Genomic DNA, 57671 nt, shown 5'->3' with positions numbered 1-57671 from the left:
ACCACCACTGCAATGCCTTCTGTTCCTGATCCCAAACCCACTAAAAACACTCCTCAGGTATTAGAAAATACGGTCAACCCAACTACGACCAACTCCAACAATGAGAATTTGGTCAACCCATCCAATCCAACTCTTAGTACGACTACCACCACAGTACCAACAACAACGCCAACGCCCACACCAACAGCAACACCCAACAAACCTTGTGGTTATTGCACGGCTAAAAGCATCACAGGGCTTGCGCTGCAAATCAGCATCGTTCTTTTTATGTTGGCACTTTCTTTTCACTTCGTTAAAAAAGTATAACCATGGCTTGTGAAGATCCTAATGCCCCCCTCTTTATGGCTTGCCATTTAGAAGGGGAAGGCACGGTGAGTGAAGACCGAAACAAAAATCAAAACAACAACAACGCTAACAGCGACTCCAATCAAGCGTCCAACAAAAAACCACAAAATGCCGCTGATATTATCAATGCCAGTGCCAATGGTTTGGACAGCATTACAGGCTTCTTAGGATCCTTGATGGGCAAACCCAGTCCGTCCACTCCAACCTATGTGCCTGCTCCTGATCCTCCCCCCAAACCTTCGCCCTGGTTGATTGGAGGCGTCATTGGTGGAGTTGTCTTATTAATCGCCCTATTAATCTTTTTTAAGCATGGAAAATCCAACGAATAAAACACCCTTATTGGTCATTGGTTTGCTGCTCATTCTAGCCCTTGGCGGTTGGGCGGTTTGGGCGGTACTCCGTCCTAAAAAAGAAGAAGAGCCCACTGTTACCACCAAAAAAGAAACCGCTGCTTCAACGCCAGTGGTTACAGGACGCAACAATGTCTCCAGTCAAAACACAGGTTTGACCAAAGAACAGATTGCCTTTTTATTTGGTCATAACAATTCTAGTTTTAACAGTGGCAACACAGGCAACGAAAACCAACCCAAACAAAAAGAGCCGCTTTACATCAAAGGCACTCGAGCACAAGCTTTGATTACTGCCAAAGCAGAGCATTTACAATCCAAAGTAGCGGTCATGGACATCATTCGTGCTAAGTACGATATTGGCAGGGAGTTGATTAAATTCAACTCCGATACACAAAAAGCCATTGACCAGCTCTTTGACAAAGTATCTGGCGTGGACGTCCATTCGGATCCTGCCAAGCGTTATTTGACCTTCCCGATTTATGGCAAACACGAATCACAAGGACCTGCCCTAAGATCGGATTTACAAAAGCTCTTGGATAGGGGCTGGGAGGGCTTAAATCTCAGCAACAAACGAGATCCCACCATGCCTTGGTGGTTGCCCTCGGTACAATTGAATTTGCTGCTAGGAACAACCGTTTCAACCACCATTAGTGCCGATAATATTTGGTGGTATTGGGGACAACGCAGCGAGTTGGACTTTTTTAAAGATTTTAATGGGCATCAAGTGGATGATCGTTGGTTGGTCAAAGTGAACGACAACGGCAAAGCCGCTTATCCTGCAGGGAATCTCTATACTTTTGTGCAGCGCTGGGTGGAAGCCATTGATCAGCTCAACAAAGTAACCGAATGGGAAGCCATCCGAACCTTAACCGCTCCAACCTCCAAAGGGGGCGATGGGTGGCTGTTTACCTATCTAGATCCTGAGACAGGAACGGACTACAGCAAGAGCTATGATCCGCAAGATAGTCGTACCAACGATGCCCTTGATCTTATTTTAACTTAATTCAAACTTCCCCTAAAAAGCCCATTGTTATGGAAAACAAACACCTATTTTTAGGCGCTGGGGCACTCCTGGCAATTGCTCTTGCTTATCTGATTGGTAAACGCCAAAAGAAAGCGGTGGAGCAACGAGAAATTGATGTGACGGTCAATCTCCAAGACGAGCATGGACAAACAGTGGTTTATGATCCAAATCCTTTGCTTGTTCGACTCAACAAAGGGTTGATCACTCGATATTACTTTGATTTTTCGGAGCGTTGCAATCCCATCAAAGAGCTCTATGATTTGGATCCTGCTCGTTTTATGGCAACGGTCAAAGCCTACAAGGTCAAATATGGCGTGGACATCACCATTCCTATGAAAGCTTGTCATGTGGATTGTAATCTAAAAACAGGCATCAACAGCTTGAGTTACTTTGACTTGATTTATCAACGCATCCATCAATTGCAAGCCGTGACAACTTAACGATGCGTAACACTACGTTTAGAGTTGTTTCTACTTATTCTTAATACCTTCTTTATAAAATCATCAACTAGCATGTTATCAAAACCTTCGTATAAAATAGCGGGCATTTTCTTTGTTGTGGCTCTTTTGGGAGTGGGCACTTTCTTCTATCTCAAGAAAAAGAAAGCCGAAAAACAAGCAGCTGAAAAAGCAGCTCCAAAGAAAACGACCAACAAAGATTTAACTAAAAATGCCCCTGCGCCTCAAACCACCAGCGCTCAAGCCAAAAACTTGGAAGTAGCAGGAGGAGAAAACCAAGATCAACCCATTTAACATGAAAGAAAAACTGATCCAATATCAAAAACCACTCCTTGCCGTTGGTTTGTTGGTGCTCTTGCTTGTCTTGTATTTTTATCGACATCGCCTTTTTAAAGGAACCCTTTTAACAGGTTCCAAACCAACAGCGGTTTCTAATAATACAACTACCTCTAATCCTGAAAGCCTCCTCCTAAAAAAAGGCAGTCAAGGAGAACAAGTGCGACAGCTGCAACAGCTCTTAAATCAAGAACATCAAAAACACGCTCCAACCTTCATTCCTCTACTAGAAGAGGATGGCATCTTTGGAGATAGAACCGAGCAAATGCTCCTTCGATACACCCAACAAAAGAGCATTACTTTAGCTCAATTGCAGACCAATCTTGCAGCCGCTTAAAACAATCTAAACCCATGTTTTTATTACTTCCTTTTTTATTAGGTGCTGGTAGTACAGGCTATTGGTGGTGGTCAAGTCAAGAGCAAAAAGAACCTTCTTTGACACAAGAACTCTTTGACCTACTCAAACCTATTTTGCTTGTGCTCCTTGTCCTTTTATTTTTTCGTTGGCTCTATGCCCAATCTACTCCAGCAACTCCAGCACCAAGCGCTTGAGTTGCTGTTGCTTTTTCAAAACCGCTTCAAAAACCTCTTCCTATGGCTAGTTTCAACAGTTGGATGCTGCCCACCAAACGACGGTGGCGGCGTATCATGGCAGGTTATCAGGATCTGTACAACGACAAGGGCAATTGGTCATCCAATCAAGTCGGGGTGGGGACCTTGATTGGTACCAATCGAAGTATTGCCGCTCCGACACTCATTGCCTGGCGTGGGCGCATGGTCTCTAAAGCAGAAATGGAGGCATTGTCTATTGGGGAAGCCATGCAGATTTACAAGGTTCAATATTGGGATAAGATCCAAGGCGACTTGATCCAGAGCCAAGCCCTTGCGGATATTTTAGCAGATATGAAAAGCTCCGCTGGAGGCAATGCCATCAAAGAAATGCAGCGCACCCTTAATGATTTGGGAGAGCGCCTTTCGGTGGATGGTGCTTTTGGGGTGGCTTCTGTTCAGGCGCTCAATCGGCAAATCCTACGAGTAGGGCAGGCTCGTATTTTTAATGCTTTTAGACAGCGAATGATTGCTTATTACAGGCGTATTAATAGTCCTTATGAAAGGCAATTGATTGACTCCTTGAATCGGGATTATCCTGCTATGAAAACCGATTGGACTCGAGTGGCAGTGACGGTTGGAGTGGTTGCGACAGCTGGTGCTTTAGTTGCCTATGGTATTTATCAGTATCAACAAATTCAAACATGAAAAACAACACTACGTTAAAATGGATGGGCGGTGCTATACTGCTCTTTTTACTCCTTCTCCTGGTTATTAAAATTCGCTTAAAACTGGCTCAAGAAAAAGCCATCCAAACTTGTGAAAATGCTTTTGGCTATATGGATGCAACCCAACAGGATTCTATTCGGAAGATTGTGACGGCTTTCCATCGTTATGGCGATGGAGATAAAAATAAGCTGGCTTATATCTTGGCAACGGCTTGGCATGAAAGTCACTTTCGTCCTGTCCAGGAACGGCGTGCGACTCCTAGCCAAACGGAGCTGTATAACCGTCAAAATCAATATTGGTCCTCGGGTTATTTTGGACGGGGTTTTGTTCAATTGACTTGGAAGGAGAATTATCAAAAGATGGCTCGGGTCTTTCGGGTGGATTTTGTCAATCAGCCTGATCTAGCACTGCAACCAACTTATGCGGCTCGTATTTTGGTTTATGGCATGATGCAGGGTTCTTTTACGGGGCTTGCTTTGAAGGATTTTATTAATGCGAAACGCCAGGACTTTTATAAGGCGAGGCAGGTGGTCAATCGTTTGGATCGAGCTGGGAAGATTGCTGAGTATGGGAAGTTGGTTGTTAATGACTTTGTTTAATATTCGTTCTTAACTTCCTAACTCTAGGAATCATACAATAATATCCTTCTAACGGTTACTTTAAAATATTAAAACCTACAATTACAGGTCGTAGAATATAAGTAATCAAATCTACTTATAGCAATAACATCTTCCCACTTTTCACCTAACTTACACCTCTTAACCCATATCCCTTGTTTATTAACATATCCCCAATCCCCATCCTTTTTCACAATAGCAAGCCCATTACAATAACTATCCCAAATTTCATCAAACTGAGGCTCAACACACCACTTCCCTAATGTATCTATAAAACCCCAGACCTCACCCTTAGAGCTTTGAATAGAAGCTCCTGCAACTCCTTCGCTAAAAAAAAGTACAGAACGATAAATTGGAGGAATCACAACCTCTCCCTTTTCATTCAAGAATCCACTATAGACTCTATTATTCTTATCTTTAGAAAAACCTATTCTAGATTCTTTACATTCATCCAAACCTCTATGTTCTGGAGGAATGACAAAAACAGTTGCTAAATTCTCATCAATGACAATATTCTTTCCATTTTTAATAGCAGTTGCTATTCCATCACTAAACGGACCTATATAATCAAATGAATCAAGGGGCTTAAGATTATTGGTAGAAATATGAAACTGAACCATTCCTGAATCTGTATAAAAAAACATATTCTCTTTAGTAGAAGCATAAAGAACCCCTTCTCTAACAACCTTAACCGTATCGCCTAATGTATTCAATATAATAGAGTTACCATTTTCTAAACAGACAAATAAACCTCCTTTAAGTACCTTTCTTAACGATTTAGGTTTTTCATATACAACATTCCCTTGCTTTGAAATTAGGTACTCTTTAGAAATACCCATAGAGTCAGCTAGATCTACAATTGCATATCCATTAAAAAACGGCTTAGCATGCCTAAAAGTAGGTTTAATTTTCCATTCTCCATTTAACTTTATATAACCATATAGACTATCTTTAACGACAGAAGCAATACCTTCTGTAAAATAATTAGCATGCTTAAATTGTGGTTCTACGATTGTTTCCCCTTTATTATTCATATATCCATATAGCCCTGTAGAATCTTTAAATGGGAATATAAATAGATAACTATTATCCTCTACTTTATCCAAGGCTCGTTGACAACCTAACAAAATGACTAATAAAACAACTATGTAGCTACTATTTTTTTTAGAGATCATTTTTTATTCTAATATGTTGCTTTTCCTGTTTTTAATGCTTCACCAATAGCTCTTCGTTTAACTTTATCTAGTGTATATTGATTATCTTTTGCTTTATTATTGCCTAATCTATTACGTACACTCTCTGTATATTTTTTATTCCTGTCACCACTTGTAAGTGTTCCCAAACTACTTTTGGACGGGGTTTTGTTCAATTGACTTGGAAGGAGAATTATCAAAAGATGACTCGGGTCTTTCGGGTGGATTTTGTCAACGATCTAGCATTGCAGCCGACTTATGCGGCTCGTATTTTGGTTTATGGCATGATGCAGGGTTCTTTTACGGGGCTTGCTTTGAAGGATTTTATTAATGCAAAACGCCAGGACTTTTATAAGGCTAGGCAGGTGGTCAATCGTTTGGATCGAGCTGGGAGGATTGCTGGGTATACTCAAGCACTTGTTTAACAAATTCATTATTCTACCACAAATGCAAAGCCTCCTCTAGCATGTTTTGCTTGCGATTTATAACAAATCTCAAGACTATCGGTTGTCCATTGGCATACTCCATCTACTAAATAATAATTATCATCTCCATTATTAATTAAAGCATTTGATTCTAGCCACATGTACTCCTTGCACCTTGTGTCAGTTATTTCTAATCCCTGCTTATTATCATCTATTTCGATATCATAAAAAGACGTTGCTAATGATATTCCCATATCATATGTTCCTTTTTGCTGAGGAATTAATCCAAATTTAAATTGCTTTTCTCCTATGCTCTTAAAATATACATAAGTAGAGATAAAACCATTTGTATTTTGTTCAACACGTCCTTCTAATTCTTGTATTTTAAACAAAGACATGGCATCGTAAACAATATTCGTATCTATTTTAGATATCGAAACTGAATAGTATAATTCATAATTGCTAAAATCAATATAGTTTCCACTATTTCTATCTAATAATTGATTTGGTAAGTCCATTGCGCACCAAATTGTATCCCCTAAGTAAAATGTGTCTTGTGAAGATACTTTTGTGGGAAACTCAAAAGAGTAATAATTATGACAAGAATTGGATCCCAAACAGCCAATAAGACCCGTTATTATTATACCTAACAACAGTTTATTCATTATAAAAATGGATTAGACTAGGACAACTACTAATTAACTACAAAAGCAAAGCCACCTTTACTAGCACTCTCGTCATAAGTTCCATAACAAATTTCAAGACTATCGGTTGTCCATTGGCATACTCCATCTACCAAATAATAATTAATATTTCCGTTATTAATTTTAGCCCCCGATTCGTCACACATATATTCAATACAATTTTCAGAACCTATATTTAGTCGTTCTGTATCACTTACTTCTTTGTTACAAAGATAAGATGGTAAGCTAATTGATGAGGAGAATACACCTTTATGCTTTGGGATAACTCCTATCCTGAATTTTTTATTATTAACATCATCAAAGTGGATATAAGTATATGCGAAACCATTTACATTTTGCTTTATTTCTCCTACCTCTGCATATAAATCAAATAACAGTGTAGCGCCATATACCATACCCGTATCCACTTTTGAAAAATTTAGGGAAAAGTACAATTCATAGTCTGTAAAATCTATATACGATCCACTATTTTTATCTAGTAGTTGATTGGATAAATCCATTTCATACCAAATTGTATCTCCTACAGAAAAAGTATCTTGAGCCGTTACTTTTACAGGAAATTCAAATGAATAATACTTTAAACAAGGATTTGATGTTAAACAGCTACTAATTGCTACTGCAATTATAAACAGTAATAATAAATTCTTATACATAAGCAATAAAATTAATACCGTAAAGGAGAATTTCCTTTACGGCCGAGTTACATTATTTTTTAATATCCATAATCTAAAAATAAATTATCAATATCTGTTGCTATCGTTGGATGATTTACTTTTATTGCATCTCTTATCGGTTGTATAGTTGTTGGCGCATTTGTAATAATAGCATTGAATATCTGAGCATTTGTTACCCCTTCTACAAAATCCGTTTCAGGATCTACAATATTCAAAGGCGCACCGTTATGGCTACGATCATCTATCAAATCCCAAAATATTCCGTAAGGAATCCATCTATCTGCACTTGGAACATCTTCACCTATTTCTAAATATCTATAAATATATCTATTGATCTGTTGCATATTTGGATCTGAGGGATGTAGCCTGGATTTTCTATTATTAACTCCATATTGCAAATCCGCCATAAAGGAACCAATATGACCTGCCCAAGATTCAATAATAGCAGTTCGCTCTGCTCCAGGAGTATTCTTTACGCCATAAGGTGGATTACTTCCACTAGTGCTATTATCCAATGTCCTTGCAATATTATCAAACCAAAATTGATCTCTCGTGACAAAAGGTAATCCTGCATAATGAGCAGTGTGTCCATATTCATGATAAAAGGTTTCTTTTACAACATCTGAAGTTCTCATTCCATCATCTCCATAAGCATACACTACATCTGGTAAATTAGCAACAAAGTAAGTTGCTAAACCTGTTGTAATCACACCGAATCCAGGGAGAAAGCCTTCCAATATAGGTGTTAAGGATAAAACAGCAGTATTACCTATAACTTGTGATACTGTAAAACCAACACCTCCCTGTTGAAGCTTGTAAAACATGGGAGCAGCAGCTGATCCATCATGATTAGCAAGAAGTATTTGGAGTTCACTCGCTGCAGCACCAATCCCCTCCTGTTGAGCATAAAAATCATATTCAAATAAAGAATTCATTGCTGTAGATGCATACCAATGTAATCTTCTAATATCCCCATTATCTGAAAAACGGTGGTGTCGAATTTGAAAATCGTTAAAAGGAGCAAAAACATGGGTTCCTAACTCTTGTGTTACAGGTAAACCATATTGAACCAAATCCACTCCCATAATACCTCGTATAGTCGCCCTACTATTCCGCCATACAACTTGCCCTTGAATACCTCCCCAGTAAGGAGCCTCAATACTCCAACAACCATCATTAGTTGTCCAAGAACTTCTCCCCATAAACCACCTATCTCGAATATATACTTGTACACTTTTAACTCCTTCAAATCCTAGTTGTGTATCCTCAACTTGCACGCAACCACTAGGCATTAACACATCATTAAAAATTGGACAACCACAACTATTGGTTGAGGTTCCTCCTCCTACTGGTGTAGGTCCAACAGGAGAAGATGGAGATGTTCTATGCAAGCCTAAACAAAATGGCCAATGCGCAGCTCCTGGCAAACAAGGAAGTGGCAAAGGATAAACCTCTCCCCCTTCACAATCTACATCATCTGCTAAACAAGCTGGATAATTGGGGCAAGTAGACTCACAGAATACTACTTGCTCTCCATTAGAGTTATAATAAGCATTATTAGTGCGACGAAAAGCTTCAGCTGTTAGAAAAGAATTATATGGTGCTAAAACTAATTCATCAATAATTTTATAAGAAATTCCTGTAGGAAATTGAAAATTAGGCTTTACCACAGCATAATGGTACGTAATTTCTCCTGATGGTATCTTTGGGTCATGGTAATAGTCTCCTATCTGCTCTATCTCATACTCTAATGGATAATCATACAAAAAAGGATCATTCTCATTAATATCATTATTAACGACATCATAACTGTAAATAGCTGTTTGTAAATCAGCTAATTCTTGAAATGTTTTTGGGCTAAATCTAACATATAAGTCAGTTGCTGGCAGGGCTGTTTGTTGATGTTCTGGGTAAAGTTGATTCCATGCTGCTGTCATATTAGCAACGGTGTAAGGGTTTACCCGTTTTTTGCCCAAAACAGTCATTCCATTAGCAGATTTGGCTCTATTCGAACCATCTATAATAATGGATTTACTTTTAAATGTTTGTTCTATTGAATTTTCGGAAATTGGAGCATTTTCTTTTTGACATCCGATAATTGTCAACATCAAAAAAAGGAAGATTGTGCTTCCACACAAGAGAATCTTATTCATAAATGAATTTTTAGGGTGAAAAATAATTATTAATAAACTATATTGATTTAATTTATTGCTCTATTATTTTGTATTAGTTTTGTGGTTCATGGTTTTACAAAGGTAAACTATTACTAATAAAACATCAAGTTACAATAATAATTTTAATTATATTTTCACATCAACAATTCCTTAAAACTAAAATTCAGCCATTTACATAATACATTTATTAATACCGATAGTATAGTCATTGATAAACTATTCCTCCATATCCCCCAAAGGCAAAGCATTCAAAGCAGCTCGATGCAACCTCCATTTAGGCATAAACTGATTCAAATATTGAACAAAGCGCTCATTGTGGTTGCGTTCCAATAAATGTGTCAATTCATGCACAATCACATACTCTAGATGTAAAGTAGGCTTTTTGGCTAACTCCAAATTTAGCCAGATCCTTTTCTGCTCAATATTACAAGTGCCCCACTTCGTTTTCATCAATTTCACCATCCAATCATTCGATTGAACGCCCATAATAGTTTCCCACTTTTCCAACAAAGGAGGAATGCGCTTTTTTAATTGTGCTCGATACCACTCTCGCATCAATCGAGCCCTTTCTTTCGTACTGGTAGTTGATCGAACATACAAATAGATATACTTTGCTCCACTTGATTCTACTCGATTGACTCCTTTCTTTTGTTCAATTACCTTGAGCAAATAACGTTTGCCCTCAAAATAATGACTTTCTCCAGAAACATACATTCGAGGTGTTTCCCTAGCTTGCTCCATAAAGTTTCTAATGTGTTTTTTAATCCAGCCCAATTTTGAAATTACAAACAAGCGCATCACATCATAATCCGTTGCCAATGGAGCAGACAAACGAATTCGACCAGTAGGTGGATAAACCGCCAAATGCATGTTTTTGATTTGTTTTCGAATAACATCAATCTCTAAATTTGCAATCGCTATTTTTTCTTGACTAATATTCACTTTGAGCTTTTATTATTTTCATAATCTTAGCTGTTTTTTCTTCGTCTTGTATCAAACCATTCACAGCTATTTTTATTTTCTTTTCCTTAATCTTACTCCCACGCCATCCATCATTTTTAGTATATTGAATCGCTTGATCCAATGCCAAAGTGAGTTTCTCATCCCCTTCCAAATTATCATATAGATTCCGCTTTGCTTTCGTATCTAATGTTGTAGGATAAGTGGTTCCTTTCGACGGGTTAGAAACTCGCTCTGCTAATTCCTTTATTTTCTCTAAGTAAGCTGTATAAGCAATCCGTTGTTCCTTCCTTTGTTGAATCAATTCTGACAATAAATCCGACATTTTTTCAAAGTACTTAGGATTCGTTTTGGATTCTTCTATAATTACTTTACGAACGTTGTTCTCAATCGTTTCAGCTACCGCTACTTGTTTCGATTTCGATGGACTTGCTCCTGTAGATGCTTCCAATTGAACAATTAACTCAACTAGGGTTTTATTCTCAAAATCTGAGATTTTCTTACTAGCGCTAGCATCCAAATACATATCCATTAATTGGCGCATACCAGGTTCAAATCGCTTCATATCCAAATAATCGCCACTTGCCCTTTTAATCGTTTCACGCAAATCAGAATAATATTGTACTTCTTCCTTGATGGCAATGCACTCTTGCTCTGTGTAACCAATTTTATGCAATTCATTAGCAATATTAGCATAAGCTCGAACCAAAGCTCCCACCACCTTATACAAAGCCACTCTTCGCTCCTCCGTTTCCTTTATATCTTCTGGATTTTCTGTATTTCCACAAAAATAACGAATAAAATTGGGTTCTGTCTGAGGATGAACAGGTTCACACATGGCTCGAACCGCTTCTTGCGCTATTTCCAGTTGCTCTTTGGCTTCTTGATAACGATCTAATAACAGACCATTCACATCTTCTACATCAAAATCATCAAATGCCTCTGAAGTATAGTCAGTAATAGATTTAGATAGACTTTTGAACAAATCTTTATAGTCAATGATATATCCATAATCTTTACCTGCGTCATCTACTCGATTCACTCGACAAATTGCTTGAAATAAACCGTGATCTTGCATACTTTTATCAATATACAAATACGTTGCAGAGGGCGCATCAAAGCCCGTTAAAAGCTTATCGACAACAATCAACAATTTCATTCGAGCAGGCTCTTTGATAAATTTTGTCTTGACTGTTTTCTCAAATGTAGCCACATCTACTCCATCCAACATTTTTTGATACACCTCATATTTTAGCAATTTTTCGGTGGGTGTTCCCTCTCCTGTTTCTTCTCCTTTTATATCGCCATGATAAGGTTGATAGGAAGTGATAATGGCACATTCCTTCAAACCTGCTCGCTGAAATAATTCATAATAACGGCAAGCTTGATAAACAGAGCTAGACACCAATAAAGCATTTCCTTCTCCCGTTGACAAACGAGGCTTAACTTTAAAGTCTTTGACAATATCAAATACAATCTTTTCTAAGCGAGATTTAGACCCCAGCACCTTTTGCATGGTTCCCCATCTTCGTTTTAGATCCGCTTTAGCAACATCTGTCAATCCTTTGGTTTCTGCTTCAAACCATTCATCAATGCTTTGTTGATCGGTTACAAACTGCTCCACATCACGAGCTTCATACAACAAATCCAAGACAACCCCATCCTCAACTGCTTCATCAAATTTATAAGGTGTTCCAATATAAGGTCCAAAAACCTCAATACTCTTTTGTTTGTCTTTTTTGAGCAAAGGTGTTCCTGTAAAACCGATAAAAAGGGCATTAGGCAAAATTACTTTCATAGCATCGTGTAACTTCCCCGACTGGGTACGGTGACACTCATCCACAAATACATAAATATCTCCCTTGGCTTCAAAATCAGCACTAGCATATTGTTGCAGCTCCTTGATGTATTGGTTATAATCGCCTTGCTCTGCGTGTCGTCCAAACTTATGCACCAAACTCCCCATCAACATTTCTTCTTTACTGTTCAACACCCTTAATAAATCCCGTCCACTTTTGGTTCGATAGATTTTTTCATCAACACCAATAAACAGCTTCTCAATCTGTTCATCCAACTCCTCTCGATCTGTAATGATTAACACCCGACTATCGGGTATATTTTCTCGAATCCATTTGGTCAACCAAACCATCGTCAAACTCTTTCCGCTTCCCTGTGTATGCCAAAGAATCCCTCCTTGTCGTGTACGAATATTTTCTTGCGCTGCTTTGATGCCAAAGTATTGATTGGGGCGGCACATTTTTTTTGTTCCTTTATCAAAGACGATAAAATCATGAATAATCTCTAAAAAACGTTCTTTTCTACACAGCAACCAAAGTTGTTTATCAATTAGGTATTCAAATTCTTGAGCCGTCTCTTCTTTCCATTTTAGATAATACTTCTCTATTGTTTCAATCGTTCCATACCGCAATCCTTGGCTATCATTGCCTGCTAAAACAAATTGCATTGTCGTAAAAAACTTTTGAATAAATTGGGGCTTTTGATTGTCTAAGTTTTGACGAATCCCTTCCGAAACACCTACCTTGCTCCGCTTCAATTCCAAGATACCCAAAGCAATTCCATTCACATAAAGGACTATATCAGGACGTTTGGTGTGTTGTCCTTTTACCGTGACTTCTTCAGCAATCGCAAATTGATTTTTTGCAACGTCCTTCCAATTAATCAACCAAACGGTTTCTTTGGGATCTCCTTGCGCCGCTCGAACGGTTACGCCATAACGTAACAATTGGTATACCTTCTTATTCGTTTCGTACAAACCATTGGATAGGTTCGTCGCTACTTTTACGAATTTATCTACTGCTTTTTTTGCTAGTAGCTTGGCATAACCTTGTTGAATCAAATAGTCCAACAAAATGGTTGCTTCTATTGGCTGAGTTCGTTCTTCTTTTTCCCAATTTCCTAAATAGATATAGCCTAGTTGCTCTTCAAACAACTTAATAATACGATTTTGACTAATGCGCTCTGTCTTGCCTATATTATCTTTCATGGTGTTCTAATATTTTGTTTCTACCTTTAAGCACTTTTACAATCTCATCATAATGTGCTTTTATTTCTACTTCTCCCCAACAACTTCCTTTATTTGTTTTGTCGTATATTAGTTTTTGCTTAGGCGGCAAATCTTCTTTATAATATTTACCATTCGTTTCTTTAGCTTTACCAACAGCATTTTCATTTCCCATCCTAGAATTAGCACGTTTGCTAACTAGGCATAAATTCCCTAAACTATGAACAAATCCTGCATTCTCTAAAGATTGAGGCAAATGATGTTCTACAGAGTTCCGATATTTAAAATCAAAGTTAAAATCCTTAGGCTTATCCATCCACAACAAATAATCTATAAAATTAAAAAGAAAATGAGGCGTATTTGTCCCCTCTGCATAATCAACATTTGGAGTTTTATTAGTACAAATATCTACTAAGCGCTCGTTCTCAGAAAAAACAGCTAAAACATAAGCATTCAACTTCTTTAAATACTCTTCCCCACTAATTTCTAAATCTTTAACCTCTCTAAACCATTGAAATACTTCCTGTAACCATTTTTTATATTTCTTGGTTCTAAACGTTACTTGAAGCATAGACAAACACTTAATAATGGCATCTTGCTCTTCCCTTTTTTCAAATGTATTTTTTAAAACCAATCGATCTTGCTCTTTTGTATCATAAAAATAATACGCTGGTTTTCTCAATACCCATTTATAGTTATCCTCTACTTTTTCATCCTCAACTGTTTTCAATACAAAGCGATCAAAGACTACTCTATAAAAAAACAAATCTTTAATAAAGTCCATTGGATCTATTTCACCTTCTAAGGCTTCAAACACACGTAATAACTCATCTCCACTAAGCGGAACTTCTCGCCCATCGTAATCCTTATATTTCAATTTAAAGATATGCATCAAAAAATTAGGAAAATCTATAATTGAGTTATACTTGCCATTCGCTTTTTTTGTTCCTTTATCTGACGAATCACCCCTTAATTCATATTCTTTCAATATACTATTAATAGAGACAAATGTCTTCTCATTTACTTCCCCTTGCTGATCTTCTAACGGATTAAAATTAAATCCATCATATTTTTTTTCGCCAAAGAAGTAATTTTTATCCTCTTTATTAAAATAGCTCTGTATATAACTATCCATTTGAGAACAAGCCTCCCAAACCTTAGCAAAAATTGCTGCCTGTTTTTTATTTTCTATTTTTTCTAATAACCTTGCCTTTAAAATTTCATGAGGCACCAACTGCTCTCCCCTATTGTTCATCACTTCAAAATAATGTGCAACATCTGTATCCTGAGGGATTTCGACTCGAACCAATATGACTTTATTAAAAAAATAATCTACAAAAACCGAATAATTAGCACGCTCCTTAAAAGATTCTAATCGAATAGGCTTCGTTTCCTTTGGATTGAGTACCGTACTTTTTATATAATCAACCGCATGAACAAAATGAGCAATCGATTTATCGTCTTGTATGTTCACACTATTGGGGTTGTTATAAAACTTGTCAAAAAAACACTCTACTTTTTGCCTCGAATCGTACTTCAATTTAGGTTTCTTTATTCGATTTACATCAAGATATTTTCCCAATATAGAAATCGTTGTCAATCGCTGTTGCCCATCTATTACCTCATAGTCCTCATTCTTTCGTTTTAAGACCACTAAGGTTCCTATAAAATAATGTTCTGTAGGAGATTCTACAAAATGCTCATAAATATCTTGAATTAGTTGAAATATTTCCTCTGCTCCCCAAGCATAATTCCGTTGGTATAGAGGTACCACATAATTATGCTCGTAGTCTAATATTTCTTTTAAGCTTTTATTGAGATTTTCTCGTTCCATCTATTGAGTTTTTGTACTTTTTCATAACATCTATCGATAGGTCTTCATGTTTACTGATTTTCACGTTTTGTTCACATAAAAATCGAATAATAAGTGCTTCATCTCTTCGACAAACTACCGTATCCATTGTTAAAGCATTCAATGCCCTCAGGTCAACAAAGCCCTTGCTCTCGTCTATAATCACAAATAAACACTTGTCTGCTGCATATTTCATAACAGCATTGTATTTTACTTGAAACTTCTCTACTCTCAAACGGTAAACAATCGTATAAAGAACCTTGTAGTATTCATTAAGCCCCTCTTCTCCATATTTATCAAAAACCAACATAACAAGCGACTTGTATAGTTCTTTCAAATAAGAATCGCCTACTCGATTGGTTTTATAATTACAATATTTATCATAAAATGTCTTAAATTCTCCTAAACAACTTTTGTCGTCTATGTAAATAAATAATTGTTTATAAATTTCTGTATAGCTTTCTATAAAATCAAAGAAGAGTTTTCCATTAATAATAGGCTGATTAATAGAAACGAAAGGATTTACATTTGGCAATTCTCTTGTCATAAAACGAGGTTTTATTCCTTTCATTTTACTACCTAATAGATTACTATTTTGAAGGATAAGCCGTTGAAGCAAATAGGTGTTTTGATAAGGATAATCTACACTATTCTCATCCTCAATCGTCTTGCCTTTAAACTCTCCTATAACTTCTTTGCTAAATCGATAAGCATATTCTTTTCGACTCCAAAGACGAGTTCGGTACAACTGCTCCTCAAATAATTGTTTCAGAATATCTTTTGGCTCTTTTTCACCAGAATAAAATCTTATAGCACTTTCCCACCTTCGATCACAATCTACTTTAAGTGTTTCCGCTTCACTTTCCATGGCTCTAATATGATAAGCTTTCAACAAATTATAAGCCTCCAAGCTTTTCCCTCTACTGTTCTGCGAATCAAACATCTGAAAGGCCTCTGATGTTTTTTTTACTTTAACCTCTACAAATTCACAAGCCTCTAACAAATAATTTAGAAATTCTACCTTCGCTTGAGCAACTTCGTGCCCCAACCACTCCTTTATAAAGACAAAATTACGCTTTATCGTATATTTAGAATCATCATGACTAAAATGTAATTTCTCTGCATAATTATAAAAACGCTTCTCATCTAAAGACAAAAAAATTAAAGTTAAAGTGGTGATTCGTTGTTGACCATCTACAATTTCTAAATCTTTCTCTTTTTCATCTTTTCCCTCTTTTTCATGTAGGATAAGACTACCTATTCTATACGCTGTTTTCCCCTCTTTCCAACTCTTAAAAATATCCTCTAATAGTTGAAAAACATGCTTTTCTTCCCAACGATAAGGGCGTTGATAATTTGGTATTTTAAGGTTCTGATCTAAAATATCTTTTACCTTACGAATCTTTGCATCTATACTACTCATACACTATTTTCTAGCTTATTTACCCTTAATCAATCGAAAACTAACTTCATACTTATAAAACTCTATATTTTCCGTAACCGACAAAGCCTCTCTCAAACTCGTCAACATCAGATAACAATTCATGTACTTGTACAATCTCCCACTTATAGCCTTGTTGATAATCTTCTACAAAAAATGAAACGCTTTTAAGGAAGCGACACTTTTTATACTTTCGTTAGTTTTACTCATATCAATCTCCTTTTATAACTCAACAATTCTCAATTCCTCACTCTATACTTTTTGTTCTCAAAGCGTTTGAACTTCAAGCTCGTTGCTCCAAAATTGATTAACAAACCAACCTCTAGATTGTAAGCCTCCAAATAATTCATGGCTTGTGCAATATGAACATCTTCGATCTGTTTGACTGCTTTTAATTCTACCGAAAGCATATCCTCCACCAAAAATCTACTCTTCGAGTTCCTATATGCTTGTTCTTATAATGAATGGGCATCTCAAATTCCCTAGCCAAAGATATTCCTTCATCCTCCAACTCTATCGCTAAGGCTCGCTGATCAATCACTATTAAGACGATATTAATCTAGTTTTACCTGTTAACAATTCTTGCATCATGCCTTGTTTGATGGCTTGGTATTTTTCTTTTTTGGTTTGTAGAGTTTGGATTTCTTGATCCATATTGGAGAGTGTTTCGGCTATGGCTCTTTGTTCTTTTAGGGTTGGGGGAAGTGGGATAGCAAAATTTCGAATTCTAACTAAAGCTAATTTAGGCTGCGCTCCCAATGTTTTACTTGAATTAATTAAATTTTGAATCAAAGGAGATAAAAGGATATACAACAGAAATTTTTTATCACATTGAATATTTGTAAAACGATTAGCATTTTCAGTTAAATTTGCTCCATCTAAAATTAATGGAATCATTCCACAAATTCCTAATGTACCCGCAACAGATATAAAAATATCATCTTTATAAATTCTATAATTAGAAATTTGAAGGCTAACACTTTCTGGAACATATTTAATATTTTTTAGTTCTACTCCTCCATTAAACATATCGGCTACCCTAATATAAGGTTGAGAAGTTTCGGTATCTTGAAGAGCATTTCCTTTAGGTAACCTTTTTCCACTTCGAACTTCAGCAATATCTGAAGCTAATCTCACCTCCCAATCAACAGGAATCAAACCAACCTCCGTCTGTTGATAACCCTTATCATTCTCAAAGCCCACCAAACGAGTCTTCCCCGTCAACAATTCCTGCATAGCCCCTTGTTTGATAGCTTTCTTTTTAGCAATCAAGGTTTCTAAACTATGAATGAGGGCATCTACATCGCTTAGGGCTTTAACTATAATATCCTGTTCTTGAAGAGTAGGAAGAGCAATTTTCATTGTATTTAAGTCTCCAATTCCTACATTACTTTGTGTATTTGCATTGACTTTATTTTTAACTTCTATTTCAAAAACACTTGATTTAAAGTAATAAAACAAAAACATTCCCAGCAACTTAGAAGGATTTGATTTAACAGTAACGCATGAATACGAAACCACAAAATCGAAATCGATATCCACATAAGAAACAGTACCAATTGTTGCATATCGTGCTAAAATTACATCTCCCTTTAAGTTTTTGATTTTCTTTGAAAGCCTTTTATAATCGTCTGCACTTATTTTTTTACAGTCATTAAAATTTATATTACTAGCTAACTCTTTTAAATTACCTGTCATAACATAAGGGATACCATCTTTTCTTGATTGAGGCATATAATGATCAACATCAGCGATCCCATTTAATACATCACTCAAAACAAATACCTCCCAATCAACAGGAATCAAACCAACCTCCGTCTGTTTAAATTCAGTCTCTATTAATTCCATACTAAGCCCATTTTTTGAAGATGAATAGCCACTTTATCTTCCAAAGTCTTGGTTTCTGCATTCAAAGTCGATAAGGTATCTCCATAGCGTTCTGCCAATTCTTTAATACGAGTTGTCAAACGCTGAGAAATCGCATCAATCTCCTGCTGAATGGCTGCCTGTATCGTAGCCAACCATTTGTCTATGACAACTAGTTTTTTAACTTCATCCTCTGTCAAGCAAGCATACTGCTCCAATGTTTTTTGATCCAGTTCCGCTACTTGGGTTTTGATGCTTTTTTTAAGGGTTGTCTCTTGGTCAAACAATTTTTTTAATTCCTGCATCAAGGTATAAGCCTCCTTTTCTGTAGGGTCATTTTTGACCTGCTTCATTTGATTGGTTAAGGTTGTTTTGGTAATCTTTCCCTTATCATTCGTCGCCTCTTCCAACAAGCCACCTTCTCCAGTATGCTCCTCCTCATATTGGCGCATTTCTGCCTGTACCGCTTCCAAATCTGCTTCCAAATTTTGCAAAGCTTGTTGTTCTTGTAGCAAATAAGCCTGTACAATCAAATCTTTGGGAATCAAATCACAGGTCCAGCCCTTGTCTACTTCCTTCCCTTTTTTGTTCTTCTCTATAATTCGACGCACCTTGGCTTCCCAACCATCTTCTACTAACAAATAGACATCATCCTTCATCGTCTCATTCCAATAGTTGAGCAAATGCTGGTAAATATCATAAGCATTCACCAAAGCTTTGCCCTCATAGATTTCCAATAAGGCTTCCGAGATTTGATGAATCAATTGCTTAGGAGCCGTTTGAGCATGAATGGCATTCAATTGAGGACTTACTTGATTGTTCCATTCCTCAAACAAGCCATCCAACGTTTGACGATAGGCCTTAAATTCAGTATGTTCAAAAATACAGCTTTTGATCGCATCCTTATCCACGTTCAATTCGCTATATCCTTCTCTCAAAGGTGCTAGTAAGTCTTGTTTCAAGCTTGGATAAACCTTCCAATATTCCTGTAAGTTATCAATATCTCTATTCGGAATACCACCATTCAAATGCCCGCTCAAATCTTGGATATCTTCTTCCTCTTGCGTATCAATATAGCGAGGAATATTTAGGTTGTATTCGTTCTTTTTAATCTCTTCAAAGGGAACAAAACGAGCGTATTTCGGCAGTTCTTTTTGAGAATTGAATACATCAACAATTTTGTGAATGTCCTGCTCTCTCAAACGGTTTTTATTACCATCCTTCATAAAGCCTTTAGAGGCATCGATCATAAAAATGCCCTTACGCTCTGCCGTGCCTTCTTTGTCCAGCACAATAATGCAAGCAGGAATGCCCGTTCCATAAAAAAGGTTGGCAGGTAACCCAATAATTCCCTTGATCCACCTGCGTTCAATGATGTTCTGGCGAATCGAAGCTTCCGCATTTCCTCTAAACAAGACCCCATGTGGCAAAATCACAGCTCCCTTTCCTGTACTCTTCATCGAAGCAAGAATGTGCAACAAAAAAGCATAATCGCCATTCTTCTCTGGAGGCACCCCATAGCCACGAAAACGATTGAATTCATCGTCCAGTGGTATAATTCCTGTACTCCAGTTCTTCATCGAAAAAGGAGGATTGGATACTACAAAATCAAAGCGTTTCAAGCTTCCATCCTTTTCAGTAAATTGTGGATAAGCAAGGGTATTTTTCCCCTCAATACTAGCCTCTGGGTGACCGTGTAGCCACATATTCATAATAGACAAACCTCTGGTAGCAATGTCTTTTTCTTGTCCATAGAGGGTAATGTCTGCCGCTGCTTCATTGGCTACTTTTAACAATAAGGATCCCGAACCACAAGTTGGATCATAGGCAGTAAAGGAAGATTTATCTGCCTTGTGTACGTCAATCACTTTGGCTAGTATTCGAGATACTTCAGAAGGAGTATAAAATTGCCCTTTGCTCTTTCCCGACTCAGTAGCAAAATGGCGCATCAAGTATTCGTAGGCATCGCCTAATATGTCATCGTCCTCGGCTCTATTGTTTTTGAAATTCAGAGCAGGGTTTTCAAAAATGGCAATTAATTTGGAGAGTTTATCTACTTTTTCTTTGCCACTTCCTAGCTTTTCATCATCGTTAAAATCAACTGGATCTATCTGTCCATCCAAGCCATTGGCCTGAAACAATGGATTTAAAATTTCTTTGTTGATTCGATCCCCAATGTCTGGCTGTCCCTTTAAGGCGACCATATTCTCAAAAGTTGCTCCTTCTGGAACATCTATTAAACTATTGGGATCTCCTGCATATTTATCGGATATGTATTTGACAAACAACATGGTTAACACATAATCTTTGTATTGTGAGGCATCCATTCCTCCACGCAACTCGTCACAACTCGCCCAAAGGGAGCTGTATAACTCTGATTTCTTTATTGCCATTCTTTGTTTTGTTGGTTGTATAACGAATTATCTATGATGCTTCTTCTAGACAATTCTGGATATAAAAATTAGTATCAAGGTCAATTCTCAAATCTACAAAAAAAATTAATGTTTGTCTTAAAAAAATTGGGGGTTCTGTTTTTGAAATGGGTATTTTAATTTACAAAAAGAATCCTTTTCAGTAAAGAATTATGGGATTGGGCAATGTGCTTTTCTTATTAACTTCCATGAGTTTGTGCCATAAAAAATCCCAAAGCTTTATTTAGCTTTGGGATCACTCATTCTACCTTCCATGTATCTAATTTGTTCCGACAATATTATAACTTATTCCTATTGCCATTTGCCAACTATGATTCCAAACGGTTTCTGTTACTTCTGATAACTGAATAGTAGAAGATACATTTTTATTCAAATATTCTTCCTTAATTACATTCATTGTTCCAAAAGCAGCACCAAAAGAAGCACTTATCTTTACCTTTTGAGTTCCTACCGTAACACCTCCACCAATAGCAACCAAGGGTTTTACTTTTTCATTCAAAGGAACAAAAAAGCCCAAACTTATCATTGGACGAACAATACTAGGAGTTCTAAAAGATAATTCTGCATTTGCACCAATTCCTACAGAAAGTTGATCATTGGTAGGAATCATTACTCTTCTCTCAATAACGGTATCATTGATCGGAAAAGAATCATTCAGATAAGCATCACTTGACCTAAATCCTGTCAAGAAAAGAGAAGTTCCTATATTAACAGCCAAACCTGTACTAACTTTCCTTTTGGCTATTTTAAATTCGTTTGTTGCTGCACCCGCTTCCCCAAAGGTTTTTATTTTAATTTCTATTTCATCCTTATCTGGTGCGATTGACGAGAAGGTTGTTAGATATATCTCTTGGGGTAACCAATTCATTACCTTATTAAATGCCTCAGTTTCTTTTAAAGACAATCTATTTCCCGATATTTGCCATTCATGAATGGCTTTTCTTAAAGTATCTCTATAAGCTTTTAGCCTTTCAATTTCAGAATATTGAACATATTGATCTCCTTTATCCCAACTCCTTAGAACATTATTAAGATAGTTTTCCAAATTGCTTTGAGTTCTAACAGTACCTTGAGCAAAGCCATTGTTTTTTATTTTCTTTAGCTCTTCTCTTAAGTTATCTTTTGTAAGGCTGTTTTTTGCTCCATTAAGAAATGCATCTTTTGCACTTATAAATGAACTTTTTTTATCTTGGGGCAAATTAGCTTCAACTCCTTCAAGTGCTTCTTTTAACTCATCATCTGTACCTCGAATATCTAGCATAGATAAAGCTTTATCTACAGATTTTTCCAATTCTGGCTCGTGACTATCTCCAGTAGAGGTGCCCACATCTCCGCTTGGAGGGGAAGTTAATTCGTATAAATCCTGAACACTATTCTTAAATAAATGATCCTTTCCTTCAATACTAACCGTAAAGTATTTTACCTCTTCTTTCAGAATACCTCTTAAAGTCAGAGGGCTTATTGCCACAGAAACATTTGCATGCCTAGGTATTCCATGAGCCTTTTGGGTGTTACCATTCTCATCTATTCTTGTTAGTGAGGCACCTAACTTAGTATCATAAATAATTTGCCTATTTTTTTTATCTGCATAAGTATTAAAAGAGCTTCTATTTCCACTAAATTGAGGATAAGGAATTAATGTAGGATCAACAACTTTCTCTTTTTCAGGTTCTACAACTCCTACTCTAGGTACTTTAGGTTTTGTCTTTCCATCATTAGGATTTATTCGTTTAAATAGAAACAACAGAGTATTTTGACTACTATCCCCGTTATCATCAGAGATAATTAATAGATACTCTTTTTCATTCATTACAAAGGAAGTAATTCCTTCAAAATTATCAAAATCATCTTGACTGAATTTTGTTTCCAATAACTTCTTGGTAATTAAATATGTATCCTTATTTAAGGTTTTTCGATCAAGTTCATGAATACTAAACCGAGTCTTTTTTACTTCCTTATTCTTTTTTACGTACTTATCAAATTCTTTTTCAAGAATAACAATATTCCCATTCGATAATGTTGCAGCTCCCTTTATCTCAGGATATTGAGCCATATACTTCAACTCTATAGTAGCCTGTTCTCTTTGATAAATATTTTTCAGCCAAGCTAATCTCTTGTTAGTACTTCCTTTTTCATAAATTGTAAATAATTTTCCATCATCTGTTACTGCCAGAGCTTCTAACCCAGCATTCTTATAAGCATCTGCGGTAGGGAAATATTTTTCATCTACTAGCTTAATTTTCTCTTCAAACTTCCAACTGCTTTTTATTTTATCCAAGTCATCCAAGTCATATTTGAATATATAGTTTTGCTGTTTGTTTTTTATATCATTATCTAAGGAAACATAAAAATATCCATCGTAGATAGCTGTTCCTTCTACTCCACCTATCTCATTATTTAATTTATCAACTAAAATTCCCTCTCTCAGTATCTCAAATCTATTAATTTCTTCCGTGTCACCTATTTCTATTTCTACTTTAAACCATTTTGAATCATCAGAACACATGATAGCTGTAATTACATTAGAAGTAACACTTAGAACAGAAATAGAGGAAATTTTTTTAATTCTTCCAGAGGGTAAATAAACGGATTCTTTTAGCTCAAGCTGTGTAGTTTTCAAAGATTTGGATATTTGATCCAAACTTTTCCACTTAGGAGGTTTCACATCATAAGTTTGCGATTTTAAACTAATACTAAATAATAAACATAATAGTAACACTGAGGTAGTATTCAATTTGAGTAGTCGTTTCATGATTATATTTTTATATTTAACTGTTATTATATAAATATAAAACTAATAGATAATTTTAAAAAACACAATGATCAAAATCACTTTAAAATCTGATTATCTACACTTTACACAAAAAAAAAACTTAATACATTAAAATTCAATACTAGTTCAATATCTAATTCAGCAATTCTAACGATAAACAGAATTATATGATAAAATAAGATTTAAGTTCATTGAAAAAGGAACGTACATTTACTAAAAAGTAAACGATGTACGACAAATTAGTAGAAATAGTATCCAAAGAGTTTCACCAAGTTCCAGACCATCGAAAAGGACATACAGAATATTTGCTACATGATTGTTTAATGGGAGCATTTGCTATGTTTGGTCTAAAAGATCCATCATTATTGAGTTTTATAGATAATGCCATTCATCGTAAGGACAATTTAGAACAAGTCTTTAAAATTAGTAAGCTTCCAACAGATAATGGGATGCGAAAAATTTTAGATGCTGTCCAACCATCTGTTTTTCAACCTACTTTTAAAACAATCTTTGAACATTTGGAAAGGCTCAAAATACTCGAAAGTAGAAGATACTTAGACCAACATTTGCTAGTAAGTGTTGATGCCACAGGTACATTTTCTTCCAATAAGATTGGTTGTTCTCAATGTTTAACAAAGAAAAGAAAAAATGGTACAATAGAACATCATCACCAATTGTTAGCAGCGAGTGTAGTTCATCCTAATTTCAAGACCGTTTTTCCTGTTTTTGGAGAAGCAATAACGCGGCAGGATGGTTCAAAAAAGAATGATTGTGAACGAAAGGCATGTAAACGATTATTTCCACATTTACGCAGCATACTGCCAAAAGAAAAGATCTTAATTCTTTTAGATGCTTTATATGCTGATGGTCCAACTATTAAAGCACTTCAAGCACAAGATATCCAAATGGATTACATCATAGTAATCAAGGAAGGATATGTTTTGGAACAAGTTAAGCAACTTAGAAAAAAGGATAGTTTGCATCAGTGTCAATACCAGAAAAATGAAAAGACTCTGTGTCGATACAGGTGGGCATCTAACCTCATTCTAAATGGCGCAAACCAAGATATTATCGTAAACTATTTAGAATACGAAGAATATGATTTAGAAAAAGATAAAGTGGTTTATTCCAATAAGTGGATTACCAACCTAACTTTGACTAAATCAAATGTTTCATCTATTGCCACAGCTGGAAGAGCAGGTTGGAAAATTGAAAATGAGACATTTAACACCTTGAAGAATCAAGACTACAATTTGGAACATAATTATGGTCATGGAAAATTCTACTTGTCAACAGTATTTGCTTTGATTATGCTATTAGCATTTTTTGTTGACCAGATTACAAGGGCTGTTGATGAAAGTTTTGAACAAGCCTTAAAAGAAGCAAAAACATTGCGTAATTTAAGGCAGAAAGTTCGAGTACTCTTTGATTTTATTCCTACTATTTCAATGAACTTAATCTATCAAATAATCGCTAGAAAGGTCAATATTCGACCTCAATTAGAATAGCTATTTGATATTATTATTATTTAATATATTTTCTTACATCGTTAGAATTGCTGGCTAATTTAGAGGTGAATTTTTCAATGCTTCTCTTATTTTACTTGTTTTGGTTTTGCTCAATTTTTTCATTGATCAGAAGATTTACCTCATCCCTAAGGTTATATCTAAGAATATATTCCTTGAAAGCGAACCATAATGGATAAGAAAACAAGTGTGTATTAACATGATCTACAAATTCTTTAGGCAAACAAATTTTTCCACCTTTATAAGACTCCACAATAGAATCACTCCAAGTCCAAACGCCATCTGTTCTTACTGCACTTGTTCCTAAACCTTCAAGAGCAATTACTGGAGAGGTGTACATATATTTATACACTTTTTTTGAATACTTTTGCATTACATCTTGAGAATCGTCAATGTATTCGTGTAGTATAAATATATTTTTAAGTCTTCTTTTCATTATAAATATGCTATTTCATTTTTATTTAAGCATAATCGATAGAGTTAAAAACTGCTTAAGACTCCCCATGTAAAAACAACCACAAGAAACTAGTTTCTTACTACCGCATGCATTATTTTAAAGACTGTTTCAATTTTATCTCCTTGATTATCTTTATTAATGCCTCTTCTAGCTTTTTTTAGATAGAACAACCCTTTTGTTTACTTCGCTACCTTCTTCATCTTTAAGTCGAAAATTATATACTCCCTTATTTATATTTTTTACATCTACAGCTAGAAAATTCCCACCAGTATTTACAGAAAATGTACAATCTGCAACCATAACAAAACTTCCATCATCAAACATTTCAAGGGTTAATTTTTGAGCTTGATCGACTTCAATAACAAACACTAAATAATCACTTTTAATGGTATCTTTAGACATCATGATGTTTATGTCCAAAAATTGAGCTTCTCTTATAGCTCCCATCAGAGTTTCATTGATATTAAACACAGCTTGTGCATCCGATTCTTCTATAGTTGGTTGAGAAGCTATGCAAATTAGATTTGCCTTGATTTTTTGCCCTAAAAAGTCAACTTTAATATTCTTTTGAGCAAAGCCACCTAACGAAAATAACAAACAGACAATTAAGAATAGACCGTTTAGATTCCTCATTTTATAAGTTTATTATTGTTGTATTGTACTATTATATACAAGTTTCTAGTAATTCTCCTTTATTTTATTGGTTTCATATTGAAGTCTTGAATCGTAAACGATTTTAAGTGTTCCAATCCCCTTTACCTCTGATAACCATTGTACATCTAGTACTTTTTCAAATAGATATTCATCCCCTAGTAAGTTTTTATAAAGCCAGTAGTACTTTTTCAATTGTATATCCCACAATGTATCTTCTAAAACCATTTCTTTCGTTTTGGTTAATCCATAGATATTTAGAATTGAATTAACTTTAAATGAATCTATTTCAACATTTCTTAAAATCGAATCTATTTTTAGAGCTCTGTTTATAACCCCTTTAGAAAGATCATCTTGCAAAATAAGGAGTCCTTTTTTTAATGGAATTTCTAAACCTTTCCCTTCAATTCTTATTTCATCTGGAAGACTATAAATTATATAAAAGATATTGTATGCCCCAAAATTTTTCGAATACCTAAAAGCCATACAATCCCCTTCCATTTTGAGTGTTGTATCATTTAATATTTTTTCGACACTTAAATCAGGATGATCTTCTATAAAAGGATTAAAATTAGGGTTTGGAATTTCACAACTTATTAATCCTGCAAAGAAAATAACAATATAAATTAGAACTAGATATTTCAACATTCTATTTAGCTTGAATTGCCCATAACAACACGGCAAAATTAGCAAAATTTTCCTCCGCACTTACTTCTGACTACTAATTATTATAAGCTATCTTTTTAAATCTTTCAAAATCACTAGGTTTTACACTAATATTTACTTGTAGGTTGTCTTCATTGAAATCAGTGATTATGCCTTTTAATTTAGTGCCTATTTTAGGAAATAGATCAACAGTCATCCGTTCTTTATCAGTAAAACTAACTATTCTTATAAGCCCAAGAACAGGAGGAGCATTTAAATTGAGAAAAACTCCAAAGGATGCATGGGCAATACAATAACAACTCCTTCAATAAAGTCTCCTCTTTCATATTTTTCTAACAATTTAAACCAATTTTCATTCATGTCGACCCTCGTCTATTAAAAAAATACACTTTTAGATACTGTTTTCTCCACTCTTCCAGATTAGAATGTCTTCATTTCCGTAGTCATCTTCAGAAAGAATCAACTCCCAATTTAACTTTTGAGCTATTTTAGTCATAAAATTCAAATACCAATCTTTCAAATCTTTATCTTTAGACGTCTGAATCTCAATCAGATTTATTTCCTTGAATGTAGTTTTATGATCTTTAACAGTGAAGTTACCATTATCAGAGCTTACAATTAAAATTGATATACAAGGATATTGTTTTCTATTTCTATAATAGAGTTCTCCTATTGAAATAATTTCATCAAAAGTATTCAATATACCTTTTAGATCAAATGTCTCTATCGAATCTGAGTACAATTGGTCTTTTCGGATTTTATATAAAAAATGATACGGGCTCCACATAAATTTTAATTTTAGCTTTCGTTCTTCACATATTATATCTTTTGTAAGTTGAACTTCTATTCAGTTGATAAATTGTCAATTCGTCTCTTCATTTGACGCCTCATCCAATCATAACATCATTTTTTCACCCAGTCAAAAACATCTTTAATTACTTTATTAGCTTTAAAACCAAGTCCTATCTCTTCTCCTAATTTCCATTGTGTTTCCATATAAATATGGTCATAATTGGGATAGACTTTATAAGTCAGATTATTTTTGCCTTTTCTTATAAATTCGAGCATTGCATAATCTGTATTTCCAATATAAGAACCATCAATATCTCTACCTGATGCAATTAATAAAATTGGAATATCTAAGGAAAGCATATTTTCCAAAGGTGTTGTTTTGGAGTAGCTGTACCATTTGTTATAGGTTTCTCCCCAAAATTCTTTTTCAGTACTTTGGGGATTTTGATAAATTTCCTTTTGCACCCTAAACAGACTATCAACTACATATTGAGCTTCTTCCTGTGTCATCAAATGATTTGCCGCTTTTTGACGAGCAATCAGAATTCGGTCATAAATATGGTCTAAAGCATTAGCAGACATAACAACTACTTTGTCTACACTTTTGTTTAATACAGCCACCTTAGGTGCAACTTGTCCGCCTTGAGAATGCCCAACTACATAAATTTTAGTTGGTTTTAACGCCTTCTGTAATTTACTTATTGCATAGGAAGCTGATTCAGCTCTCCAATCTAAAGTGTTCTGCTTAATTGTAATACTATCTATTGGATATTTGGAATTGTTATTGGGAATTGAATCGAATAAAGGGATTCCACCTTTATTAATATAAGCAATATGGTACTCTTCTTTAAATTTTGTAAATCCCCAAAAGCCAGAACAATAAACTTGCTTATCTTCAAGATTATATTTGAAAGTTGGTTCTAATCCAGAACCTCCCAAAACTAAAACCAAAGGTTTTTTGCCCTTATTTTCAGCTTTAAATACACCAACTTCGATTGCCCCTAAACTATTGTGCTCATACCGATATAAGTCCATATTGGACAAAAAATCATGTTGCCCAAAAACGAAATTATTTATAAAAAAAAGGAAAATGATTAAGTATAAAAGTCTCATTTTTTGAATATCTATTTTAATACTACACAACTTACTTGTATATACCTCTAAACTAGTACATACAAACGTAATAACGCTCCAATATACATAATAGAAATAAAACACAGAATAAAAGCCACGATAAGAACTCACTTATACCTCCACAAAAACTTAATAACCAAGACGCTACTCTTGCTATATAACATCCCTTTAAAACAAACATATATAATGAAGTTTCTTCGGCTTTTTAATATAGGAGTATACAAGATAACTGTGGTATACCTTTGGGGCAATTATTTTACTTCCCAAATTGTCCAATCTTCTACATCTATATCTTCCATTGAAACTCCGTAAGTTTCCATGAGAATATCAGGATCCGTACCATTTTTTTCAAACCAAAGCGGATTTCCTACATTCACATCACCTTTTAAAGCACTTTGAGGAATAGGTTGTGGCATTAGATGTTGGTACGCTTTCATTTCTTCAACAATAGCATCAAATCCACTAGTAAGCTCCCGAAGTAGATTTCCTTTTTCAAAGTACATAAAACTTTGGACCATTACAGTATCAGAATATTCTATTTTTAAGACCGCAGATGTAAGTTTTTTAGAGACAAAGAGTGCTTGATTTTTAGTTAAAAAATCTGAATCAGATTTAATCACTAGATTTTCATTTATAAATAAGAACGACAAATACACTTCATGCTGGTGTTGAGTACTCATTACATCATCAAGAGTTGCTTTTTCACTTACAACTTGACCTTTAAAACCGAGTTGTTTTTGAACTTCTAAGAAGAAAGTCAATGCATCAGGTTTAATTTCAGAACTTTTTAGATAATTGAGAGTTAAATTCAAGCCCATAAATTAGAGTTTAGGTTAAAAATTGAAAATCAGTATTTACTTTTATTAATTGGAATAACTAATATACATCTACAACATTATTACAAAACAATATACAACCTCTCAATAAATAAGAAAAACAAGCACCATTATCATACATCAAAATAACTGTTAGACATCAATTTCTTACTGTTGTATCGAAAAACGATCAAATTAAGTTATAGCTACACCGAATCATCATACATACTACCAAGAGTTTTTCCTTGTTAAGTTTAGGGGGATAAAGTTTTAGTTTCGACATATAATAAAAATAAAAATCATGTCAAGTCTAATCCATACCTTATCCTTAACAGAGCTAAAACTATACTTAGTTTTTACATACACTTTAGTTTGGTATTTTCTTTATAATGCATTTGGTTTTGTTGCTCAAAACAAAGCACAACAGTTAAAAATAATCACTGCATTTTTCTATTGTTTAGTACCAACAACTCTTTCTATTTTGCTTTTCAGAGGAACTTTGAATGGCGAGGTCAACTTAAGCTCAGCCCACATTCATTTTCTTCTAGTCATAGTCTCTTTTTATTCTTTTTCAACTATTGAAGAATTTAGGATTAAATCTAATTATAATTGGGCTCTAATCATTCATCATATAGCCTTTGGTTTGGTAATTTTAAAGTTTGCTATTTCTGCCGATATTCCATCGACATGGTTGTGGATAGTTGCAGTTCAATTTTCTAGTATTTTTGTTTCTTTGAGGAGTATTTTAAAAAGCTATCCAAAGCTTTATAAGAGATTTAATACCGTATTAGAAGAAGCAGATTTTTGGACATTTTTATTGGTTAGAATGCTGTTTCAAACTTTTATGATGCTCTCAGCAATATACGATATGTATTTAGTAGATGAATATAGATATGTTTTGATAGCAGCTTTTTTCCTTTCAATGCTTCTAAACATAATATGGTTTAATCAAATCGTAGCAAAAAAGATTAAAAGAAATAAGAAAATTTTTGACAAAGGTCTAACTATTTCCGTTTTGTAAGCTCTAATAATGCTTAACAACATTTTATCCACGTGCATATTCAATTCCTTCTATCCAAGCATTTATTATATCCTTATAATCCCTAGTTAACAGGCTTTCATTAATCACAAACTTCACAACTCCTTTTTCATTCGCTCTTCCTAACCAAATATTATATGTATCATACAAAAATATAGCTAGTTTCTTTAAATTGATTGCTGTATCTAGAGTTAAGTCGTAGATATTAGTGCCATTTTTTAAACTAGATATACGAAGCCCTTCTATTTTATTCAACTCAGATATTATTGTTTTAGATCTTTGAATAACTTGGCTCCATCTATCCTCAATTCCATTTAAATAGTACAATGCCATTGCTGTGTTGCTCCAACTTTGATACACTGTTCCTCCAAGTATTTTTATTTGATGTGCAACCTTATCAATTATATCCGCATCCCCACAAAGCATCGCCCCACCCGATGCATTTAAATACTTATATAGAGAAATATAAACCGTATCAAAATACGATGCATATTCTAAAAGTGAAGTATTGCTAAAAGCAGATGCTAGATGAATTCTAGCACCATCTAAATGCATTTTATAATTATTCTCTTTGCAATAGTTTGAGATTTCCTTTATCTTTTCAATTGGAACAACAGTTCCATCAGCACGTCTAACAGGGTTTTCAATTACTATCGTTCCCAAACCACTTTTAAAAACCTCATTAGTATTGGTATAGTCAATCGTATTTTTTAAATCCTCTACATCAAAATATGGCTTTCCTTTTCCTATCGGAATCAATCTTTTACTATGAACACTTTGAGCTGCATCTGCCTCATCTCTGAAAACATGCGAATTTTCGGGCACTATAACTTTCGTATTGTTTCCATTGAGTAGCTTAATAGCCAGTTGATTTGCCATTGTACCAGTAGGGAGATAAATCGCTTTTTCTTTTCCTGTTATTTTTGTAAAAGCATCTTCAATTAGTTTAGTTGCACCTCCATTTCCATAAAAATCTGGCTCAATTGGTTGTTTCTTATTTATTTGATCTAACTTTTCTAAATATTCCTGAGGGGTCAAAGCAAGACCATCATAAATAAAATTGACAGGCGTATTCGGTTGATTAGGGGCTCTGGACAACGCAGGCAAAGGCATCGAGTTTAAACTAGTTATAGGGAGCAGAACAGAGGCTGTAGATAATCCAATTTTTTTAAAGAAATCCCTTCTATTATTTATTCCTATTGCTTTTTTCATCCTATATATTTTCTAATAACAATCCTAACGATAAACGAAATTACATTTAACAGCTTTAAGTATATATTTTATTCGTAATCTGGAATGTTCAACCCCAAAATTAAATCTCTATTTGCTGTCCAAATTCCATTTTTCATTTCAAGTCTTACGATTCCCGAACCACCACGATTTTTAAGCGATTGTTTTTTTTCTTCCGTAAGAGTTGGATCACTCTCAAAAAGATAACTATCAATGTAGTACGGTATAGTATTCGGTTCTTTTACATAAATATGAATGTGCTCAGGTTCTCGCGCTTCAGGATATGGAGCTGGTCGAAAAGTATAAAAAGCAAATTTTCCATTTTCTCCTGTTTTTAGCCAACTACGGTATTGTCCATGTTTTTTTTCCCAGCCAACAGGAGCATCACTTGGTTGATAAATCCCATTTCTATCCACATGATAAACATACAACAATACATTATCTGCGGGAGTTTTCCCATCCCTTTGGAATACGGTTCCAGTTATTTTTATTTGGGGCTCATTTTCTTCGAAACCAGGTAATGAGTCAACTGATTTAGGGTTTGGGGTTAACAACCTAAAATCTAAAAGAGCTACACAATCTTGACAAGGACCGCCAACATTTCTTTCTGCCTTAGAATCGGGTTGACCTTTGCAAAGAAGGTTAATAAAAGCTAATAAAATTATTCCTAAATTTTTCATCTTCTTTTTTTCAATTGCAAAATTACAAGGCGCGAAGCGTGTGCTCTGCTAAATAAGAGCCAACATATCCCACATATTATAAGCCGATGACTCCCATTCCATACCTTCTCTTAGATGATAAATCATATTGGGATCTTTGGCTTCAAAAAGCATGGTGTAATGATCACCATTTTGCTCTAAAGATTTGACTTCAAAATAATCTTTAGCATCTAGACAAAACTGCTTGTACTCAGGGCGAGTGATAAGAAGATTTTTCCCTCCGAAGTTGAAACGATTAACAACTTTCTGTCCTTCGTATGTATCAGCATTTGCATCGCTGTCAGCTACGTAATATTTTTTACCCATTTTCATACCATACAAATTTTGATATTTTTCTTTGTATGGATGCTTATCCATATGAATATCAAACCCTTTGGTATCTTCTAATAGTTCTTCATTTAGTTCAATCATAAAAGCTAAAGCCCATTGTTCTAATCCGCCATGATCAGTTATACCCTTTGCATCAGAGCTTGTTTTTACAATATTTAGTAGGACCAAATTTCCTTCTACTTTAGAAGCCTTTATACGATAATATTTGCTCATTCTATTTTAAATTTAAAACATAAAAAAATCAATATGCAACAAGTTAACAGTTTAAACCTAGACTTAGAGCAAATTTTAATTTATTTTAAGAATATAATTATAAACCCATATAAGGTCTTTTCTCATAGACTTTCAATGCTTTAAACTTCCTTGCCAAAAGTAGCAGATTACAGCTTGTAAGAACAAAAAAAAATTATAGAAATGTTAAAGTTGAGGTATTTCAGATAGATCCTCAAATTAATATAACTTATAAGTGATTTATAGTTAAATCTTAATTTATTCATTTAAAACAGGTTCTATTTTTTTTTGAAAAATACTGCTTTTAGTCCTTTTAAAACAAAATTTTCATACAAAAAAAATTTATAACTTTGGCAGCCCAAATGGAATCGTCCCTACTATTCATTAACTAATTCACTTTTTACATGCAAAAAAAAATATTATTATTCTTAGCCTACTTTTTGCTAAGTAACTTTTCTTATGCCCAAACGGTTTTTACAGAATCGTTTGATTCAGGAACAACCCCTGTAGGTTGGAACAACACCTCTAACAATGGAGGTCCTTGGGAATTCAGCACCAATGCGGGTTTCGACGTATCGGCAACTCTTGACCATACTGGAAATGGTGGGAATTATGCTTGGGTTGATTTCTCAGGCTCAGACGACAGTGTTATGCTAGTTACACCAACTATTGACGTTTCTAGTTTAACAACACCTTATGTATCTTTTTATCACGAAAGTCATTACACAGGAACATTAAACCCCTTTAATTTGCTACACGTAGACGCTTGGAATGGTAGCACTTGGGTCAATGTTGCATCGCTTCAAGGAAACACTTCTTTTGGGTGGGATTTGTATGGTTTTAATGTAACTAATTTCACCTTTGGAGGAGGAGACAGCTTAAAAGTTCGCTTTCATGCTGAATCAGGGGGTGCCTCGGCAGATTATAACAATGATTTGTTAATTGATGATGTTGCGGTCATGCAAATGCCAAGTTGTGTTCATCCATTTAGTAGCTCATTAACTGCAAATAATATTACAGGCACTACTGCCAACTTGGGTTGGACAGAAAATGGTTCTGCTACGTCTTGGCAGATTGAATACGGTACGCAAGGTTTTACACAAGGAACAGGTACTACTGTTCTAGCAGGAACCAACCCATACAGCTTAACTGGTCTTAATCCAACTACGGATTATAGTTTTTATGTTCGTTCAATCTGTGGCGTTGGAGATTCTAGCGCTTGGGCTGGACCTTTTGATTTCTCTACAATTTGTCCTATTGCTTTTACACCGACTTATTCGCAAGATTTTACATCTTACCTTAATCCTTGTTGGTCAGAAGCAGAAGGTAGATTAACACCTAGTTCAACACTTACAGGAACAAGTTCTGCATGGACATCGGATGGTTTTGCTAATAATGGTTCAAGTGGTGCTGCTAAAATAAACTTGTATGGTACCACTAGAGATGAGTGGATCATTAGCCCTAGCATTGATTTAGGAACAGCAGCGACTTCTTATCAACTTGAATTTAATATTGCATTGACAGATTGGAACAGTACTTCTGCAACTGTTTTAGGATCAGATGATACCATTGCAGTTGTCATTTCTACTGATAATGGAGCAACTTGGGAAAATACAAATATCCTACAAGAATGGGTAGCTGGTTCTGAACCAAGTCATACAGGAGATCACATTGTTATTAACTTAGCAGCCTATACAGGTGTTGTTAAATTTGGTTTCTACACAGTTTCTACTGTTTCTAACGAAGACAACGATGTCTTTATTGATAATTTCTTAGTAACCAATTTAGCAAGCTGTACTGCTCCTAATGCACTAGCTGCCAACAACATCACTGCTACAACAGCTGATTTAGCATGGACAGAAAATGGTTCTGCTACGTCTTGGCAAGTTGAGTATGGCACACAAGGTTTTACACAAGGAACAGGTACTCCTGTCGTTACTGGAACCAATCCTCATAATCTAACTAGTCTTACAGCCAACACTGACTACAGTTTTTATGTACGAGCAATTTGTGGTGCTGGAGACTCTAGTTCATGGATTGGACCTTTTAATTTTACAACTTTGATTAGTTGCCCTGCTCCAAGTGCTTTAGCGGCTAATATACCTAGCCATACAACCGCAAATTTAGCATGGACAGAAAATGGTTCTGCTACATCTTGGCATGTTGAATATGGTGCGCAAGGATTTGCACAAGGAACGGGTACCGCTGTTGTTACTGGAACAAACCCTCATAACATAACTGGCCTTACAGCCAACACAGACTACAGTTTTTATGTACGAGCAATTTGTGGTGCTGGAGACTCTAGTACTTGGGTTGGACCATTCAATTTCACAACACCTTGTACGCCTTTCTCGCCTACTTACTTAGAAGATTTCACCTCTTACCTTGACCCTTGTTGGTCAGAGGCAGAAGGTAGATTAACACCTAGTTCAACACTTACAGGAACAAGCTCTGCATGGACATCAGATGGTTTTGCCAACAATGGTTCAACTGGTGCTGCTAAAATAAACCTCTATGGTACCGCTAGAGATGAGTGGATCATTAGCCCTAGCATTGATTTAGGAACAGCAGCGACTTCTTATCAACTTGAATTTGATATTGCATTGACAGATTGGAACAATAGTTCTGCAACTGTTTTAGGGTCCGACGACACCATTGCAGTTGTCATTTCTACTGATAATGGAGTAACTTGGGAAAATGCAAATATCCTACAAGAATGGGTAGCTGGTTCTGAACCAAGTCACACAGGAGATCACATTGTTATTGACTTATCTGCTTATACAGGTATCGTTAAATTTGGTTTCTACACAGTTTCTACTGTTTCTAACGAAGACAACGATGTCTTTATTGATAATTTCTTGGTAACCAATCTAGCAAGCTGTGCTGCGCCTAGTGCACTAGCTGCCAATAACATCACTGCTGCAACAGCTGATTTAGCATGGACAGAAAATGGCTCTGCTACGTCTTGGCAGATTGAATACGGTGCTCAAGGTTTCGTTCAAGGAACAGGTACCGCTGTCGTTACTGGAACAAACCCATACAATGCAACAAGTCTTACTGGTAACACTGATTACAGTTTTTACGTACGTGCTATTTGTGGCGCAGGAGATTCTAGTTCATGGGCTGGACCTTTTAATTTCTCTACTCCTTGTGGCATTTATACCCCTACTTATCTCGAAGAATTTACGACTTATGTACCTGCTTGTTGGTCAGAAGCAGAAGGTATTTTAACAAACAGTACAACATTAACAGGTACTTCTTCAGCTTGGACTTCAGATGGCTTTGCCAACAATGGTTCAACTGGTTCTGCTAAAATAAATCTTTATGGTACTTCTAGAGACGAATGGTTAATTAGTCCTAGTATTGATTTAGGAAATGGTACGACTACTTACCAAGTTGAATTTGATATTGCATTGACAGACTGGAACAATAGTTCTGCAACTGTTTTAGGAGTCGATGATACTATTGCCGTAGTTGTTTCTACCGATAATGGAGCAACTTGGGAAAAAGCCAATGTCTTGCAAGAATGGGTAGCAGGTTCTGAGCCAACCAATACAGGAGATCGCGTTGTTATTAATTTAGCAGCTTATACAGGAGTTGTAAAATTCGGTTTTTATGCTGTGTCTACAGTTTCCAATGAAGATAACGATGTCTTTATTGACAGTTTCTTAGTACAACCAGCACCGATTCCAACAGATGACGTTGCACCTATCGCACTACTCAATACAGATTCTGTTTATTGTAATGCATCTGTTATTGCAGGTTCTGTTGTTGTTGCGAATATCAGAGCCAATACGGTTTACAATGTTCCTTATAACGTTGTTGTCAATGGAGTTGTAGTAGAGACCAGCACTATTGACAGTTTAATTGGAAATCAATTGGATACCATTGCTCTTGATACAATTTTGGCAACTACAACTGGAGCAACCGTGATTCAGGTTATTACTACTTTTACAGGTGATAATAATGCTTCAAACGATACCCTTTCTGTTGATTCAATTTGGACCTCTTATACAAGTCTAAGTGCAACACTTACCAATCCTATTGGTTGTACAGGCAGTGCTAATGGTCAAATTGAAACTACTGGTTTAGGTGGTTTTGCTCCATATACTTATCAATGGAATGCAACAGCTAATAACCAAACAACAAGCATCGCTACTGGCTTAGGAGCTGGAACATACATGGTAACAGTTACTGATTCTATTGGATGTTCTGCACTAGGAACGCTTGCCTTGGTAGATCCTCCCGTTATGTCACTAACTACAGTAGGAACGGATTTAAATTGTAATGATAATAACAGTGGTTCTGGTATGGTAACCGTAACAGGTGGCGTACCTAGCTATTCTTACTTATGGAGCAATGGACAAACAAATAATTCGCTAGTAAATGCTGCTGCTGGAACGCATACCGTTACTGTTACAGATGCTTTTGGTTGTGAAATGATTGATTCTGTCGTATTAACAGAACCTACTGCTATAACTGCAACAATTGACGATCATACAGACGGAACGGCTACGGTAAGTGCTAGTGGTGGAGCTGCTGGATATACCTATCAATGGAGTCCCAACACAGGAAATCAAACAGGCGCTACAGTAACAGGTTTGGTTGCCGGAGACGCCTACTATGTTGTTGTCACAGATGCTAATGGCTGCACAGAAGTTGTTTCTTTCCAAGCAGTTGTATTAAATGTGAATACGCTTAATGGTGTAGCTAACATGAGTATGTTCCCGAATCCAACACACGATAATGTATTTGTGAAAATGGATTTAATGGAACAAGCAACCGTTAACATACAAGTAGTTAATACAATAGGACAAATCGTTCTTCAAGAGACATTTGATAATATTTTAAATCAAACGGTTGAATTGAATACGGCAAAACTTCCTTCTGGAGTATATATGGTTCAATTTAATATCGGAGAAAAATCAACGACTCAGAAATTAATTATTTCTAAGTCTTAATGACTTTAGTCGTTCGTTGATTTTTTTAATTATAGAGGGGCTGTTAGATTTTCTAACAGTCTCTTTATTTTATAAAAATAAGAACAAAAAATGGGATTATTTTTTTTGAACGATTACTTATTTACGTTCTAGTTTTGCCACTTCTCGGTCCACTCTATTATCAACCCAACCCAATACTTTGTCTATAGCCGTAGAAGCCAACCATTTGAAAGGTTCTGGTGGAATTGGCAAGGTTCTTCGAGTCAGTACATTGCCCAACGGGTGTTCCTTTCCATAAACTTTGTGCCCCAAAATTTCCCCAACCAAAAAAGTCTGTGGTACACCGTGCCCAGCATACCCCATTCCATAAAAGATGTTTTTATGCTTACCTGTTACTCCAATTGTAGGCATGAAATCCAAGGGGATACCAATCCAACCACCCCAAAAAGTTGCTAATTCCAAATCTTTCAATGCTGGAAATCTCTGACGAAACACAGCAGCGATCTGATTGGTCATTTGGGGTTGAGAAATATCTCCCAATTTAAAACCATAAGGAATTTTGATGTATTTCCCTCCAGCAATTAGTGTATTTCTCGTTGTTCTCCGATAACTTTCAAGTTTCTCATGAGCCGTGTAAATTCCCTCTTTATGATGCCATTGCAATATTTCTTGTTGATCTGGGCTTAAAGGAGCTGTTTCGAACATACCCGCCCAAATTGGAGAAAGAACACGCTTTTTCCAGCCTAAAGATGCTGTAAAGGCATTCGTAGCCAATACTACTTTTTGAGCATAGACCGTACCTTTTGGCGTATCAAGGCGAACGGGGGAACTATTATGAACTTTGAGAACAGGCGTATTTTCATACAACTTAACACCTCTAGAAATAGCTAACTTTCGAACAAAATCGATCAATTTTCCTGGATTAACAGTCCCTCCAATAGTATCATGAATTCCTGCCAAAAATGCATTAGGAATTCCTCGTTCGCGCATCGCCCCCTCCTCTAAATACTTGAAATGAAGCCCCAATTCAGCACCAACGGCTTCTAAATGTTTGAGGCGCTTAATTTGCTTTGGATGAACCGCAACATTAATATTACCGTGATCTACATAATCGCAATCAATTTGGTGGCTTTTAATAAAATGTTCCAACCGCCTAACAGCTTCCACCGAAAAATTACACAGTTCTTTAGCTCGTTCTAATCTATTCATTTTAAGCAAAGAAGGAAAGTCTTTTCCAATCAAGCTGTCTACATAACCAGAGTTACGACCACTGCCAGCACTCCCTGCAAATCCCTTTTCCAAGACACTGACATCCACTCCAAATTCTCGAAGTTGTAAAGCCGTATACAATCCTGTAAAACCACCTCCGATAATAGCTACTTCTGTTGTGATGTCTTGTTCTAAACAAGGTTGAAAGGATTCTGGACCATCCCACCAATTGCTGTGTTGTTGTGTTGTATAGTTCATTTATATTCAAAGTTTTACTTTGACTTTGGCAGTTAATTGTGCTGCAAATTATTGTTCTATTGAAAACATTTTTGATTAGAAATTATTATCACAATAACATCATTGCTGTTGTAACAAACTTATGTCGTCCAAAATCACTTTCTCCCCTATTTTGATTACAAAAATCAAAACTGTTACTTTATTTTTTTTCCATGAATACCAGAACCACAGCCGAAGAAGTATTGATCATAGTTTGTGTCCAAACCAACCTCTTGAAATATTTCTGCAACCCATTTAGAATCTTTATACCTTTGAGTATATTCCCAAAGCATCTTATATTCTATAGGATCTCCTAAAAGTAATTTTGTAATTTGGGGTGTAATTTTCCCTACGTATAAATAATAGAACAAGTGTAATAGAGGATGCTTTGGTTCCGAAATCTCAACAAAGGCAAACGCTCCTCCAGGTTTTAAAATTCTGTTGACTTCTATTGCTAATTTTTTTATTTGTTCTTTACTGAAAGTTTTTAACCCAAAAGCACTATAAACAATATCATAACTTTCGGATTCTAAGGAGCTCTTTAGAATATTTTCATTCAAAATCTTAACCTTCCCTTGGTAAGTCTTACTGTTCTTTTTCCTAGCCCTTTTTAACATTCCTTCTGAAATATCTAAGGCTGTTAATTCGGAATTGGGATACCTCTTTTTTATAGCATCCCAAGTTTCTCCCATTCCCGACATCAAGTCAATAATTTTAACTTTTTTTGTCTCCAAAATGGCGGTTTTCTTGATCATTTTTCTTCGCCAGAAATGTGTAAAACCAAATGAAAACAGGACATTTATTCTTTCATAAGAATTACTCATGTTATCAAATAAATTTTCAACAAAAGCAGGTTCATAGATATCTTTGTTCGATTCTTTTTCCATTTTGAGTATTTCTGAAAGAGTTAATATTCGAGTTAAAAGAAAAAAGCAGTTCAGATTTTCGTTTCAACCACTACATCCTATCTCCAATTACCAAACATTCTTTTTTCATTAATTTCATAATCTCTGTATGTACGACAAACGTTTGCTTAAAGTCGTTCAAATTATTTGCTGTATTTTCTAAAACAACGAGATTCATGTTAGTTTGTGGATAATGATAACAAGCCGAAACAAATCCTGGCGCATAACCTAAGGCTCCAACTTGGACACTCTGTTCACCATCTTTAAAAAGCAAACCATAACCATAAGCTACTGTTTCAAAAATTGGATGTACCCTAGTAGCGTACTTTGTAGTCATGAGTTTTAGGGTTTCTTTGGTAACCAATTGCCCTGAATATAACATTTCATTCCATTTTTTTAGATCCATTGCATTGGAAATCATACTACCAGCAGGAACATAATTGTTTAAACTAGTCGTCCTATAAACTAAATCGCCTTTTTCGTTTGCTTCATACCCCTTTACAAGATGTTTATATTTGGTATTGTTTGGATGAAATGTATTTTTCAAGCCACACGCCTCAAAAAATTCAGTTAATAACTTCTCAAAACTTTTGCCCGTAACATTTTCAAGTACTTGCGCTAATAGTTCGTAACCGATTTGCGAATAACGAAATTGAGAACCTTGTTTGAATTCTAAAGGCTGATCTAAAGCAACAATTCCATGAGTATGCGTCAACAGTTGATGGATGGTCACCTCCTTTATCCAAGCTTGGTTGATGGCTGTCAAATATTGACTGATTGTATCATCAAGCCCAATGTTACCATTCTCATATTCTCTTAAAATCAGTACAGCCGTTATTTGCTTGCTTATGGAGCCAATAATAAACTGGTCATCCAAATCCATTTTAACCTTATTTTCTAAATCTGAAAATCCAATGGCTTTAGAATATAGGACGGTTGTATCAACAGCAGCCAAAATTACGCCATTAAATTTTTGCTGACTGATAACTGAGTCAATTTTTGACAACAAAGCAGCGTGGACATCTTGTTTTTTCGGTTTGTCTATATCACAAGAAATGAGAAGATGAAAAATTAAAATCCAAACACTAAATTTCATAAAATATTCGTTTTATCATTCAACAGTTAGCTACGAAATAATAACATATCTAATCCCTTTATTTCAACGCCTTTTAAGAAGTTCACCAGAGCACCCCAATTCTTTTAAATACCTAATAGCATCTATTTTCGTAGTAGAAATTGACCAATTATCAGCAATTGCAATTACAGTATTAATATCAATATAAATATCGTCGACTTCTTCGTTGGAATTTAACGAATCAATAAAAGCATTTATATTCAGAGTTTGCTCAATTGCCGTAAGCCTTCCGATGCTAGACCACTCCCCTAGTTCCAGACAATAAGTAAAACTTCTTTCTATTGTTCCTTTAATAGCTTTCATCCAGCAATAGGTATCTCCAGTATCGTAGTTTTTAAAGAAGTAGGCTTCTTGAAATCGCACACTAAGTTTTGGCAACAACACTTGAATGCCTTCTCCTGTTGCCAATAATCCAGCGCCCATAATAACTACCCAACCTTCAATTGGAGGTGTAATATAAATACAATTTCGTTTGGAGTATAATTGCTGAATCCCAATCGTTCCATGCATTGGCTTGATATTATCCAACTCTAAAAAATGGGCAACTTCTTCTGTATTTTTTGATTTTAATACCAACCACTCACAATTAACACCATTAAATGCAGTGGTAGATTCAGTCATGACCTCCTTATTCTGCTTCGCAAAAAACTGCTTGATTCGTTGAAACATCCTCATATATTTTTTCACCCCATTTACTCAATGGAATTGATTTTTTGATAAACAGCTGCTTTTGATTCCTCAAATATTTCACCTCCAAACTCCTCATTGTCTAAAGAAATAATAGTCACGTTCTGAACGCCCATCATTCCAAATACAAATTTTAAATAGGTTGTTTGAAAATTCATGTTGGCATTTTTTTCGTTCTCCCCATATCCTGTATCTCCTCTACTCGATAAAATGAACATTTTTTTATTTTTAAGCAAGCCCATATAATCTCCATCTGGTTTTCCTGAACGAAATTTCCAAGTTTCGTTAATGCGCATAATTTGATCAATATACGCCTTTAAACCACTTGGAATTGACCAATTATACATTGGAGTTCCAAGAACATAAACATCATTCTCTTTCAGTTCCTTTACCAATTCATTGCTAAATTTTAACGCTTTTTGATTTTCCGCTGTTCTATCCCCTAATGGTACAAATGCGCCCGCAATCCATTTTTCGTCAATTGGCGGCACATTGCTTAGTCCAACCTCTCTATAAGTGAATAAATCCTTGGGGTACTTTTTTTGCCAATTCTGAATAAATACTTGTGTTAATTTTCTACTATGCGATCTCTCATCTCTTACACTTGCGTTAATGATTAATACCTTGTTCATTCTTTTATTGTTTAGTAGTTCGTTGATTATTATTCGCTTTGTTACTCCCTACGGTCGTGAGCTCGCTATGCTCGGTTCGCTCATGAGAGCGCAAGGCTAGTTCCCTGCGGTCATGACCTTGGGCTTTTGTGCTACTAGCACAAGCCTACTCGGCAAGCTTAGCTACCAAAAAGACAAAAAAGCACATTTATATTAGATTGATAATCAAAATTTTAACACAAAATGCAATAAATTTACAACTTGTTGATTATCAACTGCGCTGCTACTGCGTGGTTTCAACGAACTATTGTTAGAAAGTTAATAAATTAAGAAAAAACAAAATTCACCAATTAAAATGTAAAAAAAATTGACCTAGTTCAATCAATTTTTTGTTTGCGTCGAATTCTACTCAAAAATTCCGCAGAAATACCTAAATAAGAAGCTATTAAATATTGAGGCACTCTGTTTGCAATTTGAGGGTATCTTTCTATAAATTCTATGTATCGTTGTTCTGCACCAAGGAGATTATTTTCGATAATTCTTCTTTGCAAACTTCCTAGGTAACTTTCCAAGATAATTCGAAAATATTTTTCAAGCTTTGGCATTTGCTCCAACATTCTATTAAAAGAATAATGGCTAATCTGAAGCAATTGAGTTTCCTCTAATGCTTGAATATTATAAATAGAAGGTGTTTGCTTTTGAAAACTATCAATATCTGTTGCCCACCAATCTTCTATTGCAAAATACAATACCTCTTCTCGACCTGTATTTGAGTTGATGTAAAATGCTTTTAAACATCCAGAAACGATATAATTATCCGTCCGACAAGTTGCCCCATTTCTCAATAAATAATCCCCTTTATCCAGCTTCTTCTCTGTCCAAAAGGTTTTGAATAAGTCTATTTCTTGAACAGAGAGCCTAATGTGTTTGGAGATATTTTTAATCAATTGTTCCTTCATTGTCTGTATGTTCATGAACACTTTTTAAAGTATCGCATTTTTTAGGCTGTTCTTCTAATGAAGAACATTATACCTACTTCTCTAAAAAGATTGCTTTACTAACTTTTTAGAAAAAACATTTCCTTTCTGATCCTTTCCAATGAGGAAATAAACACCAATAGGAAGGTCATTAAGGTCAACAACTGTCTTTTGCCTTGGAGATTGAATACTTTTTACGATCTCCCCATTGCTTGAGACTAAATTCATGTCTTTAATCCCTATCCCACGATTGTCTATTGTCAAAAAATGAATGGTTGGATTGGGATAAATTGAAAGAGAAACATCTGAATCGATACCTAACACAGATGTAGCAAAAGAAGGGATTCCATACACTTCACTTGATAAAGTAGTGCCTTGTATTGCAGCTATAATTTTGTTTTGTAAGCCTCCTATCTCACTCACAAAAGCCGATGATGCATTGGGAATTGATAAAAGTGTTGTTCCTGTCTCATTGATAATGCGACTTTCATAAACTAATCCTCCATTATTGGTAAAAAAAGTATAGCCAATCTCCACCAAATTATCCGAATTAATCACATTGTTTGAAACATGATTAATTCCACTAATCGTTGCTCCAGTAGTAGTAGGAAGCGTTATTGTTTTCCAAAGTGTATGATTAGCGTTGTAAAATTTAGCAGTTGCATTCGGAGCATCCAAAAAGTAATATTTTTCACCTAAATTTGCCAAATCAACTCGAAGTACATAACCATCGGTATAGGTATGTTCCAATGCTAAAGAAGGGATGCCATAGACTTTACTTGAGGTCGTTGCTCCATGAATTGTAGCAATGATTTTATCTTGTAAACCTCCCATTTGGCTCACAAAAATGGAAGAAGCATTTGGTATTGATAAAAGTGTTGTTCCTGCCTCATTAATTATACGACTCTCATACACTAATCCTGTTCCATTTGTAAAAAAAGTATAGCCAACCTCTAGCAAATTATCCGAATTAATCACATTTTCCGAAACATGGTTAATTCCATTGATTATTGCTCCAACAGGAATTGGAAGGTTGATGCTTTTCCAAAAAGTATAATCTGCATTGTAAAGTTTAGCTGCAGCATTTTGCGCGTCTAAAAGATAATATTTTTCACCTGAATTTGCCAAGTCAATGCGAGATACATAGCCGTCCGTATAAGTATGTTCTAATGCTAAAGAAGGAATTCCATAAACTTCACTTGAGATAGTAGCTCCTTGAATTGTAGCAATGATTTTATCTTGTAAACCTCCCATTTGGCTCACAAAAATGGAAGAAGCATTTGGTATTGATAAAAGTGTTGTTCCTGCCTCGTTAATAATGCGACTTTCATAAATCAATCCCCCACTATTAGTAAAAAAAGTATAGCCAACCTCTAACAAATTATCGGAATTAATTACATTTTCTGAAACATGATTAATTGCATTAATTGTTGCTCCTGTAGGAATAGAAAGATTGATCGTTTTCCAAAGCGTATGATTGGCATTGTAAAATTTAGCCACTGCATTTTGTGCATCCAAAAGGTAATATTTTTCACCTGAATTTGCCAAATCAACTCGAAGTACATAACCATCGGTATAAGCATTTTCAAGATTTATTTGTGCATTTAAAGTATAATGTACCAAAACAAATAGGCAAAAGAATAACTTTTTCATAGACATATTTTAATAAAACAATTCGTTGATTCCTTAGCGTTGTCACTCCCTGCGTTCGTGAGCTGGCAAACCGATCTTACCGTCACTATATTGTTGTAATAAACGATTGTTAATAAGTTGTTGTAAAGTTCAAAGATCAGCAAATATAGTCTTTTTCAATATCAACGGAGTAATATCACATAACAACTTACTAATTTTGAGAAGTAGCTAATCCAAAACACTACAACAGTAGACTTTAATCAACCAAACTTATTTTCATAAACGCATTTATCTGATGCCAAGTACTATCGTCTATATATTTCATCAAATATAGAAATCTGTCATTATTTGTTTCTGCATTTGGCAATGTCCATTTATAAAGGTGATATTGATGATGAGGCTGGTTAAACAAACCACTATCATTATTTTGTTCTACAGAAGGTTTTCCTAAAATTGAATTAAAATAATCAATCACTTTAGAGCAAACTAAATTATGTATTACAGCGTATAATTGAGCCTTGCCATTTTGTATCGCATGCTCTAACAAACCATCGTTCCCATGCATTTCTTTATAATAGAAAGTAAGTGGCGATTCAAATATTAGCACAAGGCCGGTTAGTATATTTTTATTATGCTTATAATACACTCCCATTTCTTCCACTTCTCCAAATTCTTTGGTGAGCTTGTAATGAGGATCATGTCCTTCTTTTTTAGAATAGTTTTCCTTTTGGTCGATTAGCTTATCAATTGACAAACCGAGCGGTAATTTTTTGTAGGTATTGATAATAAACGCACTAATTTCCTCAATAATTGGCGCATAATACTCTTTTGACCATAAAAATAAATCCTCTTGAGAGAAAAGGTATGTTAGGAAAAAATCAAGTAATGTTTTTCTTGCTTCTGCTTGATTAAAGTCAAATGAAATTAGCTCGATGTAGAGTTCTTCTTCTAGTATATTCTCCAAATCGTTGTGTTGATAGATAATTTGTTCTATTTCTTGCACATTAAGTTGACCAATCGCAAAAAGAAAAAAGTCATTTAAGGTATTTTTATTCATATTTTGTATATCAATTCTTCTAAAACATCAAGATTAATGCAAGAATAATGCGAAACACTAACCTCTAGTAAATAGAGAGGCTGTCCTTTTTGAACAGCCTCTCTCAACTCATCTTGAACAAAACTTATAGATCTTCTAACATCTCATCCAATTCTTTTCTAGTAGTCTCTATATTTTGAATGGTTTCCTCCAGTTCTTCATTTTCAGATTCTAATGTTTTTGTTTCCTCGATTAGTTCTGGAGAAACTTCAGAAGTTGTTTCGACACTTTCACTCCCGCAACTAAAAAAAACAACGGCAACTAAAGTTAATGTTATCAGGTGTTTCATAATGTATTTTTTTTCAATCGTATTGGCATTAATATTAAATGCTATTATCTGCCAACTACTATTCTGATTTATGAGAAATTTCTTTGCCTTTTTTTAATTCTTTTTGAAGCTTTTCTGCTTTTTCTTCTATCAAGATAATCTTATTTTTTTTAGCAGCATACTCATCCTTCGTCAATTTTTTAGCAGCAAAATCTTTTTCTAACTGATCTTTGGCAGCTGCAATTTTATCTTTTGCTTTGGTTACAGATTCTTGCCCCTTTTCAATCGAAGTTTTAACTTCTTTCTTTTTTGCTTGGTTGGTTGCTTTGGCTTCGGTCGCTCTAGCTTGCCCAAACTCTTTGCCTGAAAGGTTTCCCTTATTCTTGCCATAAGCATTTCCTTTGTCTTCTTTCGCCTTAACTTTACCGTTCCCCTTATCCCCCTTATCCTTATTCACTTTATCAACAACAACATCCTTTCCCTTTTGAACCAAGTCATCTCCTTTTTCCACAGCTTTATCAGCAACATCGGCACCAACGACCTTAGCCCCTTCTTTTTTAGCCTTATTTTTGCCTTTGGCTTTCATTTCAGACGCTTTGTCTTTTCCTTTTGCTTGAGCTTCGTTTGCAATATCTTTCATTCCACCTTTTCCCTTTCCATTTTGAGCATTGGTTGTCCCTACTGTACACAACAATAGAGTTACAAGTAATAGTACATATTTCATTTTTCTTCGTTTTTAGTGTTTCTCTAACTCTACAACTTCACGTATAAAGTTAGTGCTTAATATATTACTACTATAAATTTCGAAAAATATTAATTCTATACATAGCGTTTTCTTGCCAAAAAGCTCCTTTCCCAAAACAAACTATAAAACAACCACTTACACGCCCTGCAAAATTTTAAATTGGCAAAAACGATACTAATGTGCCATTCCATACAGCCTCTTTGTTCTTCGCTGTTTTCAATTATGATGTATAATGCGCAATCACTTTATTGACTTTTCCTTCTTTATTAAAAAACATTACTTCAATTGATTTTTTGTTCATCACAGACTTATAGTAAAGTGCAATTGAATGCACACTTTCTGTTATTTCCAACAGCTCAAAATGCAAATCAGGAATTTTTTCCAATGCTTTTTTCCAGTATGCAGCCACAGCCGTTTTACCTTTAAGAGTTCCCGTATTTATCCCCCCTGCTAGTTTTATCATTGGGGTTGTAATTTCAATATCCTCAGAATAATGATTAAGAATATCTTCTAAATCATGAGAGTTCCATGATTTTATCCATTTTAAGGCAAATTCTTTTGTGTTCATATTTTTGTTTTATTTTATAATATACCATCATTAGATGGATATACAAATCCCAATTTATCCATAAAATCTATTACTTGCCACGCTTCGTTTTCAAATTCATCTTGTGGATAAGCTTTCCTAAGAGCAGAGTCATAGTCCCAATTTGTCAGGTATTTCTTAATCTGAAATGCCTCAACTCCTGTTATTTTATCCGCTATAACCTGTGGTTTCCCTTCCCATGTTTTTCTTTCTTCACTACTTATTTTATCCCAATAATCTGGAAGAGGGTTAAATTTATCGATAAGCTGTCCTTTCTCAAAAAAGAGATACATCCATAAATCACCATCATGAATATGAAACGAAAAAACAGGAATTTTCAGTTTTTCAGAAATATATTTAGAAGCATTATCCCACTTATAGAACCCCGAAGGATACAAGATAGTGACTTTGTAATTTTCCTCTGATGTATTTCGAGTGCAAACCTCTATATCAGTTAATCCAATATTCTCGTTTTCTAATTGAAAAAATTCGTTCAAACATTTTGTTACCTCATCTTCACTTTTTCCAAAAGCACAAGTCATAGAAATAAAAACACCCATATAGTCAATCTATTAATGATTCTTAGAATTATTTTATTTGAATTTACAAGAAATGCTCAATGGAGAAAAATCATTTTTTGAAACCAATGACTCTTCCATATTTTCAAGAAGCGGTTCAGATAACACTATTTCATAGCTTACAAATGGAACTCCTTCGTTTTCTTTATAAGGATTAAAATTTTTGATTTGTCCTTTTTCCCAATTATCATTTATATCTGCTTCTATTTGCTTGACAGAAACAATAACTTGATCCACAATATCCTCTAGTATATCGCTACCATATTCTGTTATTTCTGTGTACTTATTCAACTCGGGAATTTCTCCATACTCTTCTTCTATAAAAGGAGATAACAAGGAAAAAACATACTGATACAATTTAGAAATTTTTCCCGTCTCGCTATGGTTTGATTCCAAAAAGATCAATGTCCTAAATAATAGCACTACTTTAACCGTCTTTTCTTCTTGCTGATTTATCCAATCTAAAGAGGGTGCATCAGGATGAATGCGTTCAATTTTTAGCTGATAAGTTCCTTCATTTCGTACTGAAAAAGTGAGTTTACTTAAACTAGACATGCTTACGTATTTTCTATAAAAAAATATATTGAAGTTGTTTAAAATTTTGCCATTCAACCGATTCCTTCAATACCAACAAACTGCCCTAGAAAGATACCAAAATAGTACTGAAATACTATATCTTTTCCTAAAGTTCTACTTTTTCACATCAACCTGCTGCTTCCCAATATCCTTGCTTGTCATTTATCTATGACTTTGGATATGCACACCCTCCTTCAATTATTGCCATTCTATGGAATTATATCAACTATCAAATTGTTAAGGAGGCATTATACATATAAAACAATAAAAAATATTTATTATCATGCCCCGTAACCACCTACTACTAGAACTCTTAAAAAAGCAAGCCTATCAAGCGTGTTTACAATTACTAAAAAAGGAACCTCATAAGAATTTTGCCACCTTAGTAATCGAATCTAAAGTGTATAAAAAAGGAAAGTTAAAGAAAGCTTTTTGGGCTTCTGAATTAGTTAATTATGCTCTTCCACTATTCTTAAAATCGGATGATCGCATAGATATTTTGCACCCTTATTTTAGTTTTAAAGCCCCTCCAAACACCAAATTATTGTTACAGATTTGGAAACAAGATGCTGCCTTGCTCCTCTCTTTATTCAAACGTTTTCAGCGTTTTCGCCATGATACTTGGATTGAAGCCTTAGAAAATATGTCCACCAATATTGTTCCATCCAAACAGCTTGCTGTGGAGAATTTGATACAAGAATTCAAACAAGTCCAAACACTTGAAAATAGTATTGCCATAGAACGAGAAGCAGACTTTGTGTCTTTGCTAAAAATCCCCATAGATAAAGTTTTAATGGGGTTTTGTTTTGCGCACAGTGCTATGATGGAATCCCAAGAAATCAATGGCAACAACACCCGAAAAAAAGAGCTTGATATGGCTATTGTTACCACACTAGACCTATTCCTCAAATACGCAAAGCGACACGCACACACACACAAGATAGTTCTTAGTGACAATACTATGTTGCAAAAAGAATGGGCGTATTTTCGTCCTAAACACAAATCAGAATATAAAAAACCGATTACTTACAAGAACGACCCTACGTATACAAAAATCCAGACAATTATTGATAAAGATATTCGCCGCCAATCCAAACGCTATTTTCTTAGTGCCTATGCTGCTGAAATGTGTACTCTCAACGGCTCCAATTATGCTTTTGCCGCCTACAACAACAAGCACAGTTCTTTCAAAAAAGATGACTCTAAGAGTGGTTACGAAGAATCCTATTTTTTTATGAACGCTCAAGCCAAAGCAGTAGGCATAAAAGAAGGACAATTCGATTTGCTTAGCATCAAGAATTTTCCCAAACTTTCCTTTATTGAGCAATCGGTTCTAACACAGGTCTCCAATTTAGAATTTTATCACGTTCCTTTAGAAATTCCTACGACCAACATAGATCTGAAACTAGTGTTGCTGCTTCTTACCGAGTTTAGCCGATACAAATCTCCTATGAGCCGAATTTTTCATCGATCAATAGATACTTCCAAAAAAGAGAATTGGGCAATTAAACCAGGTGAACACGTGCCCATTACCATCCTCAACAAACCTCCTCTAAGTTTTTCGCAACAACTAGGGAGCAATGAAGCTATTTCTATGTATGATTACCACGACTTATTAGAAGCACTACATCTTTATTATAAAAAACCAATGGCTACGATTAAGGAGAATTTAGATTTTTTGATTTGTGATTTGAGTCATTCTGATGATTTAAGTGCATGGTTACAACGCCCCTTTATCAAGATAAACAACAAGCTTTTTTGGTTGGGACGTTTGTTAAAAGATCGTCGTTGGGACATTATTCTACGCAACAAACTCAAAGAAGACAAAACCTATACAGAGAAATCCGTGTACGATGCATTGGTTCAAAAAATTGATAGAAGCTTAGAAACAGCAACGAGTAAGGTATTTTTAGACAAACAATTTTCTGTTGCTGTTGGCTGGAAATTCCCTCACCCTTCTTCCCCCAAAAAAGAAGGAGGTGATATTGACGTTGTAGCTTATAAAGATCAATTTCTTTTTGTTATACAAATCAAAAATAGTAGTCACTCTAATGCCATTCGTCAAGCGAGCTATATTGAAGACAAACAACTAATGAACGAAGCAACCAGACAATTGGATAGTTCCTTGTATTTTATTAACAACAATTGGTCTGCCGTTCAAGAAAAATTTAATTTCTCCCACGCTCCATCAGAAGTCACTATTTTTCCTTTAATTGTAACCAATGTCTATAATGGAGACTATAAAACCTTCAAATCTTATGATAAAATTTCTTTGTTTGAGCTTTATATTATTATGAATAATGCTAAAAAAGGGCTGTATCATGCGCTCTCGTTACTCCTCAACAGTGATCGAAACAACGCTAGTTTTAAACAAGAAAGCATCCGCACACTTCTTAATCGCAATTTTGACCTTTGGAACCGAGCCGCAACATTGCAACCTAGCACAATTATCAACTGCATCCAAAACGATTGTGTTTGGAAAGATTTAGAGCAAATTCGAAATTTCAAACTATAACACATCCGCCCAATAAAAAGACCATTCCCAAAAATATTGAGAATGGTCCACTGTTTATTGATACGTTACTTAAAACCAATTTCAAGTAACATTAATGCTTTACCCACCTTTTTTAGGATCAGGAGATACCTTGTTTACTTTATTAGATTTATTTTTCTTTGTGCTAGTAGCGCCCTCTGCATTTTTGTTAACGGTTGAGGTGTTCTTGTCCAGTTTCTTGGTTTTACCAATCTCCCCATCTGCATTTTTATTAACGGATGAAGTATTCTTGTCCAATTTCTTGGTTTTACCCGTTCCACCTTTATTGTTGCTATTGCTATTGTCATTTTCTGTACCAGATCCTGTATTATTCGCTCCTCCTCCTTGTTGATTTGTATTCCCAGTTCCATTTCCATTCGGATTCCCTGTGGTATACACAACAACCGTAGATTTACTATCTTGTCCTGCTCCATTTGTTCCAGTGATCACAAAGGTATTGTTCCCTTGATTCAATGGTACATTGCTGGCTGTAAATGTTGTTCCTGCAAAGCTAAAATTCGTATTAGCTTGACCGTTAACAATAAATGTTACGTTATTTCTGCTGGCTACATCTAATATTGTAGCCGTAATATTTACCTTATTCGTTACCGTACTAAAAGGATTTTTATTAGGTGATGTGATAACCACCGTTGGCTTTTTTTGTGGCAATTGATAAACGACGATGGTAGACTTGCTATCTTGCCCTGCACTATTTCTTCCTGTAATTACAAAGGTATTGTTGCCTACATTTAGTGGCAAATTCATCGCCATAAAATTGTTGCCATTAAATATAAACGATGTATTAGACTGACCATTAACTGTAAATGTTACATCATTCTTACTCGCTACATTTAAAATCGTTGCTTTAACCGTTACTCTATTTTGCAAGGTTGTAAACGGACTTTGGGCTGGTGTCGTAATGGTCACAACTGGTTTTGGAACGGGCTGAGAATAAACTACAACTGTAGACTTACTGTCTTGTCCTGCTCCATTTCGTCCCGTGATTACAAACGTATTGTTTCCTTGATTTAAAGACACATTTGTTGCAACAAAAGCAGTTCCAGAGAAACTGAAATTGGTATTTGCCTGTCCATTAACCGTAAAGGTCACATCGTTTTTAGTAGGCACATTTAAAATCGTAGCCTTAATATTAACCTTATTCGTTTGCGTATTAAACGGATTTTGGTTGGGCGATGTGATCACAACTGTCGGTTTTTTCTGTGGCAATTGATACACCACTACAGTCGTTTTAGAATCACGTCCAGCACTATTTTTCCCTGTAATTACAAAGGTATTATTACCTACATTTAAAGGAATATTATTAGCCGTAAAAGCAGTTCCAGAGAAACTGAAATTGGTATTTGCTTGTCCATTGACTGAGAAAGTTACATCATTCTTACTCGCTACATTCAAAATCGTTGCTTTGATGCTTGTTGCGCTAGTTAAAACAGTGTATGGACTTTGTGCAGGATTGGTAATTGTTACAACAGGCTTAGGTATTGGTAAAGAGTAGACAACTACTGTCGATTTGCTGTCTTGCCCTGCTCCATTTGTTCCTGTAATCACAAAAGTATTATTACCCTGATTCAAGGTTACATTGTTGGCGACAAAAGCAGTTCCTGAAAAGCTAAAGTTCGTATTAGCTTGCCCATTGACTGTAAATGTAACATTGTTTTTGCTCGCAACATTCAAAATCGTTGCTGTAATATTAACCTTATTCGTTTGTGTATTAAACGGATTTTGGTTCGGTGTTGTAATCACAACTGTCGGTTTCTTCTCTGGCAATTTATAAATTACCAACGTTGATTTGGTGTCCTGTCCAGAACTATTTCGCCCTGTAATAGTAAACGTGTTATTCCCTACATTCAAAGCAACATTGTTCGCTGCAAAAGCAGTCCCCGAAAAGCTAAAGTTTGTATTGTTCTGACCATTGACGGTAAACGTTACATCATTCTTGCTAGCTACGTTCAAAACCGTTGCTTGGATGCTTGTTGTATTGGTTAGAACAGTATAAGGATTTCTACCAGGAGTTGTAATGGTCACTACTGGCTTGGGTACTGGCGGAGCATAAATTACAATCGCTGATTTGCTATCCTGCCCAACTCCATTTCTACCTGTTATCACAAAACCATTATTGCCATTGCTCAACGGGATGTTGGTAGCTGTGAAGGTGTTCCCCGAAAAGCTAAAGTTCGTATTGGGACGACCGTTTATGGTAAAATTAATATTATTTCTCTCACTTACGTTCAAAATCGTAGCTGTAATCGTCACTCTATTTGTAGCCGTAGTAAATGGATTTTGATTTGGTGCTGTAATCGTTACAATGGGTGCTGGTTTTGGGGCTCTCATTACGACAACAGTAGATTTACTATCCTGCCCTGCCGCATTGCGTCCCGTTACTGTAAAGGTATTATTTCCTGCACTCAAGTTAATGTTGTTTGCTGTCAATACATTATTACTAAATGAAAAATTCGTTGTTGCTTGACCGTTGACCGTAAACGTCACATCACTTTTAGAACTAACATTGCTTACTGTAGCCGAAATATTCGTCGTCGAATTTGGCGTTGTCAATGGGTTTTGATTCGGTACTGTAAATGTGACTACGGGTGGTTCTATTGGTCGATAAACGACAACGGTAGAAGCATTTGCTTGCCCTGAAGCATTACGACCTGTGATTACAAATGTATTGTTCCCTGGAGTAAGCGAAACATTGCTGGCTACAAAGCTGGTTCCTGAAAACGTAAAGTTTGAATTAGAACGCCCATTGATCGTAAATGTCACATCGTTTTTACTCGCCACATTTAGAATCGTTGCATTGATGTTAATAGGGCTATTTTGTGTTGTAAATGGGTTTTGATTCGGTGAAGTAATCACAACCGATGGCTCTTGAACAGGAGCTTGATAAATAATTACAGTTGTCTTTGTATCTTGCCCTGCGCTATTGCGACCAGTTATCGATACAGTATTGTTACCATTTTGAAGGACTACATTATTCATAACAAAACTCGTTCCTGAGAACGTAAAGTCTGCTGAAGGACGTCCGTTAAAGGTAAATGTTACATTATTTCTATTAGCAACATGCTGAATAGTTGCATTAATATTAATTCGATTATTTTGCGTAGTGTATGGATTTCTATTAGGTTGTGTAATCGTCACAATAGGTCGAGGCAATTGAACAACTGGCTCGTAAATAATAACCGTTGATTTGCTATCTTGCCCTGCTGCATTGCGACCTGTGATCACAATTGTATTAGCTCCTTCCTGCAAGTTTAAGTTTGCTAAAGTAAAACTAGTTCCTGAAAAATTAAAATTACTATTCGCTTGACCATTCACTGTACACGTCACATTATTACGACCTGTTACATGATCAATGGTTGCTGAAACAGTTTCTTTAGAAGCTTGTGTAGTATAAGGATTTTGCCCAGGAGCAACAATCGTTACTACAGGAGGTCGAGGCAAAGGCTTTTCATAAACTACGACCGTACTTTTGGTATCTTGCCCTGCATTATTACGCCCTGTAATTACAATGGTATTATTTCCTGGCGACAAAGTCAAGCCACTCAAAACAAAGCTTGTTCCTGAAAAAGAAAAGCTTGTATTTGTACGACCGTTTACGGTACAAGTTACATTATTGCGGCTAGCTACATGTTGAATGGTAGCGCGAATTGTTTCTTGAGGTTGTTGCGTCACAAAAGGATTGGCGCGAGGTTGCGTAATTGTTACGATTGGAGCAGGTTCTGCTACCACTCGGCGATAAATAATTACAGTACTCTTCGTATCTTGACCGTCTTGGTTGCGTCCCGTAATACTAATTGTGTTGCTTCCTTCCATCAAATTAACAGTAGAAGAAAAATTAGTTCCACCAAAAGAAAATTGGTTGCTTCTTCGTCCGTTTACAGTATAAGTTACATTGCTAGCGCCAACTACATTTAGGATGGTAGCGTTGATTCTTGCCGTGGCATTATTGGTAGTATATGGATTTCTATTAGGATTGGTAATGGTTACCACTGGTGGATTTTGTACAACAACAGGGCGATAAATCACCACAGTAGAAGCCACATCCTGCCCTTTAACATTACGACCTGTTACCGTCAACGTATTGCTACCTTGATTTAGGGCAATATTATTGGCAACAAACGAGGTTCCTGAGAAAGAGAAATTGGTAGAATTTTGACCATTCACTGTAAAAGTTACATTGTTTCTTCCTCCTACATTTAGGATCGTTGCATTTAGATTGATCTGCGAAACGTCTACCGTGTATGGGTTTCTATTAGGGTTCGTAATTGTTACGACTGGCAGTGGTTCTTCTTTTTGGTAATTGATAATAATTGTCTTACTATCGCTACCATCTTTATTCAGTCCTTTTATGGTAATGGTATTTTGTCCTTGCACCAAAGGAACATTACTTGCCGAGAAACTAGTTCCCGAAAAATTAAAGTTGTATCCTGTATTTCCATTGACAGAAAATACGACGTTGTTTTTGCTAGTAACGTGCAAAATTTGTGCAGTAATTGTTGCTGTCGAAGCCAAGGTACTAGACGGGCTAGTCGAAGGATTGGTAATCGTTACAACAGGAGGTTGTTTGGGATCTGTATTGGTATTATTATTTGGTTCGTATACCACAATAATTGCTTGACCACTTGTTCCACAAGAGTTTTTAGCTCGCAAAACAATTCTATTTTCCCCTCTCTGTAATCGTAAGTTGTTTCTAAATTCTTTGGTTCCAGAATCGTAAGAATAATCGCTAACAGCTTGTCCATTGACCGTATATGTAATTTGATTGCGGTTGACATTGCTAACCATTGCAGAGATAAAAACACTAGATTGGTTCGTAGTATATGTCTGTCCGTTATTAACGGGCAATTGAAACTGTACATCAGGACATGGCTGTTGGCTTCCACTACTTCCATAAACCCTCCAGTGCAACATCAAAGAAGTATAATGATGTATAGAGCTATTAATCGCTCCCCCATTATTAATCTTCACCCCTTCGAAATTATCTTGTAGTGTAAAGGTTGTTCGATGTCCTATTCCCAATGCAAAATACGGACTAAACCAGTATCCTAACTCAATACCAACTGTAGGGGTAAACGTCAGGCGAAATAAGTTATCTCCAAATTCATCTGTTGCAGCATTCGTTTCGTAAGTATCATCTTGCAAAGCAATAATATCTCGACAAATATCGTCTTCTGACTGTGTATAATCGATGCTCTCGTAATCATAATCATTGCCAGAAGCATCTTTTTGATTAAATTTTGTACCATAAATTCCCAATCCTGCACCAGCATAAAGCGAAAGCCAAATATTGGTTTCTCGACGCAATTTTTCAAAATTGAGGCGCAGTTCTAAGGACAAATCGTGAAAAGTTGTCCGATGATTGTGTGCAAAAGCCTTTGCTGCGGG

At 35.4% G+C, this 57671-nt stretch carries 50 protein-coding genes and 1 pseudogene (2 of these 51 cut by a window edge); 15 read left to right on the top strand and 36 right to left on the bottom strand.

The window, feature by feature from the left end:
- From QP953_RS11740 to QP953_RS11700, 9 genes are all read left to right on the top strand, one after another.
- A protein-coding gene (locus QP953_RS11740; RefSeq protein ID WP_309555169.1) for a hypothetical protein crosses the window boundary here: on the top strand, positions 1-306 show its 3' portion. The gene continues 57 nt to the left of window position 1, outside the view; the window shows 306 of its 363 coding nt (coding positions 58-363); its start codon lies beyond the left edge, outside the window; it ends in the stop codon at positions 304-306.
- A gap of 2 nt (positions 307-308) precedes the next feature.
- On the top strand, positions 309-674 hold the full coding sequence (locus tag QP953_RS11735) for a hypothetical protein (protein WP_309555168.1): 366 nt from the start codon (positions 309-311) through the stop codon (positions 672-674).
- Complete coding sequence (locus QP953_RS11730; protein ID WP_309555167.1) at positions 655-1698, top strand: hypothetical protein; 1044 nt, start codon at positions 655-657, stop codon at positions 1696-1698. Before QP953_RS11735 ends, QP953_RS11730 begins: the two co-directional genes overlap by 20 nt.
- A gap of 29 nt (positions 1699-1727) precedes the next feature.
- Positions 1728-2159, top strand: a complete 432-nt coding sequence (locus QP953_RS11725) for a hypothetical protein (RefSeq protein ID WP_309555165.1) — start codon at positions 1728-1730, stop codon at positions 2157-2159.
- 72 nt (positions 2160-2231) lie between these two features.
- Positions 2232-2471 (top strand): hypothetical protein, encoded by a 240-nt coding sequence (locus QP953_RS11720; RefSeq protein WP_052599934.1) that lies wholly within the window; start codon positions 2232-2234, stop codon positions 2469-2471.
- Between the two features lies 1 nt (position 2472).
- Positions 2473-2850 (top strand): hypothetical protein, encoded by a 378-nt coding sequence (locus QP953_RS11715; protein WP_309555163.1) that lies wholly within the window; start codon positions 2473-2475, stop codon positions 2848-2850.
- 14 nt (positions 2851-2864) lie between these two features.
- A complete protein-coding gene (locus tag QP953_RS11710) occupies positions 2865-3065 on the top strand; it encodes a hypothetical protein (protein WP_309554587.1) in 201 nt (66 codons plus the stop codon).
- Between the two features lie 42 nt (positions 3066-3107).
- Complete coding sequence (locus QP953_RS11705; RefSeq protein WP_309555161.1) at positions 3108-3770, top strand: glycosyl hydrolase 108 family protein; 663 nt, start codon at positions 3108-3110, stop codon at positions 3768-3770.
- The gene (locus QP953_RS11700; protein WP_309555159.1) at positions 3767-4390 is read left to right on the top strand and encodes a glycoside hydrolase family 19 protein; all 624 of its coding nucleotides are present in this window, start codon (positions 3767-3769) and stop codon (positions 4388-4390) included. The genes QP953_RS11705 and QP953_RS11700 overlap by 4 nt, the downstream gene beginning before the upstream one ends.
- Positions 4391-4458: 68 nt before the next feature.
- Here QP953_RS11700 and QP953_RS11695 read toward each other — a convergent pair whose 3' ends face one another.
- Both QP953_RS11695 and QP953_RS11690 read right to left on the bottom strand, forming a co-directional pair.
- Positions 4459-5583, bottom strand: a complete 1125-nt coding sequence (locus QP953_RS11695; protein ID WP_309555158.1) for a WG repeat-containing protein — start codon at positions 5581-5583, stop codon at positions 4459-4461.
- Positions 5584-5591: 8 nt separating this feature from the next.
- Positions 5592-5750: a hypothetical protein gene (locus QP953_RS11690; RefSeq protein ID WP_309555157.1), complete on the bottom strand. Its 159-nt coding sequence runs from the start codon at positions 5748-5750 to the stop codon at positions 5592-5594.
- A 54-nt stretch (positions 5751-5804) separates the two neighbouring features.
- Between QP953_RS11690 and QP953_RS11685 the strand changes: the two genes are divergently transcribed.
- Positions 5805-6026 carry a hypothetical protein gene (locus tag QP953_RS11685; protein ID WP_309555155.1) on the top strand — a complete coding sequence of 74 codons (222 nt, stop codon included), beginning with the start codon at positions 5805-5807 and terminating at the stop codon, positions 6024-6026.
- 8 nt (positions 6027-6034) lie between these two features.
- Here the strand turns inward: QP953_RS11685 and QP953_RS11680 are convergent, their stop codons facing one another.
- The 11 genes and pseudogenes from QP953_RS11680 to QP953_RS11630 form a co-directional block, all read right to left on the bottom strand.
- Complete coding sequence (locus tag QP953_RS11680) at positions 6035-6544, bottom strand: hypothetical protein (protein WP_309555154.1); 510 nt, start codon at positions 6542-6544, stop codon at positions 6035-6037.
- Positions 6545-6720: 176 nt separating this feature from the next.
- The gene (locus QP953_RS11675; protein ID WP_309555153.1) at positions 6721-7383 is read right to left on the bottom strand and encodes a hypothetical protein; all 663 of its coding nucleotides are present in this window, start codon (positions 7381-7383) and stop codon (positions 6721-6723) included.
- Positions 7384-7442: 59 nt separating this feature from the next.
- Positions 7443-9557, bottom strand: a complete 2115-nt coding sequence (locus QP953_RS11670) for a hypothetical protein (RefSeq protein ID WP_309555152.1) — start codon at positions 9555-9557, stop codon at positions 7443-7445.
- A gap of 237 nt (positions 9558-9794) precedes the next feature.
- Positions 9795-10520: a SprT family zinc-dependent metalloprotease gene (locus tag QP953_RS11665; RefSeq protein ID WP_309555150.1), complete on the bottom strand. Its 726-nt coding sequence runs from the start codon at positions 10518-10520 to the stop codon at positions 9795-9797.
- Positions 10510-13542, bottom strand: a complete 3033-nt coding sequence (locus QP953_RS11660) for an HsdR family type I site-specific deoxyribonuclease (RefSeq protein WP_309555148.1) — start codon at positions 13540-13542, stop codon at positions 10510-10512. The genes QP953_RS11665 and QP953_RS11660 overlap by 11 nt, the downstream gene beginning before the upstream one ends.
- A complete protein-coding gene (locus QP953_RS11655; RefSeq protein ID WP_309555147.1) occupies positions 13532-15394 on the bottom strand; it encodes a DUF262 domain-containing protein in 1863 nt (620 codons plus the stop codon). The genes QP953_RS11660 and QP953_RS11655 overlap by 11 nt, the downstream gene beginning before the upstream one ends.
- Positions 15372-16835, bottom strand: a complete 1464-nt coding sequence (locus QP953_RS11650; RefSeq protein ID WP_309555145.1) for a DUF262 domain-containing protein — start codon at positions 16833-16835, stop codon at positions 15372-15374. The genes QP953_RS11655 and QP953_RS11650 overlap by 23 nt, the downstream gene beginning before the upstream one ends.
- 257 nt (positions 16836-17092) lie before the next feature.
- Positions 17093-17394: pseudogene (locus tag QP953_RS11645) on the bottom strand (GxxExxY protein); the annotation flags it as partial.
- Positions 17395-17396: 2 nt separating this feature from the next.
- Complete coding sequence (locus QP953_RS11640; protein ID WP_309555144.1) at positions 17397-18701, bottom strand: restriction endonuclease subunit S; 1305 nt, start codon at positions 18699-18701, stop codon at positions 17397-17399.
- Positions 18692-21112 carry a type I restriction-modification system subunit M gene (locus tag QP953_RS11635; RefSeq protein ID WP_309555143.1) on the bottom strand — a complete coding sequence of 807 codons (2421 nt, stop codon included), beginning with the start codon at positions 21110-21112 and terminating at the stop codon, positions 18692-18694. Before QP953_RS11635 ends, QP953_RS11640 begins: the two co-directional genes overlap by 10 nt.
- A gap of 298 nt (positions 21113-21410) precedes the next feature.
- Entirely contained in the window at positions 21411-23903 is a 2493-nt protein-coding gene (locus tag QP953_RS11630) for an esterase-like activity of phytase family protein (RefSeq protein WP_309555142.1), read from the bottom strand.
- Between the two features lie 248 nt (positions 23904-24151).
- Here QP953_RS11630 and QP953_RS11625 point away from each other — a divergent pair, with 248 nt between their 5' ends.
- Positions 24152-25432 (top strand): hypothetical protein, encoded by a 1281-nt coding sequence (locus QP953_RS11625; protein ID WP_309555141.1) that lies wholly within the window; start codon positions 24152-24154, stop codon positions 25430-25432.
- 91 nt (positions 25433-25523) lie between these two features.
- On the opposite strand, the gene QP953_RS11620 is transcribed toward QP953_RS11625, so the two are convergent.
- From QP953_RS11620 to QP953_RS11610, 3 genes are all read right to left on the bottom strand, one after another.
- Complete coding sequence (locus QP953_RS11620) at positions 25524-25886, bottom strand: hypothetical protein (protein WP_052599641.1); 363 nt, start codon at positions 25884-25886, stop codon at positions 25524-25526.
- Between the two features lie 168 nt (positions 25887-26054).
- Positions 26055-26540 carry a hypothetical protein gene (locus tag QP953_RS11615; protein ID WP_309555139.1) on the bottom strand — a complete coding sequence of 162 codons (486 nt, stop codon included), beginning with the start codon at positions 26538-26540 and terminating at the stop codon, positions 26055-26057.
- Between the two features lie 45 nt (positions 26541-26585).
- Positions 26586-27206: a hypothetical protein gene (locus QP953_RS11610; RefSeq protein ID WP_309555138.1), complete on the bottom strand. Its 621-nt coding sequence runs from the start codon at positions 27204-27206 to the stop codon at positions 26586-26588.
- 167 nt (positions 27207-27373) lie between these two features.
- Here QP953_RS11610 and QP953_RS11605 point away from each other — a divergent pair, with 167 nt between their 5' ends.
- Entirely contained in the window at positions 27374-27520 is a 147-nt protein-coding gene (locus QP953_RS11605) for a hypothetical protein (RefSeq protein WP_156039892.1), read from the top strand.
- Between the two features lie 95 nt (positions 27521-27615).
- On the opposite strand, the gene QP953_RS11600 is transcribed toward QP953_RS11605, so the two are convergent.
- The 3 genes from QP953_RS11600 to QP953_RS11590 all read right to left on the bottom strand — a co-directional run bounded on the left by QP953_RS11600 (position 27616) and on the right by QP953_RS11590 (position 29968).
- The gene (locus tag QP953_RS11600; protein ID WP_309555136.1) at positions 27616-28011 is read right to left on the bottom strand and encodes a hypothetical protein; all 396 of its coding nucleotides are present in this window, start codon (positions 28009-28011) and stop codon (positions 27616-27618) included.
- Positions 28012-28127: 116 nt separating this feature from the next.
- The gene (locus tag QP953_RS11595; protein WP_052599646.1) at positions 28128-29129 is read right to left on the bottom strand and encodes an alpha/beta fold hydrolase; all 1002 of its coding nucleotides are present in this window, start codon (positions 29127-29129) and stop codon (positions 28128-28130) included.
- Positions 29130-29401: 272 nt separating this feature from the next.
- The gene (locus QP953_RS11590; protein WP_309555134.1) at positions 29402-29968 is read right to left on the bottom strand and encodes a hypothetical protein; all 567 of its coding nucleotides are present in this window, start codon (positions 29966-29968) and stop codon (positions 29402-29404) included.
- Between the two features lie 298 nt (positions 29969-30266).
- On the opposite strand from QP953_RS11590, the gene QP953_RS11585 reads away from it, so the two are divergent.
- On the top strand, positions 30267-30986 hold the full coding sequence (locus QP953_RS11585) for a hypothetical protein (protein ID WP_309555133.1): 720 nt from the start codon (positions 30267-30269) through the stop codon (positions 30984-30986).
- Positions 30987-31010: 24 nt separating this feature from the next.
- On the opposite strand, the gene QP953_RS11580 is transcribed toward QP953_RS11585, so the two are convergent.
- The 3 genes from QP953_RS11580 to QP953_RS11570 all read right to left on the bottom strand — a co-directional run bounded on the left by QP953_RS11580 (position 31011) and on the right by QP953_RS11570 (position 33496).
- On the bottom strand, positions 31011-32216 hold the full coding sequence (locus QP953_RS11580) for an aminotransferase class I/II-fold pyridoxal phosphate-dependent enzyme (protein WP_309555131.1): 1206 nt from the start codon (positions 32214-32216) through the stop codon (positions 31011-31013).
- Between the two features lie 68 nt (positions 32217-32284).
- Positions 32285-32914, bottom strand: a complete 630-nt coding sequence (locus QP953_RS11575) for an intradiol ring-cleavage dioxygenase (RefSeq protein ID WP_309555130.1) — start codon at positions 32912-32914, stop codon at positions 32285-32287.
- A gap of 48 nt (positions 32915-32962) precedes the next feature.
- Positions 32963-33496 carry a hypothetical protein gene (locus QP953_RS11570; protein ID WP_309555129.1) on the bottom strand — a complete coding sequence of 178 codons (534 nt, stop codon included), beginning with the start codon at positions 33494-33496 and terminating at the stop codon, positions 32963-32965.
- 422 nt (positions 33497-33918) lie between these two features.
- Between QP953_RS11570 and QP953_RS11565 the strand changes: the two genes are divergently transcribed.
- Positions 33919-38475, top strand: coding sequence for a fibronectin type III domain-containing protein (locus QP953_RS11565; RefSeq protein ID WP_309555127.1), 4557 nt, complete (start codon positions 33919-33921; stop codon positions 38473-38475).
- Between the two features lie 117 nt (positions 38476-38592).
- On the opposite strand, the gene QP953_RS11560 is transcribed toward QP953_RS11565, so the two are convergent.
- The 13 genes from QP953_RS11560 to QP953_RS11500 form a co-directional block, all read right to left on the bottom strand.
- Positions 38593-39921: an FAD-dependent oxidoreductase gene (locus QP953_RS11560; RefSeq protein WP_309555125.1), complete on the bottom strand. Its 1329-nt coding sequence runs from the start codon at positions 39919-39921 to the stop codon at positions 38593-38595.
- A 173-nt stretch (positions 39922-40094) separates the two neighbouring features.
- Positions 40095-40826 (bottom strand): class I SAM-dependent methyltransferase, encoded by a 732-nt coding sequence (locus tag QP953_RS11555; RefSeq protein ID WP_309555124.1) that lies wholly within the window; start codon positions 40824-40826, stop codon positions 40095-40097.
- Between the two features lie 70 nt (positions 40827-40896).
- A complete protein-coding gene (locus QP953_RS11550; protein ID WP_309555123.1) occupies positions 40897-41940 on the bottom strand; it encodes a serine hydrolase domain-containing protein in 1044 nt (347 codons plus the stop codon).
- Between the two features lie 63 nt (positions 41941-42003).
- Positions 42004-42648, bottom strand: a complete 645-nt coding sequence (locus QP953_RS11545; protein WP_052599656.1) for a hypothetical protein — start codon at positions 42646-42648, stop codon at positions 42004-42006.
- 23 nt (positions 42649-42671) lie between these two features.
- Complete coding sequence (locus tag QP953_RS11540; protein ID WP_052599657.1) at positions 42672-43298, bottom strand: FMN-dependent NADH-azoreductase; 627 nt, start codon at positions 43296-43298, stop codon at positions 42672-42674.
- Between the two features lie 356 nt (positions 43299-43654).
- Positions 43655-44251, bottom strand: coding sequence for a Crp/Fnr family transcriptional regulator (locus QP953_RS11535; RefSeq protein ID WP_197043932.1), 597 nt, complete (start codon positions 44249-44251; stop codon positions 43655-43657).
- Between the two features lie 66 nt (positions 44252-44317).
- Complete coding sequence (locus QP953_RS11530; RefSeq protein ID WP_309555122.1) at positions 44318-45907, bottom strand: T9SS type A sorting domain-containing protein; 1590 nt, start codon at positions 45905-45907, stop codon at positions 44318-44320.
- 235 nt (positions 45908-46142) lie between these two features.
- Positions 46143-46943: a hypothetical protein gene (locus tag QP953_RS11525; RefSeq protein WP_309555120.1), complete on the bottom strand. Its 801-nt coding sequence runs from the start codon at positions 46941-46943 to the stop codon at positions 46143-46145.
- Between the two features lie 124 nt (positions 46944-47067).
- Positions 47068-47271 (bottom strand): hypothetical protein, encoded by a 204-nt coding sequence (locus QP953_RS11520; RefSeq protein ID WP_156039893.1) that lies wholly within the window; start codon positions 47269-47271, stop codon positions 47068-47070.
- Positions 47272-47329: 58 nt separating this feature from the next.
- Positions 47330-47974 (bottom strand): hypothetical protein, encoded by a 645-nt coding sequence (locus QP953_RS11515; protein ID WP_309555119.1) that lies wholly within the window; start codon positions 47972-47974, stop codon positions 47330-47332.
- Positions 47975-48215: 241 nt separating this feature from the next.
- Positions 48216-48563, bottom strand: coding sequence for a nuclear transport factor 2 family protein (locus QP953_RS11510; RefSeq protein WP_309555118.1), 348 nt, complete (start codon positions 48561-48563; stop codon positions 48216-48218).
- Between the two features lie 14 nt (positions 48564-48577).
- Positions 48578-49141 carry a hypothetical protein gene (locus tag QP953_RS11505; protein ID WP_309555117.1) on the bottom strand — a complete coding sequence of 188 codons (564 nt, stop codon included), beginning with the start codon at positions 49139-49141 and terminating at the stop codon, positions 48578-48580.
- A 33-nt stretch (positions 49142-49174) separates the two neighbouring features.
- Positions 49175-49714, bottom strand: coding sequence for a hypothetical protein (locus QP953_RS11500; protein ID WP_309555115.1), 540 nt, complete (start codon positions 49712-49714; stop codon positions 49175-49177).
- A 304-nt stretch (positions 49715-50018) separates the two neighbouring features.
- Between QP953_RS11500 and QP953_RS11495 the strand changes: the two genes are divergently transcribed.
- Complete coding sequence (locus QP953_RS11495) at positions 50019-52250, top strand: hypothetical protein (RefSeq protein ID WP_309555114.1); 2232 nt, start codon at positions 50019-50021, stop codon at positions 52248-52250.
- A gap of 99 nt (positions 52251-52349) precedes the next feature.
- On the opposite strand, the gene QP953_RS11490 is transcribed toward QP953_RS11495, so the two are convergent.
- Positions 52350-57671, bottom strand: partial view of a hypothetical protein gene (locus QP953_RS11490; RefSeq protein ID WP_309555112.1) — the 3' portion only. Its footprint extends 339 nt past the window's final position; only the last 5322 of its 5661 coding nucleotides appear in the window; its start codon lies off the right edge, out of view; it ends in the stop codon at positions 52350-52352.

This window comes from Aureispira sp. CCB-E, from assembly GCF_031326345.1.
GTDB lineage: Bacteria > Bacteroidota > Bacteroidia > Chitinophagales > Saprospiraceae > Aureispira.
Note: the sequence above shows the minus strand (reverse complement) of the source record. Positions and strands in the feature narration are given on the sequence as shown.

Coding starts and splice junctions, on each gene's coding strand:
- QP953_RS11735 (WP_309555168.1), top strand. CDS start 309: ATGGCTTGTGAAGATCCTAATGCCCCCCTCTTTATGGCTTGCCATTTA.
- QP953_RS11730 (WP_309555167.1), top strand. CDS start 655: ATGGAAAATCCAACGAATAAAACACCCTTATTGGTCATTGGTTTGCTG.
- QP953_RS11725 (WP_309555165.1), top strand. CDS start 1,728: ATGGAAAACAAACACCTATTTTTAGGCGCTGGGGCACTCCTGGCAATT.
- QP953_RS11720 (WP_052599934.1), top strand. CDS start 2,232: ATGTTATCAAAACCTTCGTATAAAATAGCGGGCATTTTCTTTGTTGTG.
- QP953_RS11715 (WP_309555163.1), top strand. CDS start 2,473: ATGAAAGAAAAACTGATCCAATATCAAAAACCACTCCTTGCCGTTGGT.
- QP953_RS11710 (WP_309554587.1), top strand. CDS start 2,865: ATGTTTTTATTACTTCCTTTTTTATTAGGTGCTGGTAGTACAGGCTAT.
- QP953_RS11705 (WP_309555161.1), top strand. CDS start 3,108: ATGGCTAGTTTCAACAGTTGGATGCTGCCCACCAAACGACGGTGGCGG.
- QP953_RS11700 (WP_309555159.1), top strand. CDS start 3,767: ATGAAAAACAACACTACGTTAAAATGGATGGGCGGTGCTATACTGCTC.
- QP953_RS11695 (WP_309555158.1), bottom strand. CDS start 5,583: ATGATCTCTAAAAAAAATAGTAGCTACATAGTTGTTTTATTAGTCATT.
- QP953_RS11685 (WP_309555155.1), top strand. CDS start 5,805: ATGACTCGGGTCTTTCGGGTGGATTTTGTCAACGATCTAGCATTGCAG.
- QP953_RS11680 (WP_309555154.1), bottom strand. CDS start 6,544: ATGGACTTACCAAATCAATTATTAGATAGAAATAGTGGAAACTATATT.
- QP953_RS11675 (WP_309555153.1), bottom strand. CDS start 7,383: ATGTATAAGAATTTATTATTACTGTTTATAATTGCAGTAGCAATTAGT.
- QP953_RS11670 (WP_309555152.1), bottom strand. CDS start 9,557: ATGAATAAGATTCTCTTGTGTGGAAGCACAATCTTCCTTTTTTTGATG.
- QP953_RS11660 (WP_309555148.1), bottom strand. CDS start 13,542: ATGAAAGATAATATAGGCAAGACAGAGCGCATTAGTCAAAATCGTATT.
- QP953_RS11655 (WP_309555147.1), bottom strand. CDS start 15,394: ATGGAACGAGAAAATCTCAATAAAAGCTTAAAAGAAATATTAGACTAC.
- QP953_RS11650 (WP_309555145.1), bottom strand. CDS start 16,835: ATGAGTAGTATAGATGCAAAGATTCGTAAGGTAAAAGATATTTTAGAT.
- QP953_RS11640 (WP_309555144.1), bottom strand. CDS start 18,701: ATGGAATTAATAGAGACTGAATTTAAACAGACGGAGGTTGGTTTGATT.
- QP953_RS11635 (WP_309555143.1), bottom strand. CDS start 21,112: ATGGCAATAAAGAAATCAGAGTTATACAGCTCCCTTTGGGCGAGTTGT.
- QP953_RS11630 (WP_309555142.1), bottom strand. CDS start 23,903: ATGAAACGACTACTCAAATTGAATACTACCTCAGTGTTACTATTATGT.
- QP953_RS11625 (WP_309555141.1), top strand. CDS start 24,152: ATGTACGACAAATTAGTAGAAATAGTATCCAAAGAGTTTCACCAAGTT.
- QP953_RS11620 (WP_052599641.1), bottom strand. CDS start 25,886: ATGAAAAGAAGACTTAAAAATATATTTATACTACACGAATACATTGAC.
- QP953_RS11615 (WP_309555139.1), bottom strand. CDS start 26,540: ATGAGGAATCTAAACGGTCTATTCTTAATTGTCTGTTTGTTATTTTCG.
- QP953_RS11610 (WP_309555138.1), bottom strand. CDS start 27,206: ATGTTGAAATATCTAGTTCTAATTTATATTGTTATTTTCTTTGCAGGA.
- QP953_RS11605 (WP_156039892.1), top strand. CDS start 27,374: ATGCCTTTTAATTTAGTGCCTATTTTAGGAAATAGATCAACAGTCATC.
- QP953_RS11600 (WP_309555136.1), bottom strand. CDS start 28,011: ATGTGGAGCCCGTATCATTTTTTATATAAAATCCGAAAAGACCAATTG.
- QP953_RS11595 (WP_052599646.1), bottom strand. CDS start 29,129: ATGAGACTTTTATACTTAATCATTTTCCTTTTTTTTATAAATAATTTC.
- QP953_RS11590 (WP_309555134.1), bottom strand. CDS start 29,968: ATGGGCTTGAATTTAACTCTCAATTATCTAAAAAGTTCTGAAATTAAA.
- QP953_RS11585 (WP_309555133.1), top strand. CDS start 30,267: ATGTCAAGTCTAATCCATACCTTATCCTTAACAGAGCTAAAACTATAC.
- QP953_RS11580 (WP_309555131.1), bottom strand. CDS start 32,216: ATGAAAAAAGCAATAGGAATAAATAATAGAAGGGATTTCTTTAAAAAA.
- QP953_RS11575 (WP_309555130.1), bottom strand. CDS start 32,914: ATGAAAAATTTAGGAATAATTTTATTAGCTTTTATTAACCTTCTTTGC.
- QP953_RS11570 (WP_309555129.1), bottom strand. CDS start 33,496: ATGAGCAAATATTATCGTATAAAGGCTTCTAAAGTAGAAGGAAATTTG.
- QP953_RS11565 (WP_309555127.1), top strand. CDS start 33,919: ATGCAAAAAAAAATATTATTATTCTTAGCCTACTTTTTGCTAAGTAAC.
- QP953_RS11560 (WP_309555125.1), bottom strand. CDS start 39,921: ATGAACTATACAACACAACAACACAGCAATTGGTGGGATGGTCCAGAA.
- QP953_RS11555 (WP_309555124.1), bottom strand. CDS start 40,826: ATGGAAAAAGAATCGAACAAAGATATCTATGAACCTGCTTTTGTTGAA.
- QP953_RS11550 (WP_309555123.1), bottom strand. CDS start 41,940: ATGAAATTTAGTGTTTGGATTTTAATTTTTCATCTTCTCATTTCTTGT.
- QP953_RS11545 (WP_052599656.1), bottom strand. CDS start 42,648: ATGTTTCAACGAATCAAGCAGTTTTTTGCGAAGCAGAATAAGGAGGTC.
- QP953_RS11540 (WP_052599657.1), bottom strand. CDS start 43,298: ATGAACAAGGTATTAATCATTAACGCAAGTGTAAGAGATGAGAGATCG.
- QP953_RS11535 (WP_197043932.1), bottom strand. CDS start 44,251: ATGAACATACAGACAATGAAGGAACAATTGATTAAAAATATCTCCAAA.
- QP953_RS11530 (WP_309555122.1), bottom strand. CDS start 45,907: ATGAAAAAGTTATTCTTTTGCCTATTTGTTTTGGTACATTATACTTTA.
- QP953_RS11525 (WP_309555120.1), bottom strand. CDS start 46,943: ATGAATAAAAATACCTTAAATGACTTTTTTCTTTTTGCGATTGGTCAA.
- QP953_RS11520 (WP_156039893.1), bottom strand. CDS start 47,271: ATGAAACACCTGATAACATTAACTTTAGTTGCCGTTGTTTTTTTTAGT.
- QP953_RS11515 (WP_309555119.1), bottom strand. CDS start 47,974: ATGAAATATGTACTATTACTTGTAACTCTATTGTTGTGTACAGTAGGG.
- QP953_RS11510 (WP_309555118.1), bottom strand. CDS start 48,563: ATGAACACAAAAGAATTTGCCTTAAAATGGATAAAATCATGGAACTCT.
- QP953_RS11505 (WP_309555117.1), bottom strand. CDS start 49,141: ATGGGTGTTTTTATTTCTATGACTTGTGCTTTTGGAAAAAGTGAAGAT.
- QP953_RS11500 (WP_309555115.1), bottom strand. CDS start 49,714: ATGTCTAGTTTAAGTAAACTCACTTTTTCAGTACGAAATGAAGGAACT.
- QP953_RS11495 (WP_309555114.1), top strand. CDS start 50,019: ATGCCCCGTAACCACCTACTACTAGAACTCTTAAAAAAGCAAGCCTAT.